General features: G+C 59.7%; 58 protein-coding genes and 3 tRNA genes (2 of these 61 cut by a window edge). 35 read left to right on the top strand and 26 right to left on the bottom strand.

The genetic code is table 11. The annotated features are described in order from the left end of the window. The 12 genes from ACJSDX_RS05130 to ACJSDX_RS05075 form a co-directional block, all read left to right on the top strand. Positions 1–81 carry the 3' end of a hypothetical protein gene (locus tag ACJSDX_RS05130; RefSeq protein ID WP_309566774.1) on the top strand. It extends 105 nt beyond the left edge of the window, so the window shows 81 of its 186 coding nt (coding positions 106–186); the start codon falls outside the window, past its left edge; the stop codon is at positions 79–81. Further along, a complete protein-coding gene (locus tag ACJSDX_RS05125; protein ID WP_407993787.1) occupies positions 78–494 on the top strand; it encodes a YdbL family probable chaperone protein in 417 nt (138 codons plus the stop codon). Before ACJSDX_RS05130 ends, ACJSDX_RS05125 begins: the two co-directional genes overlap by 4 nt. A 25-nt stretch (positions 495–519) precedes the next feature. Continuing rightward, complete coding sequence (locus ACJSDX_RS05120) at positions 520–1296, top strand: 3'-5' exonuclease (protein ID WP_407993786.1); 777 nt, start codon at positions 520–522, stop codon at positions 1294–1296. Between the two features lie 31 nt (positions 1297–1327). Then, a complete protein-coding gene (gene rlmD / locus ACJSDX_RS05115; protein ID WP_407993785.1) occupies positions 1328–2668 on the top strand; it encodes a 23S rRNA (uracil(1939)-C(5))-methyltransferase RlmD in 1341 nt (446 codons plus the stop codon). Beyond that, positions 2668–4167, top strand: coding sequence for an ABC transporter substrate-binding protein (locus tag ACJSDX_RS05110; protein ID WP_407994009.1), 1500 nt, complete (start codon positions 2668–2670; stop codon positions 4165–4167). The genes rlmD and ACJSDX_RS05110 overlap by 1 nt, the downstream gene beginning before the upstream one ends. Next, positions 4168–4650 carry a L,D-transpeptidase family protein gene (locus ACJSDX_RS05105; RefSeq protein ID WP_407993784.1) on the top strand — a complete coding sequence of 161 codons (483 nt, stop codon included), beginning with the start codon at positions 4168–4170 and terminating at the stop codon, positions 4648–4650. After that, entirely contained in the window at positions 4643–5554 is a 912-nt protein-coding gene (nikB, locus tag ACJSDX_RS05100; protein WP_407993783.1) for a nickel ABC transporter permease, read from the top strand. The genes ACJSDX_RS05105 and nikB overlap by 8 nt, the downstream gene beginning before the upstream one ends. Continuing rightward, a complete protein-coding gene (locus ACJSDX_RS05095) occupies positions 5551–6345 on the top strand; it encodes an ABC transporter permease (protein ID WP_407993782.1) in 795 nt (264 codons plus the stop codon). The genes nikB and ACJSDX_RS05095 overlap by 4 nt, the downstream gene beginning before the upstream one ends. Positions 6346–6356: 11 nt before the next feature. Then, positions 6357–7055 carry a queuosine precursor transporter gene (locus ACJSDX_RS05090; protein ID WP_407993781.1) on the top strand — a complete coding sequence of 233 codons (699 nt, stop codon included), beginning with the start codon at positions 6357–6359 and terminating at the stop codon, positions 7053–7055. A gap of 31 nt (positions 7056–7086) precedes the next feature. Further along, complete coding sequence (gene nagZ / locus ACJSDX_RS05085; protein WP_407993780.1) at positions 7087–8136, top strand: beta-N-acetylhexosaminidase; 1050 nt, start codon at positions 7087–7089, stop codon at positions 8134–8136. A 218-nt stretch (positions 8137–8354) separates the two neighbouring features. Then, on the top strand, positions 8355–9041 hold the full coding sequence (locus ACJSDX_RS05080; protein WP_407993779.1) for a Bax inhibitor-1/YccA family protein: 687 nt from the start codon (positions 8355–8357) through the stop codon (positions 9039–9041). Between the two features lie 86 nt (positions 9042–9127). After that, the gene (locus tag ACJSDX_RS05075; protein WP_407993778.1) at positions 9128–10192 is read left to right on the top strand and encodes a rhomboid family intramembrane serine protease; all 1065 of its coding nucleotides are present in this window, start codon (positions 9128–9130) and stop codon (positions 10190–10192) included. A gap of 9 nt (positions 10193–10201) precedes the next feature. Here ACJSDX_RS05075 and ACJSDX_RS05070 read toward each other — a convergent pair whose 3' ends face one another. The 8 genes from ACJSDX_RS05070 to cysZ all read right to left on the bottom strand — a co-directional run bounded on the left by ACJSDX_RS05070 (position 10202) and on the right by cysZ (position 17050). After that, positions 10202–10417 carry a hypothetical protein gene (locus ACJSDX_RS05070; protein WP_407993777.1) on the bottom strand — a complete coding sequence of 72 codons (216 nt, stop codon included), beginning with the start codon at positions 10415–10417 and terminating at the stop codon, positions 10202–10204. A 44-nt stretch (positions 10418–10461) separates the two neighbouring features. After that, positions 10462–10968: a tRNA adenosine(34) deaminase TadA gene (gene tadA / locus ACJSDX_RS05065; protein ID WP_407993776.1), complete on the bottom strand. Its 507-nt coding sequence runs from the start codon at positions 10966–10968 to the stop codon at positions 10462–10464. Further along, positions 10968–12929, bottom strand: coding sequence for a transglutaminase TgpA family protein (locus ACJSDX_RS05060; protein ID WP_407993775.1), 1962 nt, complete (start codon positions 12927–12929; stop codon positions 10968–10970). Before ACJSDX_RS05060 ends, tadA begins: the two co-directional genes overlap by 1 nt. Further along, positions 12926–13783: a DUF58 domain-containing protein gene (locus ACJSDX_RS05055; protein ID WP_407993774.1), complete on the bottom strand. Its 858-nt coding sequence runs from the start codon at positions 13781–13783 to the stop codon at positions 12926–12928. Before ACJSDX_RS05055 ends, ACJSDX_RS05060 begins: the two co-directional genes overlap by 4 nt. A gap of 85 nt (positions 13784–13868) precedes the next feature. Beyond that, a complete protein-coding gene (locus ACJSDX_RS05050) occupies positions 13869–14777 on the bottom strand; it encodes an AAA family ATPase (protein WP_407993773.1) in 909 nt (302 codons plus the stop codon). A 21-nt stretch (positions 14778–14798) separates the two neighbouring features. Continuing rightward, a complete protein-coding gene (locus tag ACJSDX_RS05045) occupies positions 14799–15254 on the bottom strand; it encodes a phosphate-starvation-inducible PsiE family protein (RefSeq protein ID WP_309566792.1) in 456 nt (151 codons plus the stop codon). 132 nt (positions 15255–15386) lie between these two features. Continuing rightward, positions 15387–16292: a LysR family transcriptional regulator gene (locus ACJSDX_RS05040; protein ID WP_407993772.1), complete on the bottom strand. Its 906-nt coding sequence runs from the start codon at positions 16290–16292 to the stop codon at positions 15387–15389. Continuing rightward, a complete protein-coding gene (cysZ, locus tag ACJSDX_RS05035; RefSeq protein ID WP_407993771.1) occupies positions 16289–17050 on the bottom strand; it encodes a sulfate transporter CysZ in 762 nt (253 codons plus the stop codon). The genes ACJSDX_RS05040 and cysZ overlap by 4 nt, the downstream gene beginning before the upstream one ends. 137 nt (positions 17051–17187) lie before the next feature. Between cysZ and ACJSDX_RS05030 the strand changes: the two genes are divergently transcribed. The 7 genes from ACJSDX_RS05030 to ACJSDX_RS05000 all read left to right on the top strand — a co-directional run bounded on the left by ACJSDX_RS05030 (position 17188) and on the right by ACJSDX_RS05000 (position 21772). Continuing rightward, the gene (locus ACJSDX_RS05030) at positions 17188–17901 is read left to right on the top strand and encodes a pirin family protein (RefSeq protein WP_407993770.1); all 714 of its coding nucleotides are present in this window, start codon (positions 17188–17190) and stop codon (positions 17899–17901) included. Between the two features lie 23 nt (positions 17902–17924). After that, the gene (locus ACJSDX_RS05025; protein ID WP_407993769.1) at positions 17925–18491 is read left to right on the top strand and encodes a flavodoxin family protein; all 567 of its coding nucleotides are present in this window, start codon (positions 17925–17927) and stop codon (positions 18489–18491) included. Between the two features lie 40 nt (positions 18492–18531). Next, positions 18532–19113, top strand: coding sequence for a YceI family protein (locus ACJSDX_RS05020; protein WP_407993768.1), 582 nt, complete (start codon positions 18532–18534; stop codon positions 19111–19113). Positions 19114–19194: 81 nt separating this feature from the next. Then, positions 19195–20271, top strand: a complete 1077-nt coding sequence (locus ACJSDX_RS05015; protein WP_407993767.1) for an alkene reductase — start codon at positions 19195–19197, stop codon at positions 20269–20271. Between the two features lie 4 nt (positions 20272–20275). Beyond that, positions 20276–20878, top strand: a complete 603-nt coding sequence (locus ACJSDX_RS05010) for a nitroreductase family protein (RefSeq protein WP_407993766.1) — start codon at positions 20276–20278, stop codon at positions 20876–20878. Between the two features lie 59 nt (positions 20879–20937). Next, the gene (locus ACJSDX_RS05005) at positions 20938–21309 is read left to right on the top strand and encodes a thioredoxin family protein (RefSeq protein ID WP_309566799.1); all 372 of its coding nucleotides are present in this window, start codon (positions 20938–20940) and stop codon (positions 21307–21309) included. Positions 21310–21424: 115 nt separating this feature from the next. After that, positions 21425–21772 (top strand): DUF488 domain-containing protein, encoded by a 348-nt coding sequence (locus ACJSDX_RS05000; RefSeq protein WP_407993765.1) that lies wholly within the window; start codon positions 21425–21427, stop codon positions 21770–21772. 71 nt (positions 21773–21843) lie between these two features. Here ACJSDX_RS05000 and ACJSDX_RS04995 read toward each other — a convergent pair whose 3' ends face one another. From ACJSDX_RS04995 to purB, 9 genes are all read right to left on the bottom strand, one after another. After that, positions 21844–22185: a hypothetical protein gene (locus ACJSDX_RS04995; RefSeq protein ID WP_407993764.1), complete on the bottom strand. Its 342-nt coding sequence runs from the start codon at positions 22183–22185 to the stop codon at positions 21844–21846. 25 nt (positions 22186–22210) lie between these two features. After that, positions 22211–23266 (bottom strand): peptidoglycan DD-metalloendopeptidase family protein, encoded by a 1056-nt coding sequence (locus tag ACJSDX_RS04990; protein WP_407993763.1) that lies wholly within the window; start codon positions 23264–23266, stop codon positions 22211–22213. Then, positions 23266–23937: a protein-L-isoaspartate(D-aspartate) O-methyltransferase gene (locus ACJSDX_RS04985; RefSeq protein ID WP_287111133.1), complete on the bottom strand. Its 672-nt coding sequence runs from the start codon at positions 23935–23937 to the stop codon at positions 23266–23268. Before ACJSDX_RS04985 ends, ACJSDX_RS04990 begins: the two co-directional genes overlap by 1 nt. 3 nt (positions 23938–23940) lie before the next feature. Continuing rightward, positions 23941–24684 carry a 5'/3'-nucleotidase SurE gene (gene surE / locus ACJSDX_RS04980; protein ID WP_309566806.1) on the bottom strand — a complete coding sequence of 248 codons (744 nt, stop codon included), beginning with the start codon at positions 24682–24684 and terminating at the stop codon, positions 23941–23943. A gap of 78 nt (positions 24685–24762) precedes the next feature. Further along, a complete protein-coding gene (gene wrbA / locus ACJSDX_RS04975) occupies positions 24763–25362 on the bottom strand; it encodes an NAD(P)H:quinone oxidoreductase (protein ID WP_407993762.1) in 600 nt (199 codons plus the stop codon). Beyond that, on the bottom strand, positions 25359–26186 hold the full coding sequence (locus ACJSDX_RS04970) for an NYN domain-containing protein (protein WP_407993761.1): 828 nt from the start codon (positions 26184–26186) through the stop codon (positions 25359–25361). The genes wrbA and ACJSDX_RS04970 overlap by 4 nt, the downstream gene beginning before the upstream one ends. 21 nt (positions 26187–26207) lie before the next feature. Then, positions 26208–29378 (bottom strand): translocation/assembly module TamB domain-containing protein, encoded by a 3171-nt coding sequence (locus ACJSDX_RS04965; protein ID WP_407993760.1) that lies wholly within the window; start codon positions 29376–29378, stop codon positions 26208–26210. Then, positions 29378–31087, bottom strand: coding sequence for an autotransporter assembly complex protein TamA (locus ACJSDX_RS04960; RefSeq protein ID WP_407993759.1), 1710 nt, complete (start codon positions 31085–31087; stop codon positions 29378–29380). Before ACJSDX_RS04960 ends, ACJSDX_RS04965 begins: the two co-directional genes overlap by 1 nt. A gap of 109 nt (positions 31088–31196) precedes the next feature. Next, positions 31197–32567: an adenylosuccinate lyase gene (gene purB, locus ACJSDX_RS04955; RefSeq protein WP_407994008.1), complete on the bottom strand. Its 1371-nt coding sequence runs from the start codon at positions 32565–32567 to the stop codon at positions 31197–31199. A 587-nt stretch (positions 32568–33154) separates the two neighbouring features. Between purB and acnB the strand changes: the two genes are divergently transcribed. After that, entirely contained in the window at positions 33155–35722 is a 2568-nt protein-coding gene (gene acnB / locus ACJSDX_RS04950) for a bifunctional aconitate hydratase 2/2-methylisocitrate dehydratase (RefSeq protein WP_407993758.1), read from the top strand. Between the two features lie 110 nt (positions 35723–35832). Then, positions 35833–36378, top strand: coding sequence for a DUF3016 domain-containing protein (locus tag ACJSDX_RS04945; protein ID WP_407993757.1), 546 nt, complete (start codon positions 35833–35835; stop codon positions 36376–36378). Here ACJSDX_RS04945 and ACJSDX_RS04940 read toward each other — a convergent pair. Further along, positions 36375–37679 (bottom strand): sigma-54 interaction domain-containing protein, encoded by a 1305-nt coding sequence (locus ACJSDX_RS04940; protein WP_407993756.1) that lies wholly within the window; start codon positions 37677–37679, stop codon positions 36375–36377. The two genes, ACJSDX_RS04945 and ACJSDX_RS04940, sit on opposite strands and share 4 nt — an antisense overlap. Positions 37680–37880: 201 nt before the next feature. Between ACJSDX_RS04940 and ACJSDX_RS04935 the strand changes: the two genes are divergently transcribed. From ACJSDX_RS04935 to ACJSDX_RS04910, 6 genes are read left to right on the top strand one after another with little or no spacing between them, the layout of a single operon-like run. Next, positions 37881–38567 (top strand): MBL fold metallo-hydrolase, encoded by a 687-nt coding sequence (locus ACJSDX_RS04935; RefSeq protein WP_510355932.1) that lies wholly within the window; start codon positions 37881–37883, stop codon positions 38565–38567. A 42-nt stretch (positions 38568–38609) separates the two neighbouring features. Continuing rightward, positions 38610–40283, top strand: coding sequence for a bifunctional protein tyrosine phosphatase family protein/NAD(P)/FAD-dependent oxidoreductase (locus tag ACJSDX_RS04930; protein WP_407993755.1), 1674 nt, complete (start codon positions 38610–38612; stop codon positions 40281–40283). A gap of 29 nt (positions 40284–40312) precedes the next feature. Continuing rightward, positions 40313–40507 (top strand): YgaP family membrane protein, encoded by a 195-nt coding sequence (locus ACJSDX_RS04925; protein ID WP_407994006.1) that lies wholly within the window; start codon positions 40313–40315, stop codon positions 40505–40507. Then, positions 40507–40929 carry a YeeE/YedE family protein gene (locus ACJSDX_RS04920; protein ID WP_407993754.1) on the top strand — a complete coding sequence of 141 codons (423 nt, stop codon included), beginning with the start codon at positions 40507–40509 and terminating at the stop codon, positions 40927–40929. Before ACJSDX_RS04925 ends, ACJSDX_RS04920 begins: the two co-directional genes overlap by 1 nt. A 7-nt stretch (positions 40930–40936) precedes the next feature. Then, the gene (locus tag ACJSDX_RS04915; RefSeq protein WP_407993753.1) at positions 40937–41353 is read left to right on the top strand and encodes a DUF6691 family protein; all 417 of its coding nucleotides are present in this window, start codon (positions 40937–40939) and stop codon (positions 41351–41353) included. Between the two features lie 3 nt (positions 41354–41356). Next, positions 41357–42142, top strand: a complete 786-nt coding sequence (locus ACJSDX_RS04910; RefSeq protein WP_407993752.1) for a sulfite exporter TauE/SafE family protein — start codon at positions 41357–41359, stop codon at positions 42140–42142. Between the two features lie 31 nt (positions 42143–42173). Here the strand turns inward: ACJSDX_RS04910 and ACJSDX_RS04905 are convergent, their stop codons facing one another. Continuing rightward, entirely contained in the window at positions 42174–42704 is a 531-nt protein-coding gene (locus ACJSDX_RS04905; RefSeq protein ID WP_407993751.1) for a TIGR00645 family protein, read from the bottom strand. Between the two features lie 57 nt (positions 42705–42761). Further along, positions 42762–43607 carry a 23S rRNA (adenine(2030)-N(6))-methyltransferase RlmJ gene (locus tag ACJSDX_RS04900; protein WP_407993750.1) on the bottom strand — a complete coding sequence of 282 codons (846 nt, stop codon included), beginning with the start codon at positions 43605–43607 and terminating at the stop codon, positions 42762–42764. A 172-nt stretch (positions 43608–43779) separates the two neighbouring features. On the opposite strand from ACJSDX_RS04900, the gene ACJSDX_RS04895 reads away from it, so the two are divergent. The 7 genes from ACJSDX_RS04895 (at position 43780) to ACJSDX_RS04865 (ending at position 47798) form a co-directional block, all read left to right on the top strand. After that, positions 43780–44757 (top strand): cation diffusion facilitator family transporter, encoded by a 978-nt coding sequence (locus ACJSDX_RS04895; RefSeq protein ID WP_407993749.1) that lies wholly within the window; start codon positions 43780–43782, stop codon positions 44755–44757. Between the two features lie 42 nt (positions 44758–44799). Further along, positions 44800–44985 (top strand): tautomerase family protein, encoded by a 186-nt coding sequence (locus tag ACJSDX_RS04890; RefSeq protein WP_309566820.1) that lies wholly within the window; start codon positions 44800–44802, stop codon positions 44983–44985. A gap of 58 nt (positions 44986–45043) precedes the next feature. Further along, complete coding sequence (gene uvrC, locus ACJSDX_RS04885; protein WP_407993748.1) at positions 45044–46843, top strand: excinuclease ABC subunit UvrC; 1800 nt, start codon at positions 45044–45046, stop codon at positions 46841–46843. Beyond that, on the top strand, positions 46843–47409 hold the full coding sequence (pgsA, locus tag ACJSDX_RS04880) for a CDP-diacylglycerol--glycerol-3-phosphate 3-phosphatidyltransferase (protein WP_407993747.1): 567 nt from the start codon (positions 46843–46845) through the stop codon (positions 47407–47409). The genes uvrC and pgsA overlap by 1 nt, the downstream gene beginning before the upstream one ends. A 60-nt stretch (positions 47410–47469) precedes the next feature. After that, positions 47470–47545: transfer RNA gene (locus ACJSDX_RS04875), tRNA-Gly, on the top strand. Between the two features lie 77 nt (positions 47546–47622). Further along, a tRNA-Cys gene (locus tag ACJSDX_RS04870) sits at positions 47623–47696 on the top strand. A 26-nt stretch (positions 47697–47722) separates the two neighbouring features. After that, positions 47723–47798, top strand: a tRNA-Gly gene (locus ACJSDX_RS04865). Positions 47799–47868: 70 nt separating this feature from the next. Here the strand turns inward: ACJSDX_RS04865 and ACJSDX_RS04860 are convergent. The 4 genes from ACJSDX_RS04860 to ACJSDX_RS04845 form a co-directional block, all read right to left on the bottom strand. Beyond that, positions 47869–50601 carry an AAA domain-containing protein gene (locus ACJSDX_RS04860; protein ID WP_407993746.1) on the bottom strand — a complete coding sequence of 911 codons (2733 nt, stop codon included), beginning with the start codon at positions 50599–50601 and terminating at the stop codon, positions 47869–47871. A gap of 77 nt (positions 50602–50678) precedes the next feature. After that, a complete protein-coding gene (locus ACJSDX_RS04855; RefSeq protein ID WP_407993745.1) occupies positions 50679–52004 on the bottom strand; it encodes an NTP/NDP exchange transporter in 1326 nt (441 codons plus the stop codon). Positions 52005–52017: 13 nt separating this feature from the next. Continuing rightward, complete coding sequence (locus ACJSDX_RS04850) at positions 52018–52938, bottom strand: aldo/keto reductase (RefSeq protein WP_407993744.1); 921 nt, start codon at positions 52936–52938, stop codon at positions 52018–52020. A 199-nt stretch (positions 52939–53137) separates the two neighbouring features. After that, positions 53138–53371 (bottom strand): hypothetical protein, encoded by a 234-nt coding sequence (locus tag ACJSDX_RS04845; protein ID WP_309566827.1) that lies wholly within the window; start codon positions 53369–53371, stop codon positions 53138–53140. Between the two features lie 323 nt (positions 53372–53694). On the opposite strand from ACJSDX_RS04845, the gene ACJSDX_RS04840 reads away from it, so the two are divergent. Next, positions 53695–54021: a BON domain-containing protein gene (locus ACJSDX_RS04840; RefSeq protein ID WP_407993743.1), complete on the top strand. Its 327-nt coding sequence runs from the start codon at positions 53695–53697 to the stop codon at positions 54019–54021. Between the two features lie 171 nt (positions 54022–54192). Here the strand turns inward: ACJSDX_RS04840 and ACJSDX_RS04835 are convergent, their stop codons facing one another. Both ACJSDX_RS04835 and ACJSDX_RS04830 read right to left on the bottom strand, forming a co-directional pair. After that, positions 54193–54840 (bottom strand): LysE family translocator, encoded by a 648-nt coding sequence (locus ACJSDX_RS04835; protein WP_407993742.1) that lies wholly within the window; start codon positions 54838–54840, stop codon positions 54193–54195. Between the two features lie 166 nt (positions 54841–55006). Next, positions 55007–55488 carry the 3' end of an efflux transporter outer membrane subunit gene (locus ACJSDX_RS04830; protein WP_407993741.1) on the bottom strand. 979 nt of this gene lie beyond the right edge of the window, so the window shows 482 of its 1461 coding nt (coding positions 980–1461); the start codon falls outside the window, past its right edge; the stop codon is at positions 55007–55009.

The following is a 55488-nucleotide window of genomic DNA, read 5'->3' as shown; positions in this document are numbered from 1 at the left end:
GCAGACCGTATCATCGACGATGTCTGGCAACTGAAGGAAAAGACAGCGCCGTCCACCCCGGCAGAGGAGAAAGACAAATGAAGCGTTTCATCACCACATGCCTGTTGTTGGGCGGATTGTTGACCTCCGTGCTGGCGCATGCCGCGGCTGACCTGGAGATCAACACGCCCGCGATCACATCCATCAAGAGCAGCATGCAGGCCCGGCATGGGCAATTGTCCGGCTTCTATGCCAGCGGTGCGGTCGGCTTCACGCGCGACGGCCTGGTGGCGGTGCGCGACGCCAATGCCGTGCCGTTGGCGCAGCGCCAGAACCTCAACGCGCTGGTGGCGGCGGAAAACAACGACCGCAATGCGCTCTACAAGGAAATCGCCAATGCCAACAGCCATCCCGAGTGGGAGAGTGAGGTGCGCAGCACCTTCGCCCAGCGCTGGATCCAGAAGGCCCAGGGCGGCTGGTACTACCAGGACGGCGGCGGCTGGGTGAAGAAGTAGGTATGAAAACGAGCAAAGCTGCGACATGACGCCTACGCTGATATTCGACATAGAGACCGTCCCGGATACCGACGGCCTGCGCAAGCTGTACAGCCTGCCCGCGGAAACCACGGACGAGGACGTGGCCCACGTGGCGTTCCACAAGCGCCGCCAGCAGAATGGCAGCGAATTCCTGCCTTTGCACCAGCACAGGGTAGTGGCGATTTCCTGCGCGCTGCGCGAGGGCGATGGATTCCGCGTCTGGACGCTGGGTAGCCCGGATGCGCCGGAACAGGAAATCATCCAGCGTTTCTACGACGGCATCGAGAAATACACGCCTAACCTTGTTTCCTGGAATGGCGGCGGGTTCGACCTGCCGGTGCTGCATTACCGCGGCCTCGTGCACGGTATTGTCGCGCCGCGCTACTGGGACATGGGCGACGACGACCGCGAGTTCAAGTGGAACAATTACATCAGCCGCTACCATACCCGCCACCTGGACCTGATGGACCTGATGGCGCTATACAACGGCAGGGCCAACGCGCCACTGGACGAGATCGCGCAATTGTGCGGCTTTCCCGGCAAGCTGGGCATGGACGGCAGCAAGGTGTGGGAAGCCTTCGCGAATGGCGAGATCAACGCGATTCGCGATTATTGCGAAACCGACGTGGCGAATACTTATCTCGTGTACCTGCGCTTCCAATTGATGCGCGGCGCGCTGGACCACGCCGCATACGAACGCGAAATCGCACTGGTGCGCGACACCCTGGCCGGATACAAAGGCCGGCATTGGCAGGAATTCTTAAATCACTGGCAGCAATGACATAGTTGTCAGGCATGACTTGAAACAACCCATGAGCACTACTCCTATAGCATTGATCGAATCCCTGGATCACGAAGGCCGCGGCGTGGCCCATGTCGAGGGTAAGACTATTTTCATCGACGGCGCCCTGCCCGGGGAGCATGTCACCTACAAGACCCGCCGTCGCAAGGACAGGTACGAGGTCGCCGACGTGGTGGACGTCTTGCAGGCCTCGAATTTGCGCACCCAGCCCGCTTGCGAGCATTTCGGCGTCTGCGGCGGCTGCGCGATCCAGCACCTGGAGTTTTCCGGGCAGGTGGCGGCCAAACAGCGTATGCTCGAGGGTAACCTCTGGCATATCGGCAAGACCCGTTCCGAGCGCATGCTGTCGCCGATCTACGGCCCCGCATGGGGGTATCGCCACAAGGCCCGCTTGCGGGTGCGCCATGTGGCGAAGAAGGGCGGCGTGCTGGTCGGATTCAATGAAAAATCCAGCAGCTTCGTCGCGGACATGGACAGCTGCAAGGTGCTGCCGCCCCATGTTTCCGCCCTCATCGTGCCGATGAAGGAGCTGGTGGGCCAGCTCAGCATACGCGACCGTCTGCCGCAGATCGAGGTGGCGGTAGGGGAGCTGACCACGGTGCTGGTGCTGCGCATACTCGAACCCTTGCAGCCGCAGGATGCCGCGCCCATCAAGGCGTTTGCCGACCGCTACGGCGTGGAGGTCTGGACCCAGAGCAAGGGGCCGGATACCGTGCAGCCGTTCTACCCGCAGCAAGGCCGGGGACTGAGCTATTCCTTGCCCGAATTCAACCTGACCTACCCGTTCAAGCCCACCGAGTTCACGCAGGTCAACCCGCACATCAACCGCGTGATGCTGCGCCGCGCCATGCAACTGCTGCAGCCGCAGCCGGGAGAGCGTATTGCCGATTTCTTTTGCGGCCTGGGCAATTTCACCTTGCCGATCGCGCGCAGCGGCGCTTCGGTGTTCGGCATGGAAGGCTCGGCCGCGCTGGTGGCGCGCGCCAATGAAAGCGCGGCCCTCAACGGCTTGGCCGGGCAGGTGGAGTTCCAGGAGGCGGACTTGTTCAAGATGACGCCTGAACTGCTGCAGTCATTGGGCCGTTTCGACAAATGGCTGATCGACCCGCCGCGCGACGGCGCGATCGAGCTGGTGAAGGCATTGCCTGATATCGATGATGCGAAGGCCGATGCGTCGCATGCGCCACAGCGCATCGTGTATGTGTCGTGCAACCCGGCAACGTTGGCGCGCGACGCGGGGATACTGGTGCATACCAAGGGGTATCGCCTGCTGGCCAGCGGGGTGATCAATATGTTCCCCCATACCTCGCACGTGGAGTCCATCGCGTTGTTCGAGAGGGCAGGCCCGTGATGTGGCGGCAGGCATGGCGGCTCGGCAGCCTGGCCACCATGATGGTGGCGTCGCTGCTATTGCTGGATGCCTGCAGCCGTGATACCGCCCCGGTGCAAATCCGCAGCGCGGTCAGCCAGCTGCCGCAAACGCTGGACCCGCGCTATGCCACCGATGCCGCTTCCGCGCGGGTCAACCGCCTGTTGTATCGCTCCCTGGTCGATTTCGACGCCCATGCCCGCCCGACTTCATCGCTGGCAAGCTGGCGCGTACTGTCGCCGCGCCTGTTCCGCTTCACTCTCGGGCAGCATGGCCGCCATTTTCACGACGGTCGCTACCTGACGGCGGAAGACGTCGCCGCGACTTACCAGTCCATCCTGGAGCTTGCGGATTCCCCGCATGCGGCCGAGTTCGCCAATATCAGCAAGATAGAGGTACGCGACGAGAATACCCTGGATTTCTTCCTTAAGGATGCCGACAGCAACTTCCCCTCGCGCCTGATATTGGGGATACTCCCCGCCGAACTAATCGCGCGGCAGCACGACTTTTCGAACGAGCCTGTCGGCAGCGGCCCATTCAAGTTTGTTTCGTGGCAGCGCTCGCTCAAGCTGGAGCGCCGGTCCGACCGCAAGCGCTTCGTATTTGAGGAAATCCGCGACCCAACCGTGCGTGTACTCAAGCTGGTGCGTGGCGAGACGGATATCCTGCAAGGCGACTTGCCGCCGGAACTGGTGAGCTACCTGCAGAAGCAGCCGGGGCTGCAGGTGCAGGAATCCGAGGGGTCCAATTTCGCCTACATCGGCCTGAACCTGCAGGATGCCGTCCTGCAAAACCCCTTGGTGCGCCAGGCATTGGCGCATGCGATCGACCGCAAAGCCATCATCAAGCATACCCTGGTCGGCGGCAGCCGGCTGGCGGAAAGCATCCTGCCGCCCGAACACTGGGCGGGCAACGGCAACCTGCAGCCGTACGAATATGATCCGGCGCTGGCGCGCGAGCTGTTGCAGCGCGCCGGGGTCAGCCTGCCATTGAAGCTGGTCTACAGGACCTCCACCGATGCCCAGCGGGTCCGGCTCGCTACCATGATGCAGGCGCAGATGCGCGAGGCCGGCATCCAGCTCGAAATCCGCAGCCTGGACTGGGGAACGTTCTTTGACGACATCAAGCGCGGCAATTTCCAACTCTACGGCCTGATGTGGGTGGGGATCAAGACGCCGGAAATTTATCACCTGGCGTTCCATTCCTCCTCCATCCCGCCCAAGGGCGCCAATCGCGGCCATTATGCCGACCAAAAGACGGACGAATTGATCACCGTGAGCGACTGGGCCAATGTCGCGGCGCGCGTTCATGAGCAGTTGCCGTATATCCCGCTCTGGTACGAAGGCCAGTTTGCCGCCACACGCAATAACATCACGGGCTACCTGCTGCAGCCGGACGGAAGCTGGGACGGCCTGGTCAATGTCAAGCGCAGCAAGCTGAAGTCTGTATTCCCAGGCAAGAACCCATTGGAGGGGTTCTAGATGAGGATTGAGGTCTCCATCCCGTTGCAAACGCTGCGCGTGCTCGACGATGCCGGGCGTTTGCTCGGGGAGTATCCTGTATCCACGGCGCTTAACGGGATCGGCGAGCAAAAGAACAGCTACTGCACGCCCCGCGGCCTGCATGTCGTGCGAGCCAAGATCGGCGCAGGGCAGCCGCTGGGCGCGGTTTTCCGCGGGCGCAGGCCCACGGGCGAGGTATGGACGCCCGCATTGCATGCGCAACATCCCGGGCGCGACTGGATATTGACGCGCATCCTCTGGCTGTCCGGCTGCGAACCCGGTTTCAACCGCCTCGGCAACGTCGACAGCATGCAGCGCTATATCTATATACACGGCACCCCGGATAGTGAACCCATGGGCGAGGCGCATTCCCACGGCTGCATCCGCATGCGCAACGCCGATGTGCGCGAGCTGTTTGACCTGGTGCCGATCGGAACCCAAGTGATGGTGCTGGATGCTTAAACGCGTGCTGGGCATTGTGCCGGTGGTCTTCGGCGTCCTGCTGCTCACATTCCTGCTGGTGCACCTGGTGCCGGGCGACCCGGTCGAGGTGATGCTGGGCGAGTCCGCTCCCATGGCGGACCGCGACAAGCTGCGTGCGGACCTGGGGCTGGACCAGCCTTTGCCGGTGCAATTCGCCCATTACCTGGCAGCGTTGTCACACGGAGATTTCGGCCGCTCCATCCACAGCCGCAAGCCGATCGCGGATACCTTGCTGGAGCGCCTGCCTGCCACTGCCAGCCTGGCGTTATGCGCCTTGTTGATTGCCATCGGGCTGGGCTTGCCCCTGGGAATTGTCGCAGCCTTGAGGCAGGGAAAATGGCAGGATAGCCTGGCGACATTGCTGAGCTTGGCCTTGTCCGCCATGCCGCATTTCTGGCTCGGCCCCTTGTTGATGCTGCTGCTGGCCTTGTGGCTGGGCCTGTTGCCCGTTAGCGGCATGAGCGAGCCGGGCTCCATCGTGCTGCCTGCGTTGACCTTGGGCTTCGGCCTGGCAGCGATTCTCACGCGCATGACCCGCGCCAGCCTGCTGGAAGTATTGAACGAGGATTTTGTACGTACCGCGCGCGCCAAGGGCATACCCGAGCGCAAGGTGATCCTGCGGCATGCCTTGCGGGCTGCGTTGTTGCCGATCGTCACCGTGGTCGGCTTGCAGCTTGGCAGCCTGCTGGCGGGTACGGTGATTACCGAGACGGTGTTCGGCTGGGAAGGCATAGGGCGCTTGCTGGTGGAATCGATAGAGAAGCGCGACTACCCGGTGACGCAGGCCTGCGTCGTGGTGATTGCGCTGACTTACGTCGTGATCAACCTCCTGACCGATCTCCTGTATGCCCGGCTCGATCCCAGGGTGAGGGTCGCCTCGTGAAGCGTTGGCCATATTGGGTGTTGGCCTTCTGGCTCGCGGTGGTGGCATGCTCGCTATTGCTCGACCTGAAGCCGGACGACATCGACTTGGCACAAGTGCTGGTTGCACCGGGAACATATCATGTGCTCGGCACCGACGACCTCGGCCGCGATATCGCCGCGCGGCTTGCCGCCGGGGCGGGCGTTTCCATGCTGGTGGCATTGCTGGTGACGGCCGTGACGCTGAGCGTGGGCACCGCGGTTGGATTGCTTGCCGGCTATTGCGGCGGCTGGGTGGACCGGGTGCTGATGCAGGTGACCGACGTATTCCTGGCATTTCCCGGCATTCTGCTGGCGATCGCATTTGCCGCCGTGCTGGGTCCGGGCCTGGACAACCTGCTGCTGGCATTGTGCATGACTTCCTGGGTGGGCTATGCCCGCCTGACGCGCGCGCAGGCCCTGAGCCTGCGCCAGCGCCAGCATGTGCAGGCGGCGCAATCGCTGGGGGCGTCGGCATGCCGTATCATGCGCAAGCACATGCTGCCCCTGTTGGCGGCGCCATTGGTGGTGGAAGCGACTTACAGCATCGCTGGTCTGGTAATCGCCGAAGCTAGCCTGTCTTTCCTTGGACTGGGCATCCAGGCGCCACATGCCTCCTGGGGCGCCATGCTCAGGGACGGCGTGCGCTATTTGCTGGTCGCGCCGCATTACGTACTGGCGGTGGGCATCAGCCTGATGTCGGTGGTGCTGGCTGTCAACGTGCTCGGAGACCAGCTGCGCGACGCTTGGGATGTCAGGCGCGCCAGGGAGTGAGAGGAAGGACCATGCAACAGCGCACTTATCGGTACTATGATTTCGTGATGGTGGCGTTCGTGGTGGTGCTGGTCTGCTCCAACCTCATCGGCCCGGCCAAGATCGCCCAGCTCGATTTGCCGCTGGTCGGCACCCTGACTTTCGGCGCCGGCGTGTTGTTCTTCCCGATTTCCTACGTGTTTGGCGATGTGCTGACCGAAGTCTACGGCTACGCCCGCTCCCGCCGCGTGATCTGGACCGGGTTTGCCGCACTCGCATTCGCTTCTGCGATGGCCTGGATCATCGTCGCCTTGCCGCCCGCCCCGTTCTGGGAGAACCAGCGCGCCTACGAGATCGCGTTCGGCTCGGCGTGGCGCATATCGCTGGCCGGGTTGATCGCCTTTGCCTGCGGCGAGTTCGTCAACTCCGTGGCGCTGGCGAAAATGAAGGTCTGGACCGAAGGACGCTGGCTCTGGATGCGCACCATAGGCTCCACCATCGTCGGCGAAGGCGTGGATTCGCTGCTGTTCTACCCGCTGGCATTCTATGGCAGCGGCATCATTCCGGACGATAAACTGCCGCTGGTGATGCTGGCGCAATTTCTCGCCAAGACCGGGGTTGAGGTAGTATTGACGCCGGTGACCTACCGCGTGGTGGCATTCCTCAAGCGCGCCGAGAACGAGGACTACTACGACAGGCATACCGATTTCAATCCGTTCCGCCTGCAATAGCGGGCTTTTACACTGACTTGACTGAATAAACATGACACTAGGCCCCATCATGCTCGATGTCGTCGGCACCGAGCTTACCAAGGAAGACATTCGCCGCATCCGCCATCCCCTGGTGGGCGGCGTCATCCTTTTCGCGCGTAATTTCGAGTCGCCAGCACAGCTCAAGGCGCTGACGGACAGCATCCATGCCGTGCGCCAGCCCCCCTTGCTGATTGCTGTCGATCATGAAGGCGGGCGCGTGCAGCGCTTCCGCGAGGGCTTTACGCGCATCCCCCCGATGCGCGAGTTCGGCAAGATATGGGACGAACATCCGCGCAAGGCTAGGCAACTGGCGGAGGAAGCGGGCTGGATCATCGCGGCGGAGCTACGCGCGCATGGCATTGATTTCAGCTTCACGCCCGTGCTCGACATGGATTACGGCGAAAGCCAGGTGATCGGCGATCGGGCTTTCCACGGCGATAAGCAAGCCATCAACGAACTGGCGTTTTCACTGATGCAAGGCCTCAAGCGCGGCGGTATGGCGGCCGTGGGCAAGCATTTCCCCGGCCATGGCTATGTGGTGGCGGATTCACATGTGGCGATTCCCGTGGACAATCGCGATTTCGACCAGATCGCTTCAACGGATATGCAAACTTTTCGCCAGCTCATCGACGACGGCATCCAGGCCATCATGCCCGCCCATGTCATCTATCCCAAGGTGGATGACAAACCCGCAGGCTTCTCCGAGCGCTGGCTGCAGAAAGTGCTACGCCAGCGCCTGGGCTTCAACGGCGTGATCTTCAGCGACGACCTGTCGATGGAAGGCGCAGGCGTGGCGGGCGACGTGACCCAGCGGGCGCTTGCGGCGCTCAACGCGGGTTGCGACATGGTGCTGCTCTGCAACCAGCCGGAGAAGGCGGACGAACTCCTAGCCAATCTCAAGTGGGACATCCAGGCGCAAAGCCTGGCACGGCTTGCCCGCATGCATGGCGGGCGGCATCCTTCCAGCATGGTGGCCCTGCATGAAGACCCTGACTTCATGCAGGCGGTGCATAAGGTCGGCCTGGTAGGAAAGGCGGATGGGGATTTGCCATTCGCGTGACGTAGGCTGCAAAGAATGATTGAATTTGAAGCGGGCGGTAGTGGTTGACGCTGCAAGGTTTCAATTAAAAAGTCGACTTGGTTTTTAATGCATGCGATGCTCCACCTGTAGCCTTGGTGTATTTATTTCAGCCAATCACCGCGATATGGTTGAAACTTTCGAGGTTATTGGCTAGTCTTAGCGACATAGTTTCAGTTTTTTCCTAGGGGGTACATTAGATGCAAGCGAATTACCAAGTCGCCAATACCCAAACGCTGCCGGCAGGCGCGCACAAGGTATTGCGCAATACTTACATGATGCTGGGCCTGACCATGGTGCCGACCGTGATCGGCGCGCTGGTCGGCATGTCCATGAATTTCTCGTGGATGGCCGCCAGCCCGATCATGTCCTCGCTGATCATGCTGGCCGTGATGTTCGGCCTGTTCTTCGCGATTTCCGCCAACCGCAACAACAGTTTCGGCGTGGTATTGCTGCTGGGCCTGACCTTCTTCATGGGCCTGATGCTCGGCCCCATCCTGCAGGTGGCTTTGAACCTGCGCAACGGCGGTCAATTGGTTGGCCTGGCTGCAGGCGGCACCGGCCTGATCTTCCTGACCCTGGCCGGGATCGCAAGCACTACCAAGAAGGATTTCAGTTTCCTCGGCAATTTCCTGTTCGTCGGCTTGATCCTGTTGATCATTGCCTCGCTGGCTAACCTGTTTTTCCAGGTGCCTGCCGCTTCGCTGGCGATCTCTGCCGTGGCAGTGCTGCTGTTCTCCGGCTTCATCCTGTTCGATGTGAACCGCATCGTGCGCGGTGGCGAGACCAACTACGTGATGGCAACCCTGGCCTTGTACATCAATATCTACAACCTGTTTGTCAACCTGCTGCAATTGCTGATGGCATTCATGGGCGAGCGTGATTGATCTTTAGCCGCTAAGACAAGAACCCGTCCTTGTGGCGGGTTTTTTGTTTCAGCGTATCATCGAGCATATCCTGTCGAATCCAATACATGACTGACCTTACCGCCAACTGGCCCTCTCTCGGCTCAGCGATCAAGCAGCGCACGCCCGGTATTCCGGTGACTAAGTGCCTGATCGCGGCCAACCTGCTGGTGTTTATGCTGATGTTGTTCAATGGCGCCGGTTTCTGGCACTCCCCCAACAACGTGCAGCTTGCCTGGGGCGCCAACTTTGGCCCGGCGACGCAGGATGGGGAGTGGTGGCGTTTGTTCACGGCCTTGTTCCTGCATTTCGGCGCCGTGCACCTGGCGCTGAACATGATCGCGTTCTGGGACGGCGGCCAGCTCGTGGAGCGTATGTACGGTCATTGGCGTTACCTCGCGATCTATCTGGTCAGCGGCTTGGCGGGCAACCTGCTTTCGCTGGTATGGCAGGGTAACCAAGCGGTTTCCGGCGGGGCCTCGGGTGCAATTTTCGGCATCTACGGCGCGATGATCGTTTTCCTCTGGCTGGAAAGGGCATTGCTGGATCGCCATGAGTTCCGCTGGCTGTTCGGCGGCGCCTGCGTATTCGCCGTCGCGACCATCGCATTGGGTTTCATGATTCCCGCAATCGATAATGCAGCGCATATCGGCGGGTTTGTCGCGGGTATGCTGACCGGCTTGCTGTTGATGCGTGGCTTGAAGCCGCAAGAAGTAGTGCCGCGCCTGCCCAGGCTGATCGGCGGCGGCTTGCTGCTGGCTGCCGTTACCATCATGCTGCTCAAGCTGCCCACGCCTAAATACAGCTGGGGCGATGAATTGCTGTTGCAGAAGGAAATCAATGCCTTCATCCAGGAAGACCAGGCGATCAACCGCTCCTGGCTGCATATCATGCATGAAAGCAAGCAGGGCAACGTGACTTATCTGGAGTTGGGGGAGCAGATCGAGAACGATATCACCGACCGCTACCAGGAGCGCTACGAGGCATTGTCGCAACTGCCCTACGACCCCAACCTGCCGTCTGCCGCCAAGCTGGAGAACATACTGCAATACACCAAGCAAAAACGCGATGCTTCCCGGGCTTTGGCCGAGGAACTCAAGCAGGGCAGGAAGCCGGCCAAGCCTGTTCCTTGAGCATTGGACCTACCTGGTCTTGAGCCTGTCCAGCCATGTCACTAGCAGCGATAGCAGCCAGAGCATGGCCTTGAAGGTGTTCATGACCGGGATCAGGCTCCAGAATACGCTACCGAGAATCTGCCTGCAGAGCATGGATTTGAAACAGGCCGTCTTGTAGATGGTGGAAAGCAGGCACAGCCCAAGCGATACGAAATAGATCACGATATACTCTTCTGGAATCATTGTTTCCTCCTCGGTTCTCCTGCCCGTTCATCCGGGCGTTCATATCAATTGTTGCCGGGTTTTTCTGCCTTTTGTTGCCGTCGCCGTTCGGCAAAGAATTGCGTGAGCGTAGCGCTGCACTCTTCCGCCAACAGGCCGCTTTCTACCTTGGTGTGGTGGTTGAGTTTTTCTTCTGCCATGAGGTCGATGACGCTGCCGCAAGCACCGGTCTTGTAATCATGGGCGCCAAATACCAGGCGTGCGATACGGGCGTGCTGGATTGCGCCTGCGCACATGGCGCAAGGCTCCAGCGTGACATACAAGGTGCAGCCGGTCAGGCGGTAGTTGCCCAGCCCGGCTGCGGCATCGCGCATGGCGCGGATTTCTGCATGGGCGCTGGGGTCGTGGCCTGCAATCGGCGCATTGCTGCCGCGGCCAATCACCACGCCATCTTTCACGACCACGGCTCCCACGGGCACTTCGCCGATCAAGGCCGCTTCCTGTGCCAGCTGCAGTGCGATGCGCATGAAATATTCGTCGGTGGCGGGGTTTTCTATATGAAGTGCTGGCATCAACAATCTAGTCTTTCAATCAATGACCGTAATTCTGCCATGGTTTTGCGATCAGTATGTGCTTCTGCATGCGGTCCGTATCGGAGCGCGAGGTAAAGCTGGGTGATGCGGGCAATCTCTGCCGCGTGCTGCGGTAACAACGTGCTGACGCGTTGCTGGATGCTGAGCGGACCTTCGCCGACCCCGGCCTGTATGCCGCGGCGCGAAAGCTTTGCCAGGTAGCGCAGGTAGAGCGCTTGCGCCGGGTCGATGGGCATGCGCTTGCGGCGGAACAGCAGGGCGCATAGCAGCAACGACATCAGCAGCAGGCCGCCGGTGAGCCACAGCATGAGTTGCTGCCAATTGACTGTTGTGCCCGTCATGCGCGAGAGCAATTCGAGCTGGCGCTGCTGGTTGTAGCCGAGCACCCACTGGTTCCAGCCGTTGTTGACGGCGTCCCAGTTCAGGTACAGCTTGCGCAGCCAGGCGTGATCCTGCCGTGCCAGGATGGGCAGCAGGGTATTGTCGGCCAAGGCGGTATTGATGCCGCTATCCACCCTGGATGGGGCGACAGCGGCGGTGGGGTCCAGCCTGACCCAGCCCCGGCCTTCCAGCCAGACTTCCACCCAGGCATGGGCATCGGATTGGCGCACGATCAGGTATTGTCCCACGGGATTGGTTTCACCGCCTTGGTAGCCCGTGACAATGCGGGCAGGAATGCCGGCGGCGCGCATGAGATAGGCAAAGCTGCTGGCATAGTGTTCGCAGAAGCCGCGCTTGCTGCTGAAGAGAAAATCATCGATAGCATCGTCGCCCAACTGCGGCGGGGTCAAGGTGTAGAAAAACCCCTGGCTGCGGAACATCGTCAATGCGGCATTGATGATGCGTTCCGGCGTTTGCAGCTCCCCTTGCCAGGCCATTGCCAGTGCGCGGCTGCGCGGATTGCCGCCTGGAGGCAGTTGCAATGCGCGGGCAAGCTCCCTGCTGCCGAGCCCGGCAGCCAGATGGTATTGCGTGTGGGAGCTGCCGTTATAACGCATCCGCGTACGGATCGGCATGGGCGCGAGCACTTGTCGGTCGCTGGTGAGGAGGGTGCCTGCCGGCAGGGTGTGCGGCACATCCAGCATCAACAGCCAGCGGCGGTTGTGCGGCTCCAGTGTCATGGTATAGCTGACGGCTTCTCCCAGCCCTTCCAATTTTTCCACGGCATGGTCATTCCCTGCCATGTGCCAGCCGCGGCCGTCGAATTGCCAGAGCACCGGCCCGCGCCAGTAAAGCTGTTGCTGCGCAGGAATAGCTCCCTGGAACTGCACGCGGAAGGCCACTGCGCCGGACAGGCTGAGTTCGCTGATGTCGCCCGGCTGCATATGGTCGTTCAGGCCGCTCATGGCGCGGTAGGCGTCCTGCGGCACGCCCCATAGCGGGCCGGGAATGCGCGGGAACAGCAGGAATAGGAGCAGCATCAGCGGTACTGCCTGCAAGAGCAGCATCACGCCCAGGCGGCTGCGCACGCGGTGGGGCAGGATGCCATACGGGTAGCTGATGCCGACCAGGCACGCTGTCAGGCCGAATACCGGGAGCAGCAGGTAGCCGCCGACCCATAGCGACTGGTCGAATAGAAAGGCGGTGACGGTGAGGAAGTATCCGGCAAAGATCAGGATGACGTAGTCGCGCCGGGTGCCGGACTCCATGAGCTTGAGCGACAGCATCAGCGCAAGCATCGCCACACTGGCATCGCGCCCGAACAGGGTGCGGTATTGCAGGTAGATGCCGGCGACGCCCAGCAGGGTGATGGGCAACAGCAGCAACAGCCTGGGCATGGCCCACTGCCTCCATTGCAATAGCAGGCGCCAGGCCATGAATAACAGGATCAACGCGCTGGTCCACAACGGGAAGTGGCTGAAATGCAGCGCCATGGCGAGCAGCATGGCCGCCAGCAGCCAGTGGAGGTCGGCCTTGCCGGGCTTGATGGCGAGGCTCATTCAGCCTCCAGTAGGGCAAGGGCGCGCAGGCAGGCTTCATAATGCGCCTGGCTGTGTGCCGGGGCGATATGGGTGCCGGGCAGGCGCAGGCCATAACGCTGGTCGGCGTCGTGCGCCTGCATGATCCAGCTGGTGAGCTGGCTCAGGCGCTGCTCCAGGTCGCTGCCGGGCGTCTGGGCCAGGTCCAGCCATACCTGCTGTTGCGATTCGGCATGGAATTCGCGGCTGTACATGCCTTGTTCGCGCGAGGACGCTTTCCAGTCTATGCGGCGCGGAGAGTCGCCTCGTTGGTAGAGCCGCAAGCCGGCAAAGTCTTCGTCCCCGACCTGGGGAGAGAGGCTGCCGCCCCGGCCCGGCGTATTGCCTTGCGGCAAGGGCAGGGAGTGGGAGGCCGGGCGCGGGTATACCAGGCAGCGCGTTCCTGTTTCCAGTTTGCTCCACGCGCGAAACAGGCCGCCGGGGAAGCCGGTGGAGAGGGTAAGTGTACCGATATCGTGCCAGCCGCGCTTGAGCGTCGGGCTGCCGATTGCCAGTGTGCCTGTGCCGTTAGCGGGCACATCGACGAACAAAGGCTCTTGGCCCCCGATGCCGGCGGCAATGGCGAGGCGGTCACGTCCGCGGTCTTCCGTCAGGGTGATTTGCAGTATGGCATCCTGTCCGGCGAAAACCGCGGGTGGCGGGGCGGCCTCTACCTGCAGCCATGCCAGGTTGCGCCAGGTGTGCAGCAGGGAAACCAGCGCCATGCCTGCGAGCAAGAAGGTGAGGATGAAGCCCAGGCTCAAAGTGTAATTGATGGCCCCTGTGAGCATGGCGAACAACACGATGGCAAGGCCCCAGCCAGCTCGGCTGGGCATGATGTAGATCCTTTGCGGCGTCAGCCGGGCGGGCAAGATTGCGCTATGCCGCCGTAACAGCCTGGCCGGCCAGGCTGGCTTGATGTCAGGGGATGGCGACGGCATTCAGCAGATGCTGGGCGGTGTCCGCGACGGCACTGCCAGAGATAGGCTGCAGGCGGTGGCCTGCCACGCCGGGCAGCACGGCCTGGATGTCCTCGGGGATGGCGAAGTCGCGGCCATGAATCAACGCCCAGGCTTGCGCGCATTGTCGCAGCGCCAGCCCGGCACGGGGGGACAGGCCTGCCGTGAACTGGCTGGAGTTGCGGCTGTATTGCAACAGCGCTTGCAGGTAGTCCAGCAACGCATCGGAAAGATGGACGCGGTCCACTGCCTGTTGCATGGCGAGCAACCCGGCAGCATCAATCGCCTGCTCCGGCGCATGAATGCCGTGACGCCCGCCATTGTTCCGCAGTAGGGCGCGTTCGGCGCGCGGATCCGGGTAACCCAGCTTGATGCACATGAGGAAACGGTCCAGCTGCGATTCCGGCAGGGCGAAGGTGCCGATATGCTGGGATGGGTTCTGGGTGGCGATCACGAAGAAGGGTTTTGGCAGCGGGCGCGTTTCGCCTTCCAGCGTCACCTGGCCTTCCTCCATCACTTCCAGCAACGCGCTCTGGGTCTTGGGCGTGGCGCGGTTGACTTCATCCGCCAGCAGCACCTGGGTAAACACCGGGCCGGGATGGAACTTGAAATCGGCTTCATTGCGGTCGTAGACCGAGACGCCGAGGATATCGCCCGGCAGCAGGTCGCTGGTGAATTGTACGCGGTTGAACTGCAAGCCCAGCACTTGAGCGAGGGTATAGGACAAGGTGGTCTTGCCCATGCCGGGCAGGTCCTCGATCAGCAGGTGCCCGCGCGCGAGCAGGGCGGCAAGGGCCAGCTTGATTTGTGGCTCCTTGCCGAGAATGATGCGGCCGGTGTTATTGATGATGGCCTGGATCTGGGCCTGCATGCTGTTTCCTTAAAGTTTGTTTCAATCGACCTGCTGCTTCTGGCCCCAGCGCACCAGCACGAAAGTCAGCCCGAGCATGAGACCCGCGCCAACCCAGAGCACCACCTCCATGGGGTCGGGCGTGACTTCCTGCACCGGCATGATGATGAGCTTGCGCAACACCAGTACCATGGCGACTTCGATAAAGGTTTCCACCTCCAGCTTGGCGCCCATGAGGTAGCGGATCTCGGCGGAAATCAACGCCGAGATCGACCAGAGCAGCATCAGGGTGCCCAGGGCATTGAGGAAGCCGTGTACGAGGTTGTTGGCGGCAAAAGCCTCGCGCACGTCAATGAAAAATAGCCAGGTGAACATCATCACGGACACTGCGAGCGCCAGTCCGATGGTGATATGCGCGAAACCATTCAGCCAGAGCATGGCGCGAATGGTGTAGCGGTTGATGACATTGAATTCGCGTGGAAAATGGTTCTGTGCCATGGTTGTGCCCTGTCTCCCCTTTGTTTGTTTATGGCGTGTCGTTATTCAACGGCATCATTGCTTGATTTTTGAGGCGGGACGATGCTCAGCGACCAATATACCAAATTTCCGCTGAACAAATGCTGGTTCGTCTCATCCGGGCATGAACGCCTCGACGTCGATGGTCTGCAATTCCTGCAGCAGCCATTGCTGCGCCTTGCCGCCTCCGCTGCGCCAGGCGACATAGGCGACGACCGCTGGCTTGGGCTCCGCCACTTCGCGGATCAGCAGTTCACCGCGGGCGGCATGATATTCGGCGAGCTTGCGCGGCAAATAGCCTACGCCCAATCCCTTGATCTGCGCCAGCGCCTTGCTTGGAATATCGGGAACCGACAGCACATCCTGCCCGTCCAGGATGCCGGAAGTCTTGGGCGGCAGGTGGCGCGAGCTGTCTGCCGCCGAGATGGAACGGTGCTGCTGGATGTCGTGGTTCGCCAGCGGCTCTGGCGCTTGCGCCAAGGGATGGTGGGGCGCCACGGCGAATACGAACTCCATCGTGCCGAGCAGGCGCGTGGTGTAGCCGCCGCCCGGCGGTCCTTCGCCTGGCGCGCCTATCGAGATGTCCGCCCGGTTGCTGATCAGGGCGTCCCAGCTGCCGCCGTAGACCTCGCGCAGCAGGTGCACGCGGGTGCCGAAGCTTTGGCGGTAGAAGCGTTCCATGATGTCGTACAACGGCTCCAGCCTGAGGATGTCGCTGATGGCGATGCGGATGTCGGTTTCTATGCCGGTGGCGACGCGGCGCACCCGGCATTCCAGTTCGCCGGCCGCCTTGAGCAGGTGGCGGCCTTCGCGCAACAGCTCCAGCCCGGCCTCGGTGAGCTTCGCCTTGTGCCCGCTGCGGTCGAACAGCTTGATGTTGAGGTCGTCTTCCAGCGTGCGGATGGTGTAGGTGATGGCGGAGGGGACGCGATAGAGGCTCTCGGCTGCCGCGGAGAAACTGCCTTCGCGGTCAATCGCATCCAGCACTTCCAGCGCCTCGATGGAAAGCTTGATGCTCATGCCGAGGCTTTCGGGAGCGGGTCGCGCTCGCGCACCCAGAACAGCGTGGCGCCCGCAATCGCCGCCGGCATCATCAGCACATTGAGGCCGGGAACCCACAGCGCCGCATAGACGCTGGCGCCAAAGCCCAGGCTTTTCAGGCGCTTCTGCCTCAGCCAGGCCAGCATGTCCTGCCAGCCAAGCTTGTGGTTGTCCGCAGGATAGTCGAGGTATTGCACGCACATCATCCAGACGCCGAACAGCAGCCACAAGGGCGGGGCGAGCAAGTTGAGTCCGGGGATCAGCGACAGGACCATGAGGCCGAGCGCGCGCGGCAGGAAGTAAACCAACTTGCGCAGCTCCCGGCCCAGGGTGCGGGGGACGATGGCCAGCAGTTCCTGCAGGTTGAACGCGGGGAAGTCATCCTGGCCACGGATCATGACTTCCGCTTTTTCTGCCAGCAATCCATTGAAAGGCGCGGCAATCAGGTTGGCGAACAAGCTGAAGGTGAAGAAGATGATCAGCGCGAGCAGGATGACGAACAGGGGCCAGGCAAGATAGGAAAGGAACTCCAGCCAGCCGGGCAGGGTGGACAATAAGCCCGCAATCCATCGGTCGAACTGCTTGACGGCGTAATAGACCATGCCGATGAAGAGCGCGAGGTTGGCAAGCAGCGGCAGCAGCACGAACAGGCGCAGGCCCGGGCTCAATACCAGCTTCAGGCCCTGCAATAGATATTGCGGTCCTGACAGGGCGCGAGGTTGAATGGCGGTTGTCATCGGCTGTAGGCGGCGTTGCGCAACATGTTCATAATTTTTGAACAATATATACAAAATTCTTTGCTATTCATACTGCAAGCGATTATCTACCATGCCTGCTGACGTTCAATATTATTGAAGATGAAGAGAGGCGCACCATGATCAGTCTGCGTAAAGCCCAGGACCGCGGCCATGCCAACCATGGCTGGCTCGATAGCTACCATTCGTTTTCCTTTTCCGGCTACCACGATCCCGAGCACATGCACTACTCGGTGCTGCGCGTGATCAACGAGGACGTGATCGCGCCCGGCATGGGGTTCGGCATGCATCCGCACCGCGACATGGAAATCATTACCTATATGCTCAAGGGTGAGCTGCGCCACGAGGACAGCCTGGGCAACGGCTCGGTGATCCGTGCGGGCGACGTGCAGCGCATGAGCGCTGGCACCGGCATCGTCCACAGCGAATTCAACGCTTCCGACCGCAGCCAGGCACATCTCTTGCAGATATGGCTGTTGCCCGAGAAGGATGGGATAGCGCCTGGCTACGAGGAGAAGCATTTTGCCGCCGAGCAGAAGCGCGACCGCTGGTGCCTGATCGCGTCGCGCGACGGCAGCGACGGTTCATTGCGCATTCATCAGGATGTTGCTTTGTATGCAACAGTGCTGTCTGAAAACCAGCAGATCGAATACGGTATGCAGCCCGGTCGCAGCGTATACCTGCAGGTGGCGCGCGGAAGCGTCACCCTGGATGGGCTGCTGCTGGAGGCTGGCGATGCCGTCAAGGTCGACGCGCAGCAACATATTGAGATCACGGCAGGGGAGGAAGCAGAAGTGCTGCTGTTCGACCTGCCATCCCATACGTCCCATTAATCTTGTGTATTGAAAGGAATATCATGACGAAAGTTGTAGTGGTGTATCACAGCGGCTATGGCCATACCGAAGTCCAGGCAAAAGCGGTTGCGCGCGGGGCGGAAAAAGTGGCCGGCACCGAGGTGCGGTTGCTCAATTCCGAGGAGGCGCAGCAGGATTGGGATGCGCTGAACGCGGCGGATGCCATCATCTTCGGCAGCCCGACCTACATGGGCTCGGCTTCCGCCCAGTTCAAGGCATTCATGGATGCCAGCTCCAGCATCTGGTATAACCGTGGTTGGAAGGACAAGGTAGCGGCAGGCTTTACCACTTCGGCAAGCCAGAGCGGCGACAAGCTCAACACCATCGTGCAGCTCACCATATTTGCCGCCCAGCATGGCATGATCTGGGTAGGCAATGATCTGCTGCCGGGGAACAATAGCAGTGCGGGCTCAGTCAATGACTTGAACCGCCTGGGCGGGTTCCTTGGCGCGTTGGCCCAGGCCAATAGTGACCAAGGCCCTGACGTCGCCCCATTGCAGAGCGACTTGCTTACCGCGGAACACCTGGGCGAGCGTGTTGCCGATATCACCAAGAAGCTACGCGGTTAATATTAATAACGACTTTTTTGATACGCAGAGAGGAAATGCAATGAAACATTCCATCGCTAAACTGGGCCTGGTTGCAGGCCTGTTCGCGGCAAGCAGCCTGGCGTTTGCCGCTGCCGAGACTTACGAGATCGACAACAAGCACAGCTTCGCCAACTTCGCGATCCGCCATGTGGTTTCCAAGACTTCCGGCACCTTCAGCGACATCACCGGCAAGCTGGTCATCGACAAGGACAACCTCGCCAAGTCTAGCGTCGATGCCAAGATCAACGTGCTGAGCGTCAACACCAGCAACGAAAAGCGCGACGAGCACATCAAGAAAGAGGAATACCTCAATGCCGGCAAGTTCGGCGAGATCCATTTTGTCAGCACCAAGATCGAACCCACCTCCGCCAGCCAGGGCAATGTCACAGGCAAGCTCACCATCAACGGCGTGACCAAGGACGTGACCTTCCCGTTTGCCGTGCTCGGTTTCGGCAAGGATCCATGGGGCGGCCTGCGCACCGGTATCGAAGCCAAGACCATCATCCGGGCGTCCGACTACGGCTATAGCTGGGGCAAGCCAGGCTCCCCGGTGGGCGATGACGTCGAAGTCACCTTGCTGATCGAAGGCGTCAAGAAGTAGGCCTTGCCCGTCCTGCTTAACCTGAAACGCCCGCAGGTGCCGCTTGCGCGGCGTTTTGTTGTTTGATCACGGAGGAAATTCATGTCTGCCGATTTATTCAGCCCGACCAAGTTGGGCAGCATCGCGCTCAAGAACCGCATCGTCATGGCACCCTTGACCCGCAACCGCGCCGGCAAGGGCAACGTGCCGCAACCCATCAATGCAGAATATTACGCCCAGCGCGCTTCCGCCGGGCTGATCATCACCGAGGCGACGCCGATTTCCGCCACTGGGCACGGTTATCCCGCCACCCCGGGCATACACGATCCCGAGCAAGTCGAAGGCTGGAAGCTGGTCACCCAGGCTGTGCATGCCAAGGGCGGGAAGATCGTGCTGCAGCTCTGGCATGTGGGCCGTATCTCGCACCCATCCCTGCAGCCCGGCAATGCCTTGCCGGTCGCGCCTTCCGCCATCAAGCCGGCAGGCCAGGCCTTCACCTACGAAGGCTTGCAGGATTTCGTCACGCCGCGTGCATTGGCGATCGAGGAGCTGCCAGGCATCGTGGCGGATTATGCTCGTGCCGCGCGCAATGCGCTCGAGGCCGGTTTCGACGGGGTCGAGATTCACGCCGCGAACGGCTACCTGCTCGACCAGTTCCTGCGCGACGGCACCAACCATCGTACCGATGAATACGGCGGCAGTATCGAGAACCGCACGCGCCTGCTGCTGGAAGTGACCAAGGCGGTGGTCGAGGTAGCGGGCGCCGACCGTGTCGGCGTGCGCATCTCGCCGCTGAACCCGTTCAACGATATCAGCGATTCCGACCCGCAGGCATTGTTCAACCATGTGGCCGACAGCCTCAGCCCGTTTGGCCTGGCATACCTGCACGTTGTGGAAGGCGGCATGGGCGGCGAGGATGTGCCGCCGTTCGATTTTTCCGCGCTGCGCAAGCATTTCAAGGACGGCTACATCGCCAACCTCGGCTACGACAAGGCCAAGGGCGATGCCGCGATTGCCTCAGGCCATGCCGACGCGGTCGCCTACGGCGCGTTGTACATTGCCAACCCCGACCTCGTGGAACGCTTCCGGCAGGATGCGCCGCTGAATACCCCTGACCAAGCCACATTCTATGGCGGCGATGCCAAGGGCTATACCGATTACCCAACTCTACAAGGATAATAAGATGTCAAGAAAACCAGCAGTCACCAGCGTACCCATCGATTCCACCATTGCCGAGCGCTGGAGCGGCCGCGCCTATGACGCCAGCAAGCCGGTTAGCCACGAGCAGACCATTGCCTTGCTGGAGGCAGCCCGTTGGGCGCCATCCTGCTACGGCGACCAGCCGTGGCGCTTCATCGTCTGGGATAAGAACAAGGATGCCGCGGCATGGCAAAAGGCCTTCGACACCCTGGTGGAGTTCAACCAGGGCTGGGTCAAGAATTCACCGCTCCTGGTATTGATCGCCGCGGACACCAAGTTCCACCATAACGGCAAGCCCAACCGCTGGGCAGCGTATGACAGCGGTGCGGCCGCAGAAAACCTCTGCCTGCAATCAACCGCACTGGGGCTGATGGCGCACCAGATGGCAGGCTTTGACGCCGACAAGCTGCGCGCCGCTTTTGCTATCCCCGAGCAGATCGAGATCATTGCCATGGTCTCGGTAGGCTATGCAGCCGACCCTGCAACGCTGGAAGGGGAAGCCAAGGAGCGTGAGCTGGCGGCACGCAGCCGTCGCGAACTGGGCGAGTTGTTCTTCGACAGTGCCTGGGGCAAGCCCATTGTCTGAGTTGCCGGTATACAGGTCTGTTATAATGAAAAATTCCATCCATTAGCCGGGATTTAATCATGCCTGTTTTGCAGCTTACAAAAGCCAACTTCAAGCAAACCATCGAGAGCAATGACTTTGTGATCGTCGATTTCTGGGCACCCTGGTGTCAGCCGTGCGTCGCTTTCACGCCTGTTTTCGAGGCTGCTTCCGAGCAGAACCCGGATATCGTGTTCGGCATGGTGAATACCGAGGAAGACCCGGAAATCAGCGAGTATTTCGAGGTCGACAAGATCCCGGGCATCCTGGTGATCCGCGAGCAGGCCGGCATTCATGCCCAGGTCGGCGAGATCGGCGCTCCTGCGCTGGACAAGATCATCGAGTGGGCAAGGGCCTACGACATGACCCAGGTGCGCGAGTATTACGCACAGCAGGAGGCAGCCGCCAAGTAGCAATCAGGCTTGATGTATAGAAGCATATTGAGTGCCGCCCACTTGAGAAAGTGGGCGGCATTTTTATTTGCTACCATCCGGTGTACATGGATGATCAAGCCACATGGAGAGCATCATGAACGTCATGTTGAAGCGCGCCTATGAACTTCCGGCCAAGTCGGATGGCACGCGCGTGCTGGTAGACCGGCTCTGGCCGCGCGGATTGGCAAAGGCGAAAGCTTGCATCGACCTTTGGCTCAAGGAGGTCGCGCCTTCTACCGAGCTGCGGCAATGGTTCGGGCACGACCCGGAGAAATGGCAGGAATTCAAGCGGTGCTATCGTGCCGAATTGAAAAATAACCCGGCATGGCCGGAACTGCAGAAACTCGCGCAGCAAAAAGACATCACCTTGATATATGCGGCCCGCGACCAGTTGCATAACGAGGCCGTGATCCTCAAGCAATGGCTGGATGCCTCCGCCTGACGGCTCAGGGCCGGTTTGGCAGGGCGGGGGCGCGGCCTAGTAAGTCCAGTAAAGCAAAAAGGGTTCAGGAGTCAGAAGCCGCCCGTGCTGATCAGGCGGAACAGGAAAAATACGCCTATCCCCATCATGAGGTAAAGCGGCAGGTCGCCCCGCTTGCTCAATTCGCCGCGTCTGGGGGCTGTCAACCAGCGGTTGGCAAGATAGATGACCAATATCGCGGCGGGAACGGCCAGCAACGTCCAGGTGCCGGAAAATACCCAGGCCATGGAGCGGTCCAGCCAGCCTTCGTCATTGAACAAGTGCACGGCAATGCCGACGATCCCGACCAGCATCAATCCCAGCCGGAGGGCGGCCAGCAAGGTAGCGAGCAAGGATTCTGGCTTGGCATCGGGGTTGCGCGCAGGTTTGCTCATATTGGCTGGCTCCTGGAGGCTGTCTCTAGCCCGGGGATGACGGCAGGTATTTGCTCGGGTCTACCGATTTGCCCTGGCGGCGAATCTCGAAATGCAGCTTGACCTTGTCGGTATCGGAATCGCCCATTTCTGCAATCTTCTGCCCGCGGGTGACCTGCTGGCCTTCCTTCACCAGGATGTTGCTGTTGTGGGCATAGACCGAGAGGAAAGTATTGTTGTGCTTGATGATGACAAGCTTGCCGTAGCCGCGCAGGTCCGAGCCGCTGTAAATCACCTTGCCGGGTGCGGCCGCATGCACGGGCTGCCCCATGGCGCCGCCGATATCCAGCCCCTTGGTGCTGGCGGAATCGTTGAAGCCTGCGATCACCTTGCCGTTGGTAGGCCATGCCCAGTCGATGCCTTCGATGCTGTTCGTGGCGGATGAGGCCGCCGCGGCCGCTGCCTGGGCAGGGGCTGCAGTTGGCGTGCTTGGCGTTGCGGTTGCAGGCGTGGCCGCCGCTGGCGCTGCCGCGACCTGGGGTTGCGGTGCAGGCACCTGAGCGTTCAGAGCCGCTTCGCTGTATGGCTGTCGCAGCGCCTTGGGTTCAACCACCAATAGCGGCTGGCCGGGTGCCGGCGTGGCGGTGCCTGTCTGGCCTGTCACAGTGGCGGGGCCGCTGCCGCCATCCAGGTTGAGCGGTGTGATGATGACATCGCCATCGGCAATGCTGGCCGGTTGGCCTGGAATCGGGCTGGCTGCCGGGGCTGCATCTGCCATGCGGGCAGGTAGGTTAAGCTGCTGGCCGATATGGATGGTGTAGGCCGGCGGCGCGATATTGTTGAGCTGGGCAATCTCTTTGTAGTCGAAGCCATATTCCAGGCCGATGCTGTAGAGGGTGTCGCCTTTCTTGACCGTATGCGTATTGGGGCGCCAGTCGCTGGATTGCTGGCCGGCGCTCGGCTTGCTCTGTGTGGTGACCGGCGGCTTGGCTGCCGGCGCGCGGTCCACCACCGGAGCGTGCTCGGTCGTGCTGCAGCCGGCCAGACCGATCAGGAATAGGCTGACGAGCCAGGATTTGTTGACTTGCTTAGTCCATTGCATTAGTTGGTTCCACCTAGCAGCGGCACGAATTTCACCGCTTCCAGTTTACTTTGTCTGTATTCAGAGCCTGTTGCCGTCTTGATGTGCTCGACCAGGTACAGGATTTGTTCTTCGGTGCCGACGGGGATCACCATGCGTCCCCCCACGGCAAGCTGTTCAAGCAGCTCTTGCGGGATATGGCGCGCAGCCGCTGTGACAATAATACCGTCAAAAGGTGCCAGTTCCGGCAAGCCCATGGTGCCGTCGGCATGCTTGAGCTTGATATTGGCAAGGCGCAATTCGCGCAAATGGCCGCGCGCCTTCATCAGCAGCGGGCGGATGCGCTCCACCGAGTAGACTTCCTTGGCAACCTTGGAAAGCACGGCAGTCTGGTAGCCGCAGCCGGTGCCGATCTCCAGCACTTTTCCGAGCGGGCCACCGTTGCGCAGGATCTCGGTCATGCGCGCCACGATGTAGGGTTGGGAAATGGTCTGCCCGAAGCCGATCGGCAGCGAGCCGTCCTCGTAGGCGCGCGAGGACAGCGCCTCGTCGACGAAGATATGGCGTGGAATGGCGCCCAGGGCCGCCAGTACCACCTCGTCCTTGATGCCTTTCTCGCCCAGGCGCCCCACCATGCGCTCGCGCGTACGCTGGGAAGTCATGCCGATGCCACGTAATGCCGTGCTGCTCATGCTTTACAGCGCAAGCCAGTTCTTGACCTGTTCACGCTGGCTGTATTGCGTGAGGTCGATTTGCAGGGGCGTGATGGATATACGGTTCTGGCTCACGGCATGGAAATCCGTGCCGTCCCCGGCATCCTGCGCGCTGCCTGCCGCGCCGATCCAGTAGACGGTCTGGCCGCGCGGCGTAGTGGACTTGATCACAGGCTCCGCCTTGTGTCGCTTGCCGAGGCGCGTGACTTCCGTGCCCTGGATCTGTTCGAACGGCACATCCGGCACATTGATATTCAGCAGCACGGGCGGCGGAAAGCGGTCCTTCTGGTAGCGCTCGACCAGGCCGACCATGAAGCGTGCCGCCGTCTCGAAATGTTGTACGCCGTGGCGCGACATGGAGACGGCAAATGAAGGCACGCCGAGCAGGAAGCCCTCGGTGGCCGCGGCGACGGTGCCGGAATAGATGGTGTCGTCCCCCATGTTCGCGCCGTCATTGATGCCGGAAATCACCATGTCGGGCAATTCGTCGAGCAAGCCCGTCACGGCGAGGTGCACGCAATCGGTCGGGGTGCCGTTGACATAATAAAAGCCATTGCTGGCTTTATGCACCGACAGCGGGCGATCCAGCGTCAAGGAATTGCTGGCGCCGCTACGGTCGCGCTCGGGGGCGACCACCACGATGTCCGCCACCTTCGCCAGGTGCTGGGCCAGGATATTGAGCCCGGGGGCGAAATAGCCGTCGTCATTGGAAAGAAGAATACGCATTTTTTTATTATAACCGAGTCATGGAGCGCTTTTCACGCCCATCCGACAACAATCGCGTAAAAAATGTGACAGACAGTTTCAGCCGCCGCGCTTGAGCTTGACGGCAGTTTCCGCCAGGCGTTTTCCCAGCGCGATACACAGCGCTTTTTCCTCGGCGCTGATTGGCTTGTCGTTCATCACTCCGGCAAGATGGCTGGCGCCGTAAGGCGTGCCGCCCGTGCTGGTGGCAGCCAGCGCAGGCTCGGAATAGGGCAGGCCCAGCACCAGCATGCCGTGGTGCAGCAAGGGAATCATCATCGAGAGCAGCGTGCTCTCCTGTCCGCCATGCATGGAGGAAGTGGAAGTGAACACCGCGGCAGGCTTGCCGATCAGCGCGCCCTTGAGCCAGAGCCCGCTGGTGCCATCGAGGAAATACTTCATCGGCGCTGCCATATTGCCGAAGCGGGTCGGACTGCCCAATGCCAATGCCGCGCATTCCTCAAGGTCGGCAAGCTCGACATAAGGGTCGCCGCTTTGCGGAATCTCGGGTTCCGTCGCTTCATGATTGGCGGATACCTTGGGCACCGTGCGCAACCTGGGCTGCGCGCCCTCGACGGAAGCAATGCCGCGCGCGATGAGCTTGGCCATCTCGCGGATGGAGCCGTTTTGGGAGTAGTAGAGGACGAGGATGTTAATCATTTTTTGCGCTTGTCCTTGATTCGTTGTTTAGCTTTATCAAGCTCGAATAATCCAGTGGCCTTAATAAGTTCGCTGAACTTGCTGTAACCATAGTTGCGTGAATCAAAGGCTGGGAAATTCTTGGTCATATGTTTTTTTGTTTCCCCAATATGGGCATAACCATCGTCATCGGACAATGCGCTGATCGCAGAGCGAATAAGCGTGATCAAACGTGTATCCATAGCCAGCTCTCGACTGCTTTTGCGTACGCCAGGCGCAGAGGCTGCTGGCGTTGTGGATAACGGTGAGCCAACCTTGGGTTTGGATTCCGTGCTCGAAGGAGATTCTGGCGTTGACGCTGGCGGGGACTCTGGATTATCAGATGGTTTTTCTTTTGAAAGAATCTCGATATAGATAAATTTATTACATGCCGCGATCAAGGAGTCAGGGGTTTTTTGTTCGCCGAAACCATAAACTTGCTTGCCCGATTCACGTAATCGTGTCGCTAATCGGGTAAAGTCGCTATCACTGGATACGATGCAAAAACCATCCAGGGGCGCCCTGTATAGCAAATCCATGGCATCAATGATGAGAGCGCTGTCGGTCGAGTTCTTGCCTTTTGTATTGGCATATTGCTGGATAGGCTGAATTGCATATTTGGGCAGAATTTCTTTCCAACGCTGCATCCTGGTTTCGGTCCAGTCACCATAAATGCGACGAATGCTGACATCGCCGAATTTCGAGATTTCCTCCAATAATTCATCGACGACATTGATGAATTTGAACGTATTGTCGGCATCAATCAATATTGCCAGGCGAGGGCTTCCAGTCTCGGTATGGTGCATGTTGATACTTCCTTGGATTTATTATTGGAAGCGGAAAGTATAAAGCACATCCACCGCGCTCTCCGACCCGGCTTGCGACACAACAGACCAGTTCCGGCTGATGGTATAGGTTAGCTTGGCGACGTTGAGCAGGCCGGTCAGGCTCTTTTCGTAGCTGAGGTAGAGCTTGGAGGATAGGCGCTTGCCGAAATTGACGGTGGAGCTTTCCACGTCGCTGCCGCCTATGCTGAAACTGTCGAGGCCGGCGGCGCGGGCCATCCTGGTCTGCAGGGGCACGGAATCGCCCTGGGAGAGCAGGACGCCGGCGGCGAGCGATAGCATGGCGAATTCGTTCTTGCCTGCTTGGTCGAGGCCGTGGCCCAGCACCAGCCAGGAGAGTTTTTCGCTGTCCGGCACGCTGGGGGTTGAAACCAGCTTGACGGTGGGCATCTGCGCATTGCCGGTGATCTCGACGCCGGCCTGCACGGTCTGATTCTGGCGCATGGCAATGATGTTGAGGCCCGGGTTGTCGACGGGGCCGCTGAAGTTGACGATGCCCTTGGTGATGTTGAGCAACTGCCCATAGGCCATGTAGGTGCCGCCGACGACGATGGAGCCTTCCGCGCGCAAGCTGTCGGGTACGCTGCCCGACAGGGTGAGGATGCCGGTGAGGTAGCCGTCCAGGCCGAAACCGCGCAGCAGGAATTGTTTGCTTGGGTCGACGATGCCGACGACTTCGTCGCCGAGGTTGATCCTGAGCCTGCCGATGGTGAATTGCAGCGGGCTGCTTTCTTCCTCGCGCTCGCGCCCGATCACGACGACGTCATTGCCTAGCTGCGGCGCGCCTTCGGGGGCCAGTTCGATCAAGCCGCGCACGATGCGCAGGTCGCCATCCAAGGTGAGCTGGTTATCCTGCAATGTGGTTTTCGCGCTGCCTTTCAACACCACCGTGCGGTCGGTGCGTTCTGCGGCCGTGAAGTCGTCCAATAGCCAGTCGATTTCCATTTCCGGCTTGCCCGCTGCGAGGCGGATGCCGCCGCTGGCATTGATGGTGCCCTTGCCGCCGGTGAAGCGCAGCGTGTCCAGCGTGAGCCTGTCGCCCGACAACGAGGCGTCAAGCTGGCCGTTGGTGAGGTTGACGCCTTCGGCAGGCAGGCTGACGGTCAGGTTGCGGCCGCGGATGTTGCCGCCGAGGTTGGGGTTACCGATGCTGCCGTCGGCATTGATGCTGACGTTGAGCGTGCCGTCCGCCTGGACTTCGGGAGAAGGCAGCCAGGCAAGGCTGTTGATATCCGCCGTCAGGCTGGCTTGCAACGGCGCGTTGCTTTCCAGGCTGAAAGTGCCGGCCGAGCTGGTGACGCTGGTATTGAGGCTGGCTGCGATATTGCCCAGCTTGCTGCCGCGGATGCTGGCCGTCAGGTCGACCTGGTTATCCCGCATCGCCAGCAGCAATTTGACTTCGCTGAGGCCGAGCGGCTGCTCGGGCTGGCCTTCGCGCACCACGGCAAGGTCGCCGGATTCCCGCTGCAGCGTGACGGCGCCATTGAGCGATTCCCCGGCATCGATGTCCCATTGCCCTGAAAATACCGGGTTGCCCTTGAGGTTGGCGGGCAATGAAAACAGCAACGGCGGGATGTCCTGCAAGGCCAGTTGCTCAATGCGGCCGTGCGTCTGCAGGCCGCTGGCGCTTTGCCGTAGCGCATCCAGGCTGATGCTGCCCTGCTTGAACTGCAGGACCAGGTTGTCTACGGCAAGCCCGGCCGCGTCGTAGCGGATGGGGGCCGGGGCCTGCAGTTTGATGGGGGCTTCCGATTGGTATTCGAATTGCTGCAAGGCGCCTATCCAGGCCCCGGTGGGGTCGATGCCGCCCGCGAGGGTGGATTGCAGCTTCAGCCCGGTGCCGGCGGCTTCCAGCTTGAGCACATGTTGCGCGCGGTTGCCGTTCAGGGCGATCTTGCCGTCCATGAAGCTGCCTTGGTTGATGCGCAGGCCCTCGGCATCGAGCGTTGCATCAAGATTGCCCATGGCGTGCAGGCTGCCGTTGCCGCTGATTTTGCGTGCCGTGACATTGCCCGGCAGGCGCAGATTTTCCGCGAGCAGCTGGAATTGCGCGCGCAGGTCGTCGAACTCGCCGGCTACCGTGCCGCTGGCTTCGGCCTTGCCGGCAAATGCCGGGCCCAAGGCATTCAATGCGGGCAAAGCCGCTTGCCAAGCAAGGCTGCTGCCAGGCTGGCCGAGGCTGCCGTTTGCGGTGATGCGGTTGCTGCCTAGCGCCGCGTCCAGCTGGATGCTGTCCAGGGTGTTGCCGAGCAAGCGCAGGCTGGCCTTGGCCTGCAGGGGCTGGCCGCGCCATTGGCTATCCAGGCTGTTGAACGCCACGGTGAGGTCGGCGGCGGGCAGCAGTTTGCCGTTGAGGCTGAGGTCGGCGCTCAGGCGGGCGTCGGTCGCCTGGCCCAATGCTTTCGGGTCCAGGTCGCGCAGGCGGATGTCGAGCTTGAGCGGCAGGTCGCCTTCCAGGGTGACTTCCCCGGCGATATCCAGCTTGCCGGCGGCAGGTAGTGCGCTATCGGCTGCTACCATGGCGGGCAACTGATCCTGCATGGCAAAGAGGTTGTGCATCTCGAAACGCAATGCCTGTAGGTCGCCGGAGAGGATGGTGTTGAGGTCGTAGGGCATGTCGCCTTGCGCCTGGCGCACGTGGATATTGCCGGAAAGCGGGAACGGCTTGCGGTTCTGCAGCGCGACTTCGGCCGTGATGTCGCCCCAGGGCGTCTCCGCGCGCGACAGTTGCAGGCGGATGGTATTGCTGTCCGCCGCCATGTTGAGGGTGACATGCTGCAGCACTTGGCGGCTGTTGCCGGAGACGATCTCGATTTCGGCTATGGAAGCCTGTTCCACCTCTATGGGGAACGGCACCTGGATGGTATCGGGCAGCTCGGGCAGGCTGCTGGCTGGTTCGTCCGGCTTATCGTCTGCCGGGGCCTGCTTCATGGTGATGACCAGGCGCTGCGCGTGCAGCCGGTCCACGCGCAGGCGGCCTTCGCGCGTGGGCAGCAGCCTGAGGTGGCTGTCGAACTGCAACAGGTCGATCTCCATGTTGCCGGCATCGTAATGCAGGTCCTGCAGGCTGGAGCTGAGCTGGATCAAGGCATATGCCGGGCCGATGCAGGGCAGGAACCACAACAGCAGGATGAGCAGCAGCCGCTTTGCCATCAGAAAGTGACTCCCAGGTTGAAGTGCAGCCGGTATTCGCCGGTTTCCTGGCCGCGGGCGATGTCGACGCCGATTGGGCCTGCGGGGCTCTTGAAACGGGCGCCCAGGCCGTAACCATATACCGGCTTTAGGTCGCGCGTGTTGTTCGCCGCATTGCCGAAATCCACGAATGCGGCGGCGCCCCATGACTCCGTGAGCCATTGGATCACCTCAATGCTGCCGGTGACCAGGTAGCGCCCGCCGATCACGGCGTCGCCGTCGGCAACGCCCAGGCTCTGGTAGGCATAGCCGCGCACCGATTGGTCTCCGCCGGCGCGGAACAGGTAGGTGGCGGGAGCGTTGTCGGCACCGCTGACGATGCCGCCTTCGAGCCGGGTGATGAATTGCGTCTTGCGCGTCAGTGGGTAGTAAGCCTGGGTCTTGGCATAGCTTTGCAGGAATTTGCCGTTGGCCATGACATCGAGCGGGGCGCTGGTGAACAAGGCATTGAACAAGTAGCCGCGCGTGGGGTTTAGTTCATTGTCGATGCGGCGCAAGGTGATGCCGTAGGAGATGGTGGCGGCATAGTTGTTCTGGGATTCGCTGCCATCAATCGCCACGTGCTCCAGCAGGTAGGCCGCCCCTATGGTCTGCTCGAAGCTGCGCGGTCCCCATGAGCGCTTTACCCCGGTGCCCAGGGTAGAGGTGGTCTGGCCCTCGATATCCAGGCGGTTGAGGTCGGCATTGAAGCTGTCGCGGTAGCCGTTCTTGTCGGTGGGCAGGCGGATCAGGGAATTGAGCGATTGCGCTTTCTGTTCGATCTTCAAGGTGTTGGTGAAGCGCCAGCCGCGGTTGAACAGGTTGAGGTCCTGGTAGGTCAGCGTGGTGCGTGCGCCCGTGTTGGTGCTGGCGCCGACGCCGATACCGACCTGCACCGATTGCATTTCGGTGACGTTGACGACGATGGGCGCGGCTTCCGGGTCGGTATTGTCGGTATGAGAAGTGACTTCGACATTGTTGAAATAGCCGCTGGCTTGTAATTCAGATTGGAAAAACAGCAGCCGAGCCTGGCTGTAGGTTTCGCCAGGCTTGATCGGGTTGATGTTCTCGACCAAGCTGCGCGGGTAGCGCTGCAGGCCGTTAACCTCCAGGCCGCCGAAGCGGAAAGGCGCGCCGCTGTCGATTTCCACCATCAGCTTGACCTTGTTGCTGGCAGCGTCGATCTCGGCCTTGCTGTTGGTGATCTTGGCATTGGGGTAGCGTTGCAGCACCAGACCGCTGAGCAGGCCGCGTTTGGCGCTGGACCAGCGGTCCTGGCTGAAGCGCATATCCTGCTTGAGGGACCAGTTTTCAATGAGTTGCGCAGGCTCGGGCTTTTCGCCGCTGGCCTGATTGGTGATATCGCCCGTGAAGCGGATATCGATTTCCTGGACGGTGACCGGGTCGCCAGTCTGGACCGTGAACTTGGCGCGGTTCCTCGTGGTGTTGCCTTCCGTACTGGTCTCGAGGCTTTGCTCGATGGTGGGCGAGAAATAGCCCTCGGTGGCCAGAAGGTCCTCGATATTGCGCGGGGCGGCCTGCAATAGCCGGTGCCACTCGGCGGTATTCATGCGCGGGCTGTTGAGCCAGCGCATGATATCCATGTGTTTCTCCAGCAGGTCGTCGACGGAGGACGGAGCGTCGATATCGACGCTGTAACGGTTCTCCGCAGCGTGGCCGGTTTGGTTCAAGAGCAGGAACCAGGCCACGAGCGCTAGAGAACAAGCGCGCAAGGCCTGGAAGGATAGAGAAATAACTTGGGCGCAATGAGGGCGTAACAGCGCCAGGATATGGGTTTCTCTAGATCGATTTTGCAAGTGCGCTAGCTTTTCCTGTGTAAGTGGCGGGGGTCAGTTCCAGCAGCGCCTGCTTGGCCTCGGCGGGGATCTTGAGCTCCTGGATGAAGGCATGCAGGGATTCCTTGTTGATGCCGCCCTTGCCGCGCGTGAGCGCCTTGAGCTGTTCGTAAGGGTTGGGCACGCCGTATCGGCGCATCACGGTCTGGATCGGTTCGGCGAGCACTTCCCAATTGTTGTCCAGGTCTTCCTCCAGGCGCTGGCGGTTGACCTCGAGTTTGCCCAGTCCCTTGAGGCAGGAGTCGTAGCCGAGCAGGGCATAGCCCAGCGCGACGCCCATGTTGCGCAACACGGTGGAATCGGTCAGGTCGCGCTGCCAGCGGGAGATCGGCAGCTTTTCCGCCAGGTGCCGCAGCACGGCGTTGGCCAGGCCCAGGTTGCCTTCGGAGTTCTCGAAGTCGATCGGGTTGACCTTGTGCGGCATGGTGGAGGAGCCGACTTCGCCTTCCTTCACCTTCTGCTTGAAATAGCCCTGGGAGATATAACCCCAGATGTCGCGGTCGATGTCGATCAGGATGGTGTTGATGCGGGCGACCGTGTCGTAAAGTTCCGCCATGTAGTCGTGCGGCTCGATCTGGATGGTGTAGGGGTTGTAGGTCAGGCCCAGGCTCTCGACGAACTTGCGGGCAAAGCTTTCCCAGTCGAACTCGGGATAGGCGGAAAGGTGGGCGTTGAAGTTGCCTACCGCGCCGTTGATCTTGCCGAGGATTTCGTTGCCGGCGAGCTGCTCGCGCTGGCGGCGCAGGCGGTACACCACATTGGCGAGCTCCTTGCCCAGCGTGGTGGGGGAGGCGGTCTGGCCGTGGGTGCGCGACAACATCGGGGTGTCGGCCAGCTCGTGGGCAAGCTCGGTCAGTCGCGCAATGATGTTGTCGATCGAGGGAACGATGACTTCGTCACGCGCATTTTTCAGCATCAATGCGTGCGACAGGTTGTTGATATCTTCGGACGTACAGGCGAAGTGGATGAATTCGCTGACTTCGCGGATTTCGTGGTTGCCGTCGAAATGTTCCTTGAGCCAGTATTCCAGGGCTTTGACGTCGTGGTTGGTGCGGGCTTCAATCGCCTTCACCTGCGCGGCATCCGCCTCGCCGAAGGCCGCGATCACCTTGTCCAGCTCTGCGATGGTGCCCGGGCTGAATGGCGCGATTTCCTTGAGTTCCGTTTCGGCAGCAAGGGCCTTGAGCCACTCCACCTCGATCAGTGCACGGAAGCGGATCAGCGCATATTCGCTGAAATAGGGGCGTAAGGGATCGAGCTTGGATTGATAGCGGCCATCGAGGGGGGAAAGTGCGTTAAGAGGTGTGAGCTCCATCGGTAAACCTTTTTGCATGGTAGTGAGCGCAGGCGCGAGGGCAATTTTGATCTCAGCTGCAACTTTGATCTAAGCCGCTCTGCCAGCGTTGGAAAAACGTGATTTTACCTGACATCTGCGATTGACAAAATCTCGGCTTCACCCGTTTTTCTCGCGGTGCCCATGCCAGCAGTGTTCATATTGGCGCCCCTTGCTGCGCCAAAGCGGTGCATTGGGCTGGCAGCGTCATTGTTGAGGGTGCCGTGCCTCCCGGGATTCTCCTAGTGAATCGATGAAGAAAACATGACTGAGGTGACGAGGTTGTGCTGCAGCAACTGCAAAAATACATGCGCTATTGACTGGGAGAGATGTAAACAAGATTCATTCTCTAAAAAATCCTGTGAAAACAGGCACGTTCATTGCATGCAGCACATTGCCGGCGATTTATAAGCCAGCCGCAACACTGTATAATTCGCTTATTCAGGCCATGCAAGCCATATTGGCAACCAGCAGCGAACGCTGCCTTGGAAATGCGCCGCAACGGCGCCATGCGGGAAATAGACAATATGCGTTGCAGCCTACCGCTATCACGAAGTTAATGGAAAACCATGCTAATCGCTTATCGTAAACATGTAGAAGAACGCGCCACCGCCGGCCTGCCCCCTTTGCCGCTGGATGCAGAGCAAACGGCCGCCCTGGTCGAACTGTTGAAGAATCCTCCCGCTGGCGAGGAACAGTTCCTCGTCAACCTGCTGGAAAACCGCATCCCTGCCGGTGTGGATCAGGCCGCCTATGTGAAGGCAGCCTTCCTCGCAGATATTGCCAAGGGCGAGGCAATATCGCCGCTGGTTAGCCCGCAACATGCCGTGAAGCTGCTGGGCACCATGCTGGGCGGCTACAACGTGCAGGCCTTGGTCGCCTTGCTAGACGGCCCGCTGGCCGTTGACGTCGTCAAGGCGCTGTCGCACACCATCCTCATGTTCGACGCCTTCCATGACGTGGCAGAGAAAATGAAGGCAGGTAATACCCATGCGAAGACGCTGATCGAGTCCTGGGCCGCCGGGGAGTGGTTTACCAGCCGCCCCAAGCTGCCGGAAGAAATGCGCCTGGTGGTGTTCAAGGTGGATGGCGAAACCAATACCGACGACCTTTCGCCCGCGCAGGAGGCCTGGTCGCGCCCCGACATTCCCTTGCACGCCAAGGCCATGCTCATCAACAAGATGGCGGACGGCTTGCAGACCCTGGAAAAACTCAAGGCACAAGGCCTGCCGCTGGCTTATGTCGGCGACGTGGTCGGCACCGGTTCATCGCGCAAGTCCGCGATCAACTCCGTGCAATGGCACATGGGCAACGATATTCCCTATATCCCGAACAAGCGCACCGCCGGCGTAGTGCTGGGCGGCAAGATCGCGCCTATCTTCTTCAATACCGCTGAAGACTCTGGCGCCTTGCCTATCCAGTGCGACGTGAGCGCGATGAGCACGGGCGACGTGATCGTGGTGCGCCCTTATGACGGCAAGGTGCTGAATGCCGCGGGCGAAGAAATCGCCAGCTTCGACCTCGCGCCTTTGACCATGCCGGACGAAGTACGCGCGGGCGGCCGCATTCCCTTGATCGTCGGCCGCGGCCTCACCAACAATGCGCGCCAGTTGCTGGGCCTGCCGCCTTCAGATCTGTTCATCCAGCCGGTTGCGCCCGAAGACACCGGCAAGGGCTACACTCTGGCGCAGAAGATGGTGGGACGCGCCTGCGGCCTGCCTGAAGGCAAGGGCGTGCGCCCGGGCACCTATTGCGAACCCAAGATCACCACCGTCGGCTCACAAGATACGACTGGCGCGATGACGCGCGACGAACTCAAGGAACTCGCCTGCCTGGGCTTCTCGGCCGACCTGGTGATGCAGAGCTTCTGCCACACCGCAGCCTACCCCAAGCCGGTCGATATCAAGCTGCAGCACAGCCTGCCGGAATTCATCTCCAGCCGCGGCGGCGTCAGCCTGCGTCCCGGCGACGGCGTGATCCATTCCTGGCTCAACCGCCTGATCCTGCCCGATACCGTCGGCACCGGCGGCGATTCGCACACCCGCTTCCCGATCGGCATTTCTTTCCCGGCCGGTTCCGGCCTGGTGGCGTTTGCCGCCGCGATGGGCGCGATGCCGTTGGATATGCCGGAATCCGTGCTGGTGCGCTTCAAGGGCGAAATGCAGCCCGGTATCACCCTGCGCGACCTGGTGAACGCGATTCCCTATGCCGCGATCCAGAAGGGCGAGCTGACCGTAGGCAAACAAGGTAAGAAGAACATCTTCAACGGCCGCATCCTCGAAATCGAGGGATTGCCCGACCTCAAGGTGGAGCAGGCGTTCGAGTTTGCCGATGCCTCTGCCGAGCGTTCCGCCAACGGCTGCACCGTGCACCTGAACAAGGAACCGGTGATCGAGTTCCTCAAGTCGAACATCGTCCTGATGCAGAATATGATAGACAACGGCTATGAAGACGCCCGCACCCTGCAGCGACGTATCGAGGCAATGGAGGCCTGGCTTGCCGACCCGCAACTGCTGGAAGCCGATAAGGATGCCGAATACGCCTACGTGCTCGAAATCGACCTCAACGAGGTCAAGGAGCCGCTGGTGGCCTGCCCGAACGATCCGGACGACATCAAGCCATTGTCCGCCGTGGTGGGCGACAAGATCGACGAAGTCTTCATCGGCAGCTGCATGACCAATATCGGCCATTACCGTGCAGCGGCCAAGGTGCTGGAAGGCGCCGGCAGCATCCCGACGCGCCTGTGGATTGCGCCACCTACGCGCATGGATGAGAGCCAACTGCGCGACGAGGGCGTGTATTCCGTGTTTGGCGTGGCCGGGGCGCGTACCGAAGTGCCTGGCTGCTCGCTGTGCATGGGCAACCAGGCGCGCGTGGCTGACCGTGCCACCGTGTTCTCGACCTCGACCCGCAACTTCGACAACCGCATGGGCAAGGATGCGCGCGTGTATCTTGGCTCTGCTGAATTGGCCGCTGTCTGCGCCCGCCTGGGCCGCATCCCGACGCAGGAGGAATACCTGGAGACGGTAGGCGACAAGCTCAGCAAGAACGCCGACAATATCTACAAGTACCTCAATTTCGACCAGATGCCGGAATATGCCAAGAAGATTATCCCGATCTCTGAGGTAGCAAGTTAGGTTGTTGTAGCAATTTCAAGTTGGTCCACTGTGAAATAAGCCGCTTTATGCGGCTTATTTGTTTTGCGGGAGGCTGAGAGAATTGTTTGGCCGAGCCAATGTCTATTGGCATGGAAGATAAGCAGAAAGGGCGCAACATGTGGAGCAGGATAATCCAGGCATGCTGGATGATGGGGTGGGCGATATTAGCAGCTCATGCTGGCGAGGTGCCCAAGCCTCCGGTGATTTTGGAATATATTAATCCCGAAAAGTTTACCGATGTTTCCAGTACTTACCACGGGCCACCCAATCAAAGCTACCTTGACCAGTTCAGCAAACATGTGATGAAAAAAGCGGCAGCTTATCTTGCTGATGGCGAGCAGTTGAATATTGCGGTCAAGGACATCGACATGGCAGGCGGATTCGAGCCATGGAATACACCTAGCCATGATGTCCGCATGATCCGGCACATCTATCCGCCGCGGATTGAATTGAATTACCAGCTCAAGGATGCCGAGGGTAAGGTGCTGGATGAGGGCGAAGTGCAATTGGGAGACCTGAATTACCAACTTCGTGCCGTTATGAACAGTTCGGACGCCATGCGCTACGAGAAATCCCTGATGGACGATTGGCTAATGCAGATGTTTGTCGACCGTGCAGCCGGTAAAAATGACTAGCCAGCTCCTTTGAGCCTGCGCCATAAGGTCGTCCGGCTGATGCCCAGCGCCTGGGCGGCTTGCGACAGGTTGCCGTGGTGGCGCTCGATTGTAGCCTTGATTTCGTCCAGCTTCCATTGCCGACGCGATGCGGGCATATCTTTTGAAATTGTCTTGTCGGCACTCTCCAGTATCTCGGTAGGGAGATGCTGCAAGCCTATGGTGGAACCGTCCGACATCACCCAAGCGTAACTCAACACATTGCGCAGTTCGCGGATGTTGCCAGGCCAGTCGTATTGCGTCAGACATGCGATCACGGCTGGTGTCATCTGGGGTATCAAGGCGCCATTGGTCTGTTCGCGAAGCAGGTGTTTTGCCAGCAGCAGAATGTCATTCCGCCTTTCGCGCAACGGCGGCAGGAAGACCGGGATGACGCGTAGCCGGTAAAGCAAGTCATGCCTGAAGCGCCCGGACTGAGCCTCTGCGCGCAATGCGCGGTGGGTGGCGGTGATGATGCGCACGTCTGCGATATAGCTGCGCTCGCCCCCAAGGGGCGTGAATTCCCCAGTTTCAAGCACTCGCAACAATTTGGCCTGCAGGTCCAGCGGGATCTCGGCGATTTCATCTAGAAACAGGGTGCCGCCCCGCGCCTGCTCAAATACACCGATATGCTGGCGTACCGCGCCGGTGAATGCTCCTTTTACATGGCCGAACAGCTCGCTTTCTAGGATGTTGGGGTTGAGTGCCGCGCAGTTGATGGCGATGAAGGGCTGGCCCTTGCGTGCGCTTTCTTCGTGGATGGCGCGTGCCACCAGTTCCTTGCCGGTGCCGGACTCGCCGCGTACCAGCACGGGCAGGTCGGTCTGGGCCACGCGGGAGATCATGGCGAACACATTCTGCATCACCGGGTCGTGGCTGATCATGCCGTGATAGGGTTTGCCTGGCACGGGCACGGCATGGGCGGTATCTGCTATCGGCATGGCGGGATAGGCTATAAGCACGGCGATGCCGCCGTCGAAGCGCCCTTGGTCATCGAACAGCGGCATGGTGTATTTCTTGACCATGCGCGACTGCCCCCCAGCTGTCTGTAGCATTAGGATGCGACCGTCCACTTTGTCGTGGGGTGTGACCTCATAGGCCGCCTGGCAGCTATCGCATTGATTGCCGGCTAGTCCTGCCTGGTTCATCGCGTCCATGGCAGGGAGGCCCAGCAGTTTCTCGGCGCCTGGGCTCCAATAGCGGACGCTGCAATCGCGGTTCACCGTAATCACGGCGGCGTCTGGCATGAGTTGGGCAATTTGTTCGGCTAGCGGTAAGGACATGGGAATATGATGTTTCAATGTGGCGTTTCAATTCTACATCATGAAACATGACGAAATGTTTCATTTTAAGTGTTGAAACGTTCATGTTGGTGCCATAAGTTTTTTTTACCTTATGATTAATATACAGAATTTACTTTCTTGTTGCTGATGGCACCTTTTTTGCTGAATAGACTGAATCTATCGTTTAGCGAGGGCCATATCGTGTTCAAGCAGTTTTTCGAGCCTGAGAGTTCGACCTATACCTATTTGCTGGGCTGCGATAAAACCAAGCAGGCAGTGCTGATCGACCCCGTGGCCTCGGATGTGGATACCTATATCGCCGAGCTTGAGTCAACCGGCTACAAGCTGGTGTATACCATGGAAACCCATGTGCATGCCGATCACGTGACCGGCGCCGATCTGCTCAGGCAGAGGCTGGACAGCAAGAGCGTGGTGCATCGCGACGCTGGGGCGATGTGCGGCGATTTGCTGGTGACGGATGGCATGCACCTGATCGTGGGCACGCTGGATTTCGAGGTGCGCCATACCCCGGGACATACCAATGGTTGCGTCAGCTACGTCTGTGGCGACAAAGTCTTTACCGGCGATGCGTTGCTGATCGACGGCTGCGGCAGGACGGATTTCCAGATGGGCAACGCCGGGCAGCTTTACGACAGCATCCACCAGCAGATTTTCAGTCTGCCGGACGACACCATCGTGTATCCAGGCCACGACTATCACGGCAGGTTGCACTCGACAGTGGGGCATGAGCGCCTGCACAATCAGCGCCTGGGAGGTGGCCGTAGCCGCGAGGAATTCATCGCCTTGATGTCCGAGCTCAAACTGGCTTATCCCAAGAAGATTGATATCGCCCTGCCGGCCAACCAGGCATGCGGGCGCCTACCTTGAACAACCGGTCGTTGCCGAGCGGCCGAATCCATCAGAGCGTGTATGAAAATAGAAAAGATAGAAACAGGGCTCAGCGTCAGCGGGCAGATTTTTCCACAGGATATTCCCGGTCTGGCTGCCGCCGGATTCAAGACAATACTATGCCATCGTCCCGATGGCGAAGGTGCTGACCAGCCGACTTTCCATGAGTTGCAGGAGCAGGCCAGGCTGGCAGGTATCGAGATGGCTTACTTGCCTGTGGAAAGCGGTAAGGTGTCGGATGCTGACGTGCAGGCGTTTGCCCAGTCTTATGCAGGCATGGCCAAGCCCGTCTTGGCTTACTGCCGCTCAGGCATGCGTGCCGTGACGTTGTGGGCGTTGAGCCAGGTCGCTGCGCAAGGTTTGCCTGCTGTGCTCTCCACCGCCAAGGCTGCAGGGTATGACTTGAGCGGCCTGACCTACCGTCTGGCTGGTGGCGGCGAGGCACCAGCTCATATCAGTCGCCACCAAGTCGTCATCGTCGGGGCCGGGGCTGCCGGCATTGCAGCTGCGTCCAGCCTGCTGTCGCGCAACCCCGACCTCGATATTGCAGTGATAGACCCGGCAGAAATCCATTATTACCAGCCGGGTTGGACCATGGTAGGAGGCGGCGTATTCCGTCCTGAAGTGACGGTACGCACCATGGCTTCGGTTATTCCTGCCCCGGTCAAGTGGATCAAGGCGGCGGTGGCGGCATTTGAACCCAACCAGAACCGTATTTTGCTTGAGGGATGCAAACCCCTCGCTTATGACGTGCTGGTGGTCTGTCCGGGCATCAAGCTCGACTGGCACGGCATCGAGGGCTTGGTGGAGACGCTGGGCGAGAATGGTGTGACATCGAATTACCGTTACGATCTGGCGCCCTATACCTGGCAACTGGTGAGCCAGCTACGGCGCGGCAAGGCTGTGTTTACCCAGCCGCCGATGCCGATCAAGTGCGCGGGAGCCCCGCAAAAGGCGATGTACCTGTCTGCCGACTATTGGCGGCGTACAGGTTGTCTGCGCGATATCAGCGTCGATTTCTACAATAGCGGGCCAGTGTTGTTCGGCGTGAAGGAGTATGTGCCTGCATTGATGGAATATGTAGAGCGTTATGACGCCCGACTGCATTTTGGCCACCGATTGACCAAGGTAGACGGCAAGGCCAGGCGCGCCTGGTTTGCCATGGCCGGGCCCGAGGGAGGGCAGCGCAGCCTTGAGGTCGAATTCGACATGCTGCATGTGGTGCCGCCCCAACAGGCGCCGGATTTTATCCGCGCCAGCTCATTGACGGATAGCGCCGGCTGGCTGGACGTCGATCAATACACCTTGCGGCACAAGCAATACGCCAACGTCTTTGCCTTGGGCGATGTCACCAATGCGCCAAACGCCAAGACTGCCGCCGCGGCACGCAAGCAGGCACCGGTTGTGGCCGAAAACGTGCTGGCCATACTTGCCGGGCAGGAAATGCAGGCGATCTATGATGGGTATGGTTCATGTCCTTTGACCGTAGAACGCGGAAAGATCGTGCTGGCGGAATTCGGTTATGGCGGCAAGTTGCTGCCTAGCTTCCCGCGGTGGCTCATCAACGGGCAGCGCCCGTCGCGGCTGGCATGGTGGCTGAAGGAAAGAATATTGCCACCCGTGTACTGGAAAGCCATGCTCAAGGGGCGCGAGTGGTTGGCTAGCCCCGCGACTCGGAACAAGGAAGCCGGTTAAATCAACGATCAATCAGAGGAGGGTGAGTGATGGAAACTAATGTAGGAAGCGTGGATCGCGTATTGCGTGTGGTGGTCGGGGTGGCGCTGATCGTATGGGCGACCTTGTTTCAGGGACCCGCCTGGGCCTACATCGGGGTGTTGTCCCTGCTGACCGGGTTGTTGCGCTGGTGCCCGGCCTATACCCTGTTCGGACTCAATACCTGCAAGTCCAAGGCTGAGTGATGGTCGACTGGACCCATGCGACCCCGCTGGCATCCTTGGCGGGCGGAGTCCTGATCGGGTTGGCTGCCGCGCTGCTGCTGGTGATGAACGGGCGTATCGCTGGCATCAGCGGCATTCTCGGCGGCCTGCTAAAGCCTTCGTGGCGCGATAGTCCCTGGCGGATCTGCTTCCTGGCCGGGCTGCTGGTTGCGCCGTGGCTGTACTCCCTGTGGGCGGTCTTGCCTGTTGCGGTGGTCACCAGCGATATCGCCCTGCTAGTGCCGGCCGGGCTGCTGGTGGGGTTCGGGACCAGGCTGGGTTCGGGCTGTACCAGCGGTCATGGCGTGTGCGGCTTGGCCAGGCTGTCGCCGCGCTCCATCGTCGCCACAATGGTGTTCATGGCGGCCGCCATGCTCACGGTCTATATCCATCATGGAATGTGAGGCGGCCATGCATCTGATCACGGCATTGCTCGCCGGCGTATTGTTCGGCCTGGGGCTCATTGTTTCCGGGATGACCAATCCGCAGAAGGTACTTGCCTTTCTCGACATTGCAGGCAAGTGGGACCCTTCTCTGGCGTTTGTCATGCTTGGGGCCATCCCGGTGGTGACGCTGGCATACCGCTATATGAAAATACGGAGCCAAACCTGCTTGCAGCAGGAGGTGCAGTTACCAACCGCTCGCCAAATCGATACCAGGCTAGTCTTGGGCGCGGTTGTGTTCGGCGTAGGATGGGGCCTGGTCGGGTATTGTCCGGGTCCTGCATTGGCAAGCCTGCCGGGCGGGGCTTTCAGCCCGGTTGTATTCTCGCTGGCCATGGTGGCGGGGATGCTGCTCTATCGCCTGCTTGTCGGGCTGAAAAGGTAGGCTGTGCTGACTTTGTGCATATTGGGCGCCGCGGTGGGCATGCTCATGGGGCTGACGGGGGCAGGCGGCGGGATTCTGGCCGTGCCGCTGCTGGTGTTCTTTGCTGGGATGGCTGTGACGACCGCCGCGCCTATCGCGCTGACTGCGGTAGCGGTCACTGCCGGTATCGGTGCGCTGGCAGGTTTGAGGCAGGGCGTGCTTAGGTACCGCGCGGCCTGTGTCATGGCCGGGGTAGGTGTCGCCATGACGCCCTTGGGTTTGTGGGCGGCACACCAATTGAATGATCGCATGCTCATGCTGGTGTTTGCGCTACTGCTGCTGCTGCTGGTGGCAACAGAAAGCCTGTGCCAGAAAAAGCCGCACCCCAAGGCCGAGCGTCAAGCCTGCGTGCTCGACCCCCTGACCGGCAGGTTGCGCTGGACCAGCCGGTGCTCACTTTCGTTGATGAGCGCGGGGGCGGCAGCAGGGTTTCTATCCGGACTGGTGGGCGTCGGGGGAGGGTTTGTGATCGTGCCAGCATTGGGCAGGCTGTCGAATCTCGACATGCGGGCAGTTATCCCCACCTCGCTGGCCGTGATAGCCCTGGTCTCGCTGTCTAGCCTGGGTAGTGCCTTGCTGTGGGGCAGTCTTGACATCCTGCTGGCTTTGCCCTTCATTGTGGGGGCGATGCTGGGGATGCTGGTCGGGCGGCGACTGGCTGGCTACCTGGCGGCAGCATCGTTGAAAAGAAGCTTTGCGCTTGTCGCCGCCGCCGTGGCGGTCATGATGGCGGTCCGGGCCATGTCCTGAAGTAAGCCCAGGCCATGTGATCCGGGTCGCTCTAGTGTGCTTTCTGCGTGTCGGGATGCGCCATGATGCGGTCGATCCAGGCGATGGAGACCGCTGAGGCAATGAAGGCCATATGGATGACGGTTTGCCAGATCAGGGTCTTGTCGTCCAGGTTCTCGACGTTGATGAAGGTCTTGAGCAGGTGGATCGATGAGATGCCGATGATGGACATCGCCAGCTTCACCTTGAGCAGGTTGGCATTGACGTGCGACAGCCAATCCGGCTCGTCGGGGTGCCCCTTGAGGTTGAGGCGCGAGACGAAGGTTTCGTAGCCGCCGATAATGACCATGATCAGTAGGTTGGAGATCATCACCACGTCGATCAGGCCCAGCACCATGAGCATGATGTCGGCCTCGTGCAGTTGCGGCAGGCGCTCGATCAGGTGCGCCAGTTCCTTCATGAAATGGATGACATAAACCACTTGCGCCACGATCAGGCCCAGGTAGAGCGGCAATTGCAGCCAGCGGCTGCCGAACAGTATGGCGCTCAACGGACTCATTCTGGTTTTAGGCGGGGATTGCATGCTTGTTTCCTTTCTTGCTGGATAAAACGATTCGATGATCTAAAGCTGGGAGATGCTTCAGGGAGTATGGTGTCGCAGGGCGTATCCGGCACCGTCGTCCAATGCCAGTTTCTCCGCCAGGTAAGGCAGGGTTTGTTGCAGCGTGTCCGGCAACGTCCACGGCGGATTGATCACGAACATGCCGCTGCCGTGCATGCCGAAACCGTCCGCGGCGGGGGCGTGGATGCTGAGCGTCGCATGCAGCCAGCTGGCGGCGCCGAGCTTGGCCAGCCTGTCGGTCAGCAGGTCGACCTCGGGGCGCTGCAATAATGGGTACCAGAGCAGATAAGTGCCCGTGGCAAAGCGCTGCAGGCTGTCCTTCAACGCTTCGATGACGCGCTGGTAATCGCGCTTTTCCTCGTAGGGCGGGTCGATCAGCACCACCGCCCGGCGCGGTGGCGGCGGCAGCAGGGCTTTCAGGCCTGCAAATCCATCCTGTTGTTCGACCAGCACCTCGCGGCCTGCCGGCTTGAAATGCTGCCTGAGCAGTTTCACGTCGCTTGGGTGCAGTTCGAACAAGCGTGCGCGGTCGCTGCCGCGCAACAACTCCTGCGCAACGGCGGGGGAGCCAGGGTAATGCTTGAGCGCCTTGCCGCGGTTGATGTGTTTGATCAGCTCGATAAAGGATTGCAGCGAGTCAGGCAGGTCGTTGCATTCCCATAGCCGCGCGATACCTTGCTCGAACTCGGCATTCTGTACCGCATAGCCGTGGTCCAGCGCATACATGCCGGCGCCGGCGTGCGTGTCGATGTACCAGTAGGGTTTGTCCTTTTGATTGGCGTAGGCCAGCACTTGGTGCAATACGAAATGCTTGAGGACATCGGCATGGTTGCCGGCATGGAATGCGTGACGATAACTGAGCATGAGCAGGGGTTGGCAATAACTGGCGACATTATAAAGGACGGGCCGGCCGGTATTGTGTTTTATCCATGAAATTTCTACTCCGCCATTATGGCGCGGAGACGGTGGCATACGCGACAGATATTTACTGCCGCGGCTTTTTAATTGCTGCCATGCCTGCTAGCATTACACCCTTATGGGCGCCCATCATCATCACGATCATTCACATGCGCAAGGAGGCGGCCAGCCTTCCCTGTTGCTCCCTTTGCTCCTGATCGCCGGGTTTGCCGTGGTCGAGGCTGTCGGCGGCTGGTGGACGGGTTCATTGGCCTTGCTCAGCGACGCCGGCCACATGGTGTCGGACGCCTTCGCCTTGGCGCTCGCCTGGCTGGGCGGCTGGATCGCCCGCAAGCCGGCCACGCGCAAGCATAATTTTGGCCTGGTGCGCGCCGAAGTCATTGTCGCGTTGTTGAACGCATTGCTGATGCTGGCGGTGATCGCCGGCATTGCCTATGAGGCCGTGCAGCGTCTTGCCGACCCCCGGCCGGTGCAGGGCGGGGAAGTGATACTGATCGCGTTTGTCGGCATGCTCGTCAACATCGTCGTGGCATTGATATTGCACAAGGGACACAGCAGCTTGAACAGCCGCGCGGCCTTGCTGCACGTGCTGGGCGACTTGCTCGGCTCGGTAGTGGCGATCGTGGCCGGGGCGGTGATTTACTTCACGGGCTGGATGCCGATCGACCCCATACTGTCCATCTTCATCTCGGTGTTGATCCTAGTCTCCACCCTGCGCCTGCTGGGCGAAGTGCTGCACGTGCTGATGGAAGGCGTGCCGCCGCATATCGATATCCAGGCCGTAGAGCATGCCATGACCGTAAGCGACAAGGTTCAGGGCGTGCATCACTTGCACATCTGGTCGCTTTCCTCGGAAAAAACCGCGCTTTCGGCCCATATCGTGCTGGAGGACATGCAGGACTGGCATGAGGTATTGAACAACCTCGGGCATATGCTCCATGACCGCTTCAACATCGAGCATGTCACGCTGCAGCCGGAAACCAGGAGCGCACATAGCGATGCCAACGCCAATTGCTGGCTGACGAGCAATACTGGCCATCTTCATGACCATGGTCATGAGCACGATCATCCGCATGAGCATGGTCATGCGCATTGAGCCCGGACTGAATCTGACAACCTACGCCAGGAGAGCAAGCACATGCCCTACGTCGACATCAAGGTAGCGGGTACATTGACCCGCGAGCAAAAGGCCAAGATTGCGGAAGAAATCACCGATACGCTGGAACGTATCGCCAAGAAGCCCAAGTCCTATACCTACATCACCTTTGAAGAGGTGGCGGGAGAGAACTGGGCCGTGGCGGGCGAGTTGCTGGATAGCGATTAAGCCGTTGCCCTGTCCTATTGAGTTGATGCTGCTGGCTGCCTGACGGCCAGGAACCCCTATGTTCGACCCCAAACCGGTACTGAAAAACCTGCCCAACCTGCCTGGCGTGTATCGCATGATCAATGCCCAGGACGAAGTGATCTACGTAGGCAAGGCGCGCGACCTCAAGAAGCGGGTCTCGTCCTATTTCCAGAAAAACCTGCCGTCCCCGCGCACGCGGCTCATGGTGTCCAACATCGCGCGCATCGAAACCACGGTGACGCGCTCGGAAGCGGAAGCGCTATTGCTGGAGAACAACCTCATCAAGGGCTTCATGCCGCGCTACAACGTGCTGTTCCGCGATGACAAGTCCTATCCCTATATCGCCCTGACCGGGGACGCCTTTCCGCGCCTGGCTTTCCACCGCGGCGCGCAACGCAAGGGCAGCAGCTATTTCGGCCCGTTCCCCAATGCGGTGGCGGTGCGCGAAAGCATCCAGCTCCTGCAGAAGGTCTTCCGCCTGCGCACTTGCGAGAATACCGTGTTCGCCAACCGTTCCCGGCCCTGCCTGCTGCACCAGATCGAGCGCTGCACCGCGCCTTGCGTAGGCTTCATCACGGAAGAGGATTATCGCCGTGACGTGATGCACGCCAGCCTGTTCCTGCAAGGCAAGGAACAGCAGGTGATGGAAGAGCTCGGCGAAAAGATGAACGAAGCCGCCGAGCAGATGGAGTATGAACTTGCGGCCGTGTACCGCGACCGCATCCAGAGCCTGCGCCAGGTGCAGGCCAAGCAGTTCGTCAGCGACTTCAACGTCAGCGATGCCGACGTGATTGCCTGCGCAGAGCTGCAAGGGCAATGGTGCGTGAACCTGGTCATGATCCGCGGCGGCCACCACCTGGGCGACAAGAGCTTCTTCCCCAAGAATGCAGACGGCGCCGACCTGGAAACCACGATGGAGGCCTTCCTCGAGCAGCATTACATGGCGGGCGCGATCCCCCCGTTGCTGATCGTGGGCGCGCCCCTGGAAACCGCAGCAATGGAAGAAGTGTTCAGTGAGCAGGCGGGCCGCAGGATCAAGATCAACACTAACCCGATCGGGGACAAGCGCGTCTGGCTCAAGATGGCGCAAACCAATGCGGAATTGGCCCTCAGCCAGCGCGCTGCCCAGCAGGCCAACCAGCAGTCCAGGCTGAATGCCTTGCGCGAGGCGCTGGACCTACCGGAGAATACTGAGCGCATCGAGTGTTTCGATATCAGCCATACCATGGGCGAAGCGACGGTGGCCTCCTGCGTGGTGTTCGACAAGGGCAACATGCAGAACTCGGAGTATCGCCGTTACAATATCACTGGCATTACGCCGGGAGATGACTACGCGGCGATGCGCGACGCGCTGACGCGGCGTTACCGCAAAGTGGCGGCCGGGGAGGGCAAGCGTCCTGACCTGGTGTTCATCGACGGCGGCAAGGGGCAGTTGGGCGTGGCGGTCGAAGTCATGAACGAAGTAGGCCTGCCGGACATCCAACTGGTCGGTATCGCCAAGGGCGAGGAGCGCAAGCCGGGACTGGAGCAGATGTTCTTCCCCGAGCGCGAATACCCCGTGGGCTTGAAGAAGGATCATCCCGGGCTGCACCTGTTGCAGCAGATCCGCGACGAGGCCCACCGCTTTGCCATCACCGGTCACCGCGCCAAGCGCGGCAAGGCGCGCATGCATTCCAGCCTGGAGGATATCAGCGGCATAGGCGCCAAGCGCCGCAAGAGCCTGCTGATGCGGTTCGGCGGCCTGGATGGCGTCAAGAATGCCAGCGTGGACGAAATTGCACAGGTGGATGGCATCAGCCATGCGCTGGCGCAGAAAATTTATGAGGAGTTGCACTGATGGTCTGGAATGTCCCCAATAGCCTGACGGTGATGCGCATCTTATGCATCCCGATTTTTGTCGGGATATTCTATTTCCCGGAAAGTACCTTGCCCATGCACGACAAAAACGTGCTGGCGACGTTCATTTTCGCCTTCGCCGCGATCACCGACTGGTTCGATGGTTATCTTGCGCGCGCGCTCAACCAGACTTCGGCATTCGGCGCTTTCCTCGACCCGGTCGCGGACAAGCTGATGGTGGCGGCCGCCTTGGTGCTGCTGATCGAGCTCGACCGCGTCGGCGCGGTGGTGGCCTTGATCATCATCGGGCGCGAAATTGCGATCAGCGCCTTGCGGGAATGGATGGCGGGGGTAGGCGAGCGCGGCAGCGTCGCCGTCGCGTTCATCGGCAAGGTCAAGACGGCGGTGCAGATGGCGGCCATCCTGTTCCTGCTGTACTACGATCCATTGGGGCCGCTGAATATCAGTTTTTACGGCGAGGTGCTGATTTACATCGCAGCGTTTTTGACATTGGTGTCAATGGCTTACTATTTGAAGGCCGCATGGCCTCGCATGAAGGCCGGTTGATCGGGCTGAAATACTCTTGACACACGCCTGAAAATCCTTAGAATAGCGCCTTCTTTCGATGCGGGAATAGCTCAGTTGGTAGAGCGCAACCTTGCCAAGGTTGAGGTCGCGAGTTCGAGACTCGTTTCCCGCTCCAGGATTTAAAAGGGAAAGTGGCGACAAGCGCTTTCCTTTTTTATCAGATATCCGCAAGGGTAGCCTGATACTGTTTATGGCGCGATAGCAAAGCGGTTATGCCGCGGCCTGCAAAGCCGTTTAGGCCGGTTCGACTCCGGCTCGCGCCTCCAGGTAAATGATTTTGCTGTGAAGCAATGCGGGAATAGCTCAGTTGGTAGAGCGCAACCTTGCCAAGGTTGAGGTCGCGAGTTCGAGACTCGTTTCCCGCTCCAGAATTCATCAAAAGCCCAGACTTCGGTTTGGGCTTTTTTGTTTGTCTTTCATGGGATGTGTTTCGGCTTTTTACCTGGCGAGACTGGCTGGAATAACTGATTGCTCCGTGGGCTGATGTGATATGGCAGAGAAATTGTTGCACCATTGAGCCAGGAATGCGGTGATTTTCCCTTCAATGTTACTTTCGATGGTTTTCAGCCTCAGCAAGGGAAGGCCGCTTTTTTCCAGAATGTTGTTCTTCAACTGGTCCCGTTCTGCTTGCTGTTTAGAATCATGCATTTTTCCATCGACTTCGATAACCCCTAGCGGTGTTTTCCCTACTTTGAAATAAAGCACGAAATCACAACTGGCACGATTGCGCATAAACTCTTGCTCTCGTGGGGTAAGGCTATTATTGGTCAACGACACCAATTGAATTAAGGCAACTTGGCTATGAAAGGTTAATGCCCGGTACGTATCCTGCGAAAGGATGTCGCGTAGCAGCTGGGCAATAATCTGCTCTGATTTGAATACCGAGTCATTCGGATTGAGCTTGGCTTTGAGTTTTTCCAGAGATTGGTCATATTCCTGATAAAGCAGGTCAAATGCAGAAACAACCGGGCTGTATTTAATCTGTTCCTGATCCGCATAATATTCGATGTAACGGATCAGTGCGGCAATGTCCCTGTTGTTTTCGGTAAAGACATCGTCGCCCGTCACCAGCGTGAAATGATGTTTTGCACGGGAGACGGCTACATTGATCAGGTGGGAATTGTCTACGAAGTCCAATTTTTGCTGGTTGCTGCGTTTCTTGTCCAGGACGGTTGAAAACGTGATCTCGTCACATTCCCTGCCTTGAAATTTATGTACTGTCGAGTTGACAAAGTCGCCAGGCAGTTGCTTTCTTGCCTGGTTGATTTGAGCGTTATAAGGAGCAATAAATCCTCTACTGTTTTCCTCATCCCATGCAAGAGGGCCTAGTGATTCCAATTCTCTGAGATTGGCCAGGCGATGTTCATGATTGCCTTTGGCAGTGACAATCAGCGATAACGCTGGCTCGCCATTGTCTTGCGTCATGGGGATGAGCTGATTGTTATAAAACTGTTTGTTGCAGAACTGGATGATCTTGGGGTGGCAACGATAATGTTCCTTTAACAATGTTGATGGCAGGGCATGGTCGAAAACGCCGATGCATGAGTCCAGCAAACTGTATCTGACGCAGTCGTAGAACTCGGAGGGTGATGGAATATCGAGATTCACCGGTACATGCGGAAGCTGTTTGCTGTCGCCAACAATGATCAGGTTCCTGGCGCAGCCCAATCCCAGTATCCCCGGAACGATATCTTGTTGCGAGGCTTCGTCGATGATGACGTAATCGAGAATGGCATTATCGGCGATGGAGTTGATAATCGAGTGGGTGCTGCTGCCGATGATGGGGAAACGCTTTGTGAACGCGCTGAACCTTGTTTTGTAATCTTGTTCGGTAAATTCTTCCTCGCGTGGGATACGTTGATAAAGATGGTGCTTCAGGTAAGTCATGGAGGTGCCGGTCAGTTCTTGCAGCAATGTATCGGCATGATTTTCTTCTAGTATTTTCTCAAGGCCTGTCAATACAGAAATTTTCTGTTCTAGCGATGTTTCGTAATAGCTCCGTTGCAATGAATCGATCAGTGATTTGCGCTTTTCCCAGTTGTTCATGAATGTCGTGCGTACAATCCTGAAATTCAGCAACAGTGTCATTCTGTGCCAGAGATTGATGGACTTCTCACCAAGGTACGATAGGTAAGCAATGAAATCGGTGATTTGTTGTGGGGATAGCCCATACTTTTCAATTGGGGCCGGTTCATGCGAAAGGTTTTCATCTTGCCAACGCTGCAGGTATTGCTGCTCTATGCGCAGTTCATCAATTTCCGCTTGTAGTTGCGCGACTTGGTTCCGTGCATCGAGATACTGCTTAAGCTTTTGCAATGTCGCATCGATGTCCTCGATATCTGATGCACAGGGCGGCGCGTCTGATGGTGCCTCGGGCAGGTTTTCAAAAAAGGCTTTGCGGTTATCTGTACTGCCTAGTTTGGCAACCAGATAGTCGAGTCCTGATTTCTGCAGTTTTTCATAGACATTACTCACGGCGGCATTGTTATTGGACAAAATGGCGACGGTTCTGTCCTGTAGCAGGATATTGGCGACGATGTTCAATATTGTCTGGGTTTTTCCAGTGCCCGGCGGGCCTTCGATCAGGCTGATCTGTGAGGAGAATGCCTGCTCTACCGCCTTGAGCTGACTCGCATTGACGCCGAAAGGATAGATGAAATACTTGATTGGTTCACGCGGCTGATTTCTGCCAGTGCAGTACGCATGCAGTGCGGTATCCGGATGTGATACCACTTTTTCCAACTGGCGCAGGACGTTCTCAGCAATAGCTTTATTGTCGCCTGCTGTGTGTTCAATGCGGGCTTGCGCCACTGAAACAAAATAATTAAATATTGCTCCTTGCTTGATATAGGTTTGCGGAATGAAATCGAGTTCATCCGCTTTCATCAGATATGGCTTGGCATTGCCAGGATAGTAGACGGCTGCGTACTTTCTGCCATACACCGTTACCTTATCAACGATGCTGAAAACGATGCTACCTGGCCTTTGAAGCAACGACCCCTGGATTTCTTCTGTGGGCGTGATCTCGCATGCCGTGAGCGGGCGGGTGTAAGTTTTTCCTGAGCGGAAGTGGCAAGTCAGCAGCAGTACATCTTTTGCCGAGTCATACCTTAATGTCCAGTCAGTGATTTTTGTGGTTTTATCGTCACCATCCACCAAGATAGAAACCATGGTTGCCTTCAGTAGCCCATTGAGCTGCCTATTATGCCGTTCTTATCACAGTTGAGGCCAAATCAACCCGGGACTGCCTACGCAAGATTCTCTGTTTTGTCAGGTGAGCGGGGATTTGCGAAAGCATCTTCATGCTTCGCTTCAAGACGTTTCTGGCTGCGCCCGAGCAACAATCCATTGCCTGCCCATACGAGGGCGAACAGGCTGCCGATCAGCATCGCGACAGCAGGCTGTCCTGCCAGCAGGTCTATGCCGTGCTTGACCCAGCCGCTCACGGCGTCGCCGCCGCGGTATACGACGGTGTCGATGAAGTTCTTGGCCTTGTATTTCTGCTCGGGGGAAACCGAGGTGTAGAGCATCTCGCGGCCAGGGCGTACCAGCGCATATTCTCCGGCGCGACGCACCACCATGACGACAGCGAGCACCGCGAATACGGGGGCCAGCGCGAGCCAGAGAAAGCCGGCGGCGATTACCAGCGGCACCGCGACCAGCAGCACGCTGACGCCGAGGCGCTGCGCGATGCGGCCGGTCAGGAAGAACTGGGTCAGCAGCGCCAGCGATTGCACGACGATGTCGATGATCCCGAAAACCTGGGTCTGCTGCACCTTGTCGGGGAAAGTCGCTTCCACCAGGCGCGCCTGCTCGAAGTAGAGGAAGGTATTAGCCGTCGCCAGCAAGATGACGAAGGTGGCGATGCCCAGCAGGTATGGCGAGCGGAATACTGCTGTTGCGCCCGAGAGCGGGTTGCCACCCAGCGGCTGCGAGCGGGTAAATGCCTCGTCCGGCGCGCGCGGATGCAGGTTGCGCCAGCGTTGCAGGGCGAGGCCGGCTACAGCGCTGCCGGCCAGCATCAGCGCCGACAGCGCCAGCAAACCGGAGTGGCCGAGCGGCCCGACCAGGAGCGTGCCCAGCACCGGCCCGGCCAAGCCGCCCAAGCTGGCGCCTGCGGCCATCAGTGCAAACAGGCGCTTGGCCTGTGCGCTGGAAAAGACGTCGGCCAGGACGCTCCAGGCCAGCGAGATGGTCAGCATGTTGAAGACCGACAGCCAGATGTAAAACGCCCTTGCCACCCATGGATTGTCCGGCTGCCATGCCATGCCGGCGGCGAAGGCAAGCAGGTTCAAGGTGAAGAAGCCGTAAGTCCAGGGCAGGATTCGCCGTCGCTGCGCCTTCGAGGCGAGCCAGCCGAACAGCGGCAGCACGGCAAGCGTGGCGACGAACGTGCCGGTGAATAGCCATTGCAGGTTGCGCACGCCGCCTGCCAGGCCCATGGTCTCGCGCACCGGGCGCAGCATGAAATAGCCCGCGAACAGCAGGAAGAACATGAGCAGGCCGGCCAGCACCGCTGGCGCTTCCTGCTTTTCCACATTGAACAGGCGGCTGGCAAGCGAGGAGAGGCGCATGGAGTGAATTCCCTCAGCCGACCGTGTCGATCAACGATTTCCGCTGCGCTTCGGTCAGGGCCGGTCCGCTGCCGGCCTTGAGGTTGTCGCTTTGGCGGTCCGGCTTGCCGGTGGCCGGTATCACGGTGGTGACGGCGGGGTGGCTCAAGGCAAACCTGAGGAAAGCCTGCGCCCAGGAGTAGATTCCTGCTTCTGCGGCCCAGGACGGCAGCGGTTTGCCTTGCACCCTGGAAAACAGCCGGCCGTCTTCGAAGGCGCGGTTGATCAGGACTGCCACGCCGAGTTCCCTGGCGACTGGAAACACTTTCTGTTCCGCGTTGCGTGAGACGACGGAGTAATTGACCTGCAGGAAGTCCGGCTTGACCTTGCGCACCACCTCGGCCAGTTCGTCATGGCCGCTGTCCACGTAATGGGTGAGCCCGGTGTAGCGGGTCTTGCCCTGCGCCTTGAGCTCCTTGATCACTTCGAACTGGGGGCGCCAGTCCCGCAGGTTGTGCACCTGGAGCAGTTCCACCTTGTCGGTGCGCAACCGCTTGAGCGAGTCCTGGAATTGCGCCAGGCCGGCCTCGCGTCCGGAAGTGCCGAGCTTGGTGGCGAGGAAGGCCTTGGAACGCAGGCCCAGCTCTTCCAGCAATTGGCCGATCACTTCCTCGGCAGTGCCATAGGAAGGGGCGGTGTCGATGACCGTCGCGCCGCCTGCGAAGAACCTCCTCAATACTTCACGCAAAGGGTCGAGCTCGGCGGCGCTATTGCCGACTTCGAAGCTGCCTGAGCTGCCCATGCCGATCACCGGCAAGCGCTCTCCGCTGGACGGGATAGCGCGGGTCTGCATGGATGCGGCTTGTGATAACGGCTTGGCGAACACAGGACGGGCCAGGGCGAGGCCTGCGCCGGCTGCCGCGATGCCGGAGAGGAAACTGCGTCGGGATAGCATGGGAAAGCTCCTTATTCAGTTGGCAAGATGTTCAACGTTTGCTTTATTGGAGTTTAGTTTTATTGTTGGAGTAAATAAATGACGGATGCATTGAAATGCATTATGGCATGCTGAGCCAGCGATAGCTGCCCTTCCTGTGCTCCGGGTTGTATGCGCGATCTCCGGAACGTCGGGTTTACTCAAGCATTGCAGGGAAGAATCATGTTGCCGATATGCGGTTGATGGCAATGTAGGGAAGCCGCATGATCTTGTCGATTGCAAGCCGGGCCAGCGCCCAGGCGCGTTCCTCGCGCATTTGCTCTCTTTCCTGTTCGCTATGGGGCAGGAACTGGCCGCCGAACGTCAGGGAGTGACGCACGGTATTGTTCTCATTCATATAGGCTTTGACAACATCTTGTACTCGCTCTTCGCGGCTCTTGTATAACGAGGGCATCGCTTATCCTTCTATCCGTGGCAGGATTCTACCGGTTCAAGTTTTGTAAATGACACAGTTTTTTCATCTTACATGGCGCCGCCGTGCCTGTGTCAAGCGAAATGCTTTAGAGCGGCTGATAAAACTCTCCTGGCCTCGTTGCGCTGCCATACCGTACTGCTTGTGCTGTCTGCGGCAAATCGGCTAGCCAGGATTGTTTCGCTGAGTTGTGTAAGCCATTCTTGGTTGCGAATTCCTACACATGCTTCGGAATATGACGACTCTTATTTTAAAGAACGCCATGTTTACGATTATGGAATCCAGATCAAGTTTGAGGATGATGTATGCGGTTTTTCAAGTTTTCATTGCTGATGCTGGCATTGTCTTTGCCGTTGCACGGCCGTACCGAGGATAGCGAGTCCCTGACCACGTATGCTGACGATTCGGCCACTACCGGCAAGGTCAAGGCTGCGCTCGCGCGCGACCAGACGCTGGATGCGCTTGATATCAAGGTGCAGTCCGACGACCTCGGTGCGGTGCATTTGAGCGGCACCGCGCGGTCGCAAGCCGAGGTGAGCCAGGCGGCAATAGTGGCGCGCAGCGTGAGCGGGGTGGTGTCGGTGCAGAACGATATCGTCATCGACAGCCCGGACGATCCCAGGAAGAAGTAGCGGCATAGCATGCCGTTCGAGGTTAGAATACGCAGGTTAGTGCCGTGAATAAGGCAGTAAGCCTGCATGCAGGCCGATGAGCCGTCATTGACCCAGTGTGACTCTGCCGATATAGATTGGGCGCACTAACTTCCCACCTACATATCAAAACAGGCTGCATGCGCAGCTGTTTTACCGCTGTGCAGTTATCAGCCTGGCGGCAAGCCCGATGAAGACGACCCCTGCAATTCTGTTCATGTTCCTGACCGCCTTGGGCGAGCGTTGCAGCCAACGGCTGAGCCGGCCGGCGGTATAGGCGACCAGGCTGAAGATGACCAGCGTGGTGATCATGAACAGCGCGCCTAGCTGTAATATCTGCAGAGGCGCAGGCCCGGCGCCATCCTTGACGAATTGCGACAGGAAAGCCAGGAAGAACAACGCCACCTTGGGGTTGGTGACGTTCATGAGGATGCCGCGCTGATAAAGCCCTTTATCGAGCCCGATAGTGTCCTTGTCGGGGTGAGCAGTGCCTTCGTTGCCAGGCGATGCGCCCATGCCTGAGGTGAATGCGCCGTAGGCAAGGTAAAGCAAATAGGCGGCGCCCGCGATCTTGAGCGCGGTAAAGGCGGCGGCCGACGCCTGGAAAATGGCGGCGACGCCGAATGCGACGGCGGCGGTGTGCACGACCAGGCCGGTGCACAGCCCAAGCGTCACCGCAATGCCCTTGCGCGCGCCGCCGGCAGCCGATTGCATCAGGACGAACATATTGTCTGGGCCGGGCGCCAAGGCAAGCACCGCCGATACCGCGACGAATTGCAATGCCGTGTCGATTGAAACCATGCTAATTCCTTGAAGAACTGCGAACAAAACTCTCCGGGCGTGTCGCTTGCCTTATCGTTCGCTTTACTGCCCGCGGCAATCTCCTTGCCAACTCCAGCATAACCCCGCCGGGGAAGGTTGTCCAAGGCCGCGCCCGGCGGCATGGCCCGGCCAGGGCAAGCCGCGGTTATTTCGAGGCGACGACCGGCGCAGCCTCCCAGCTGCCGCCCAGCGCGCGGATCAGGTTGACCGTGGCGCGGGCGCGTTCGCCGTCGAGTTGCAGGGTGACGCGCTTTTGCTGCAGTAAGCTGCGATCCGCATCGATCACCTCGAGGTAGCTGACCAGACCTTCTCGATAGCGGCTTTGCGCGAGGTGGCTGGCGCGTTGCGACGAGGCGACGGCCGTGTCCTGCACTTCGGACTGGTTGTCGAGGATGCGCAGGCTGGCCAGGTTGTCCTCGACCTCGCCAAAGGCGTTGAGCACGGTCTGGCGGTATTTGGCGACGTCTTCCTCGTAGACGGCGCGTGCGCGTTCCAGCCCGGCCTCGCGGCGGCCGCCGTCAAAGATCGGCATCGAGAGCATGGTGCCGATCAAGGGGCCGAGCAGGAAGGTGCGGTTGGACCATTCGAACAGGCTGCCCAGCTCGGAGGATTCGTAACCGAGCGCGC

It is taken from the genome of Methylobacillus draconifructus, assembly GCF_045984355.1.
Taxonomy (GTDB): domain Bacteria; phylum Pseudomonadota; class Gammaproteobacteria; order Burkholderiales; family Methylophilaceae; genus Methylobacillus; species Methylobacillus flagellatus_A.
This window is presented reverse-complemented; position numbering and strand designations above follow the sequence as displayed.

Coding starts and splice junctions, on each gene's coding strand:
- ACJSDX_RS05125 (WP_407993787.1), top strand. CDS start 78: ATGAAGCGTTTCATCACCACATGCCTGTTGTTGGGCGGATTGTTGACC.
- ACJSDX_RS05120 (WP_407993786.1), top strand. CDS start 520: ATGACGCCTACGCTGATATTCGACATAGAGACCGTCCCGGATACCGAC.
- rlmD (WP_407993785.1), top strand. CDS start 1,328: ATGAGCACTACTCCTATAGCATTGATCGAATCCCTGGATCACGAAGGC.
- ACJSDX_RS05110 (WP_407994009.1), top strand. CDS start 2,668: ATGTGGCGGCAGGCATGGCGGCTCGGCAGCCTGGCCACCATGATGGTG.
- ACJSDX_RS05105 (WP_407993784.1), top strand. CDS start 4,168: ATGAGGATTGAGGTCTCCATCCCGTTGCAAACGCTGCGCGTGCTCGAC.
- nikB (WP_407993783.1), top strand. CDS start 4,643: ATGCTTAAACGCGTGCTGGGCATTGTGCCGGTGGTCTTCGGCGTCCTG.
- ACJSDX_RS05090 (WP_407993781.1), top strand. CDS start 6,357: ATGCAACAGCGCACTTATCGGTACTATGATTTCGTGATGGTGGCGTTC.
- nagZ (WP_407993780.1), top strand. CDS start 7,087: ATGACACTAGGCCCCATCATGCTCGATGTCGTCGGCACCGAGCTTACC.
- ACJSDX_RS05080 (WP_407993779.1), top strand. CDS start 8,355: ATGCAAGCGAATTACCAAGTCGCCAATACCCAAACGCTGCCGGCAGGC.
- ACJSDX_RS05075 (WP_407993778.1), top strand. CDS start 9,128: ATGACTGACCTTACCGCCAACTGGCCCTCTCTCGGCTCAGCGATCAAG.
- ACJSDX_RS05070 (WP_407993777.1), bottom strand. CDS start 10,417: ATGATTCCAGAAGAGTATATCGTGATCTATTTCGTATCGCTTGGGCTG.
- tadA (WP_407993776.1), bottom strand. CDS start 10,968: ATGCCAGCACTTCATATAGAAAACCCCGCCACCGACGAATATTTCATG.
- ACJSDX_RS05060 (WP_407993775.1), bottom strand. CDS start 12,929: ATGAGCCTCGCCATCAAGCCCGGCAAGGCCGACCTCCACTGGCTGCTG.
- ACJSDX_RS05055 (WP_407993774.1), bottom strand. CDS start 13,783: ATGCCCAGCCGAGCTGGCTGGGGCCTTGCCATCGTGTTGTTCGCCATG.
- ACJSDX_RS05050 (WP_407993773.1), bottom strand. CDS start 14,777: ATGCAGGCCCAGATCCAGGCCATCATCAATAACACCGGCCGCATCATT.
- ACJSDX_RS05045 (WP_309566792.1), bottom strand. CDS start 15,254: ATGGCACAGAACCATTTTCCACGCGAATTCAATGTCATCAACCGCTAC.
- ACJSDX_RS05040 (WP_407993772.1), bottom strand. CDS start 16,292: ATGAGCATCAAGCTTTCCATCGAGGCGCTGGAAGTGCTGGATGCGATT.
- cysZ (WP_407993771.1), bottom strand. CDS start 17,050: ATGACAACCGCCATTCAACCTCGCGCCCTGTCAGGACCGCAATATCTA.
- ACJSDX_RS05030 (WP_407993770.1), top strand. CDS start 17,188: ATGATCAGTCTGCGTAAAGCCCAGGACCGCGGCCATGCCAACCATGGC.
- ACJSDX_RS05025 (WP_407993769.1), top strand. CDS start 17,925: ATGACGAAAGTTGTAGTGGTGTATCACAGCGGCTATGGCCATACCGAA.
- ACJSDX_RS05020 (WP_407993768.1), top strand. CDS start 18,532: ATGAAACATTCCATCGCTAAACTGGGCCTGGTTGCAGGCCTGTTCGCG.
- ACJSDX_RS05015 (WP_407993767.1), top strand. CDS start 19,195: ATGTCTGCCGATTTATTCAGCCCGACCAAGTTGGGCAGCATCGCGCTC.
- ACJSDX_RS05010 (WP_407993766.1), top strand. CDS start 20,276: ATGTCAAGAAAACCAGCAGTCACCAGCGTACCCATCGATTCCACCATT.
- ACJSDX_RS05005 (WP_309566799.1), top strand. CDS start 20,938: ATGCCTGTTTTGCAGCTTACAAAAGCCAACTTCAAGCAAACCATCGAG.
- ACJSDX_RS05000 (WP_407993765.1), top strand. CDS start 21,425: ATGAACGTCATGTTGAAGCGCGCCTATGAACTTCCGGCCAAGTCGGAT.
- ACJSDX_RS04995 (WP_407993764.1), bottom strand. CDS start 22,185: ATGAGCAAACCTGCGCGCAACCCCGATGCCAAGCCAGAATCCTTGCTC.
- ACJSDX_RS04990 (WP_407993763.1), bottom strand. CDS start 23,266: ATGCAATGGACTAAGCAAGTCAACAAATCCTGGCTCGTCAGCCTATTC.
- ACJSDX_RS04985 (WP_287111133.1), bottom strand. CDS start 23,937: ATGAGCAGCACGGCATTACGTGGCATCGGCATGACTTCCCAGCGTACG.
- surE (WP_309566806.1), bottom strand. CDS start 24,684: ATGCGTATTCTTCTTTCCAATGACGACGGCTATTTCGCCCCCGGGCTC.
- wrbA (WP_407993762.1), bottom strand. CDS start 25,362: ATGATTAACATCCTCGTCCTCTACTACTCCCAAAACGGCTCCATCCGC.
- ACJSDX_RS04970 (WP_407993761.1), bottom strand. CDS start 26,186: ATGCACCATACCGAGACTGGAAGCCCTCGCCTGGCAATATTGATTGAT.
- ACJSDX_RS04965 (WP_407993760.1), bottom strand. CDS start 29,378: ATGGCAAAGCGGCTGCTGCTCATCCTGCTGTTGTGGTTCCTGCCCTGC.
- purB (WP_407994008.1), bottom strand. CDS start 32,567: ATGGAGCTCACACCTCTTAACGCACTTTCCCCCCTCGATGGCCGCTAT.
- acnB (WP_407993758.1), top strand. CDS start 33,155: ATGCTAATCGCTTATCGTAAACATGTAGAAGAACGCGCCACCGCCGGC.
- ACJSDX_RS04945 (WP_407993757.1), top strand. CDS start 35,833: ATGGAAGATAAGCAGAAAGGGCGCAACATGTGGAGCAGGATAATCCAG.
- ACJSDX_RS04940 (WP_407993756.1), bottom strand. CDS start 37,679: ATGTCCTTACCGCTAGCCGAACAAATTGCCCAACTCATGCCAGACGCC.
- ACJSDX_RS04930 (WP_407993755.1), top strand. CDS start 38,610: ATGAAAATAGAAAAGATAGAAACAGGGCTCAGCGTCAGCGGGCAGATT.
- ACJSDX_RS04925 (WP_407994006.1), top strand. CDS start 40,313: ATGGAAACTAATGTAGGAAGCGTGGATCGCGTATTGCGTGTGGTGGTC.
- ACJSDX_RS04920 (WP_407993754.1), top strand. CDS start 40,507: ATGGTCGACTGGACCCATGCGACCCCGCTGGCATCCTTGGCGGGCGGA.
- ACJSDX_RS04915 (WP_407993753.1), top strand. CDS start 40,937: ATGCATCTGATCACGGCATTGCTCGCCGGCGTATTGTTCGGCCTGGGG.
- ACJSDX_RS04905 (WP_407993751.1), bottom strand. CDS start 42,704: ATGCAATCCCCGCCTAAAACCAGAATGAGTCCGTTGAGCGCCATACTG.
- ACJSDX_RS04900 (WP_407993750.1), bottom strand. CDS start 43,607: ATGCTCAGTTATCGTCACGCATTCCATGCCGGCAACCATGCCGATGTC.
- ACJSDX_RS04895 (WP_407993749.1), top strand. CDS start 43,780: ATGGGCGCCCATCATCATCACGATCATTCACATGCGCAAGGAGGCGGC.
- ACJSDX_RS04890 (WP_309566820.1), top strand. CDS start 44,800: ATGCCCTACGTCGACATCAAGGTAGCGGGTACATTGACCCGCGAGCAA.
- uvrC (WP_407993748.1), top strand. CDS start 45,044: ATGTTCGACCCCAAACCGGTACTGAAAAACCTGCCCAACCTGCCTGGC.
- pgsA (WP_407993747.1), top strand. CDS start 46,843: ATGGTCTGGAATGTCCCCAATAGCCTGACGGTGATGCGCATCTTATGC.
- ACJSDX_RS04860 (WP_407993746.1), bottom strand. CDS start 50,601: ATGGTTTCTATCTTGGTGGATGGTGACGATAAAACCACAAAAATCACT.
- ACJSDX_RS04855 (WP_407993745.1), bottom strand. CDS start 52,004: ATGCGCCTCTCCTCGCTTGCCAGCCGCCTGTTCAATGTGGAAAAGCAG.
- ACJSDX_RS04850 (WP_407993744.1), bottom strand. CDS start 52,938: ATGCTATCCCGACGCAGTTTCCTCTCCGGCATCGCGGCAGCCGGCGCA.
- ACJSDX_RS04845 (WP_309566827.1), bottom strand. CDS start 53,371: ATGCCCTCGTTATACAAGAGCCGCGAAGAGCGAGTACAAGATGTTGTC.
- ACJSDX_RS04840 (WP_407993743.1), top strand. CDS start 53,695: ATGCGGTTTTTCAAGTTTTCATTGCTGATGCTGGCATTGTCTTTGCCG.
- ACJSDX_RS04835 (WP_407993742.1), bottom strand. CDS start 54,840: ATGGTTTCAATCGACACGGCATTGCAATTCGTCGCGGTATCGGCGGTG.